This is a genomic window from Neobacillus sp. GCM10027624, from assembly GCF_042675345.1.
Classification (GTDB): Bacteria; Bacillota; Bacilli; order Bacillales; family Cytobacillaceae; genus Neobacillus; species Neobacillus cucumis_D.
Genome location: NZ_JBHTHD010000031.1, coordinates 1 through 52255, shown reverse-complemented (window position 1 = coordinate 52255; position 52255 = coordinate 1). Strand labels below are relative to the sequence as shown.

41 protein-coding genes, 1 tRNA gene and 1 pseudogene are annotated in these 52255 nt (G+C 35.7%); 7 read left to right on the top strand and 36 right to left on the bottom strand.

Going from position 1 to position 52255, the window contains the following annotated elements; translation table 11 throughout:
• Positions 1-705: 705 nt before the first annotated feature.
• From ACFQZ9_RS29210 to ACFQZ9_RS29160, 11 genes are all read right to left on the bottom strand, one after another.
• The gene (locus ACFQZ9_RS29210) at positions 706-2886 is read right to left on the bottom strand and encodes a malate synthase G (protein WP_498946851.1); all 2181 of its coding nucleotides are present in this window, start codon (positions 2884-2886) and stop codon (positions 706-708) included.
• 818 nt (positions 2887-3704) lie between these two features.
• The gene (ystJ, locus tag ACFQZ9_RS29205; RefSeq protein ID WP_498946850.1) at positions 3705-4949 is read right to left on the bottom strand and encodes an NAD(P)-dependent malic enzyme; all 1245 of its coding nucleotides are present in this window, start codon (positions 4947-4949) and stop codon (positions 3705-3707) included.
• 450 nt (positions 4950-5399) lie between these two features.
• The gene (locus ACFQZ9_RS29200; protein ID WP_498946848.1) at positions 5400-6341 is read right to left on the bottom strand and encodes a fumarylacetoacetate hydrolase family protein; all 942 of its coding nucleotides are present in this window, start codon (positions 6339-6341) and stop codon (positions 5400-5402) included.
• A 278-nt stretch (positions 6342-6619) separates the two neighbouring features.
• Positions 6620-7360 carry a maleate cis-trans isomerase family protein gene (locus ACFQZ9_RS29195; protein ID WP_498946846.1) on the bottom strand — a complete coding sequence of 247 codons (741 nt, stop codon included), beginning with the start codon at positions 7358-7360 and terminating at the stop codon, positions 6620-6622.
• A 28-nt stretch (positions 7361-7388) separates the two neighbouring features.
• The gene (locus tag ACFQZ9_RS29190; RefSeq protein WP_498946845.1) at positions 7389-8735 is read right to left on the bottom strand and encodes an MFS transporter; all 1347 of its coding nucleotides are present in this window, start codon (positions 8733-8735) and stop codon (positions 7389-7391) included.
• A gap of 322 nt (positions 8736-9057) precedes the next feature.
• Entirely contained in the window at positions 9058-9750 is a 693-nt protein-coding gene (locus ACFQZ9_RS29185) for a GntR family transcriptional regulator (protein ID WP_498946844.1), read from the bottom strand.
• Positions 9751-10503: 753 nt separating this feature from the next.
• Entirely contained in the window at positions 10504-11886 is a 1383-nt protein-coding gene (gene allB, locus ACFQZ9_RS29180; protein WP_498946842.1) for an allantoinase AllB, read from the bottom strand.
• A gap of 76 nt (positions 11887-11962) precedes the next feature.
• Positions 11963-13369, bottom strand: a complete 1407-nt coding sequence (locus tag ACFQZ9_RS29175; protein WP_498946841.1) for an NCS1 family transporter — start codon at positions 13367-13369, stop codon at positions 11963-11965.
• Between the two features lie 383 nt (positions 13370-13752).
• Positions 13753-14418, bottom strand: a complete 666-nt coding sequence (locus ACFQZ9_RS29170; protein ID WP_498946840.1) for a GntR family transcriptional regulator — start codon at positions 14416-14418, stop codon at positions 13753-13755.
• 402 nt (positions 14419-14820) lie between these two features.
• On the bottom strand, positions 14821-15567 hold the full coding sequence (locus ACFQZ9_RS29165) for an aspartate/glutamate racemase family protein (protein ID WP_498946839.1): 747 nt from the start codon (positions 15565-15567) through the stop codon (positions 14821-14823).
• Between the two features lie 69 nt (positions 15568-15636).
• The gene (locus ACFQZ9_RS29160) at positions 15637-17130 is read right to left on the bottom strand and encodes an amidase family protein (RefSeq protein WP_498946838.1); all 1494 of its coding nucleotides are present in this window, start codon (positions 17128-17130) and stop codon (positions 15637-15639) included.
• 479 nt (positions 17131-17609) lie between these two features.
• Between ACFQZ9_RS29160 and ACFQZ9_RS29155 the strand changes: the two genes are divergently transcribed.
• The gene (locus ACFQZ9_RS29155) at positions 17610-17969 is read left to right on the top strand and encodes a hypothetical protein (RefSeq protein WP_498946837.1); all 360 of its coding nucleotides are present in this window, start codon (positions 17610-17612) and stop codon (positions 17967-17969) included.
• A 247-nt stretch (positions 17970-18216) separates the two neighbouring features.
• Here the strand turns inward: ACFQZ9_RS29155 and ACFQZ9_RS29150 are convergent.
• The 6 genes and pseudogenes from ACFQZ9_RS29150 to ACFQZ9_RS29125 form a co-directional block, all read right to left on the bottom strand.
• A pseudogene (locus ACFQZ9_RS29150) lies at positions 18217-18336 on the bottom strand (hypothetical protein); the annotation flags it as partial.
• Between the two features lie 359 nt (positions 18337-18695).
• Complete coding sequence (gene yhfH / locus ACFQZ9_RS29145) at positions 18696-18869, bottom strand: protein YhfH (RefSeq protein WP_133338274.1); 174 nt, start codon at positions 18867-18869, stop codon at positions 18696-18698.
• Between the two features lie 706 nt (positions 18870-19575).
• Complete coding sequence (locus ACFQZ9_RS29140) at positions 19576-20874, bottom strand: uracil/xanthine transporter (protein ID WP_498946836.1); 1299 nt, start codon at positions 20872-20874, stop codon at positions 19576-19578.
• 224 nt (positions 20875-21098) lie between these two features.
• Positions 21099-21485: a cupin domain-containing protein gene (locus ACFQZ9_RS29135; protein WP_498946835.1), complete on the bottom strand. Its 387-nt coding sequence runs from the start codon at positions 21483-21485 to the stop codon at positions 21099-21101.
• A 132-nt stretch (positions 21486-21617) separates the two neighbouring features.
• Complete coding sequence (gene allE, locus ACFQZ9_RS29130) at positions 21618-22382, bottom strand: (S)-ureidoglycine aminohydrolase (protein ID WP_498946834.1); 765 nt, start codon at positions 22380-22382, stop codon at positions 21618-21620.
• Between the two features lie 280 nt (positions 22383-22662).
• On the bottom strand, positions 22663-24018 hold the full coding sequence (locus tag ACFQZ9_RS29125; RefSeq protein ID WP_498946833.1) for an amidohydrolase family protein: 1356 nt from the start codon (positions 24016-24018) through the stop codon (positions 22663-22665).
• A 262-nt stretch (positions 24019-24280) separates the two neighbouring features.
• Here ACFQZ9_RS29125 and ACFQZ9_RS29120 point away from each other — a divergent pair, with 262 nt between their 5' ends.
• Positions 24281-25915, top strand: a complete 1635-nt coding sequence (locus ACFQZ9_RS29120) for a PucR family transcriptional regulator (protein WP_498946832.1) — start codon at positions 24281-24283, stop codon at positions 25913-25915.
• A 302-nt stretch (positions 25916-26217) separates the two neighbouring features.
• On the opposite strand, the gene ACFQZ9_RS29115 is transcribed toward ACFQZ9_RS29120, so the two are convergent.
• From ACFQZ9_RS29115 to ACFQZ9_RS29075, 9 genes are all read right to left on the bottom strand, one after another.
• Positions 26218-27474 (bottom strand): allantoate amidohydrolase, encoded by a 1257-nt coding sequence (locus ACFQZ9_RS29115; protein ID WP_498946831.1) that lies wholly within the window; start codon positions 27472-27474, stop codon positions 26218-26220.
• A 227-nt stretch (positions 27475-27701) separates the two neighbouring features.
• Positions 27702-28697, bottom strand: a complete 996-nt coding sequence (locus ACFQZ9_RS29110; RefSeq protein WP_498946830.1) for a sugar phosphate isomerase/epimerase family protein — start codon at positions 28695-28697, stop codon at positions 27702-27704.
• Between the two features lie 109 nt (positions 28698-28806).
• Positions 28807-30570, bottom strand: a complete 1764-nt coding sequence (locus ACFQZ9_RS29105) for a thiamine pyrophosphate-binding protein (protein ID WP_498946829.1) — start codon at positions 30568-30570, stop codon at positions 28807-28809.
• Positions 30571-32022, bottom strand: a complete 1452-nt coding sequence (locus ACFQZ9_RS29100; protein WP_498946853.1) for a four-carbon acid sugar kinase family protein — start codon at positions 32020-32022, stop codon at positions 30571-30573.
• Between the two features lie 42 nt (positions 32023-32064).
• Complete coding sequence (locus ACFQZ9_RS29095; RefSeq protein ID WP_026574584.1) at positions 32065-33012, bottom strand: transketolase family protein; 948 nt, start codon at positions 33010-33012, stop codon at positions 32065-32067.
• A gap of 1 nt (position 33013) precedes the next feature.
• Positions 33014-33838: a transketolase gene (locus tag ACFQZ9_RS29090; RefSeq protein ID WP_498946828.1), complete on the bottom strand. Its 825-nt coding sequence runs from the start codon at positions 33836-33838 to the stop codon at positions 33014-33016.
• Positions 33839-34239: 401 nt separating this feature from the next.
• Positions 34240-34995: an IclR family transcriptional regulator gene (locus ACFQZ9_RS29085; RefSeq protein WP_498946827.1), complete on the bottom strand. Its 756-nt coding sequence runs from the start codon at positions 34993-34995 to the stop codon at positions 34240-34242.
• A 598-nt stretch (positions 34996-35593) separates the two neighbouring features.
• Positions 35594-35956 (bottom strand): redoxin family protein, encoded by a 363-nt coding sequence (locus ACFQZ9_RS29080; protein ID WP_498946826.1) that lies wholly within the window; start codon positions 35954-35956, stop codon positions 35594-35596.
• Positions 35957-36056: 100 nt separating this feature from the next.
• Complete coding sequence (locus ACFQZ9_RS29075) at positions 36057-36974, bottom strand: class II fructose-bisphosphate aldolase (protein WP_498946825.1); 918 nt, start codon at positions 36972-36974, stop codon at positions 36057-36059.
• Between the two features lie 1198 nt (positions 36975-38172).
• Between ACFQZ9_RS29075 and hcp the strand changes: the two genes are divergently transcribed.
• A complete protein-coding gene (gene hcp, locus ACFQZ9_RS29070; RefSeq protein WP_498946852.1) occupies positions 38173-39846 on the top strand; it encodes a hydroxylamine reductase in 1674 nt (557 codons plus the stop codon).
• A 660-nt stretch (positions 39847-40506) separates the two neighbouring features.
• On the opposite strand, the gene ACFQZ9_RS29065 is transcribed toward hcp, so the two are convergent.
• From ACFQZ9_RS29065 to ACFQZ9_RS29020, 10 genes are all read right to left on the bottom strand, one after another.
• Positions 40507-41544 carry a hypothetical protein gene (locus ACFQZ9_RS29065; protein ID WP_498946824.1) on the bottom strand — a complete coding sequence of 346 codons (1038 nt, stop codon included), beginning with the start codon at positions 41542-41544 and terminating at the stop codon, positions 40507-40509.
• A gap of 612 nt (positions 41545-42156) precedes the next feature.
• Entirely contained in the window at positions 42157-42432 is a 276-nt protein-coding gene (locus ACFQZ9_RS29060; protein ID WP_498946823.1) for a hypothetical protein, read from the bottom strand.
• A 372-nt stretch (positions 42433-42804) separates the two neighbouring features.
• The gene (locus ACFQZ9_RS29055; RefSeq protein ID WP_498946822.1) at positions 42805-44010 is read right to left on the bottom strand and encodes a transglutaminase domain-containing protein; all 1206 of its coding nucleotides are present in this window, start codon (positions 44008-44010) and stop codon (positions 42805-42807) included.
• Positions 44011-44210: 200 nt separating this feature from the next.
• Positions 44211-45824, bottom strand: a complete 1614-nt coding sequence (locus tag ACFQZ9_RS29050; protein WP_498946821.1) for an Ig-like domain-containing protein — start codon at positions 45822-45824, stop codon at positions 44211-44213.
• 325 nt (positions 45825-46149) lie between these two features.
• A complete protein-coding gene (locus tag ACFQZ9_RS29045) occupies positions 46150-47094 on the bottom strand; it encodes a hypothetical protein (RefSeq protein ID WP_498946820.1) in 945 nt (314 codons plus the stop codon).
• Between the two features lie 109 nt (positions 47095-47203).
• On the bottom strand, positions 47204-47539 hold the full coding sequence (locus ACFQZ9_RS29040; protein WP_498946819.1) for a YolD-like family protein: 336 nt from the start codon (positions 47537-47539) through the stop codon (positions 47204-47206).
• A gap of 92 nt (positions 47540-47631) precedes the next feature.
• Positions 47632-48327, bottom strand: coding sequence for a hypothetical protein (locus tag ACFQZ9_RS29035; protein ID WP_498946818.1), 696 nt, complete (start codon positions 48325-48327; stop codon positions 47632-47634).
• Between the two features lie 83 nt (positions 48328-48410).
• On the bottom strand, positions 48411-49157 hold the full coding sequence (locus ACFQZ9_RS29030) for a tyrosine-type recombinase/integrase (RefSeq protein ID WP_498946817.1): 747 nt from the start codon (positions 49155-49157) through the stop codon (positions 48411-48413).
• A gap of 106 nt (positions 49158-49263) precedes the next feature.
• The gene (locus ACFQZ9_RS29025) at positions 49264-49410 is read right to left on the bottom strand and encodes a hypothetical protein (RefSeq protein WP_498946815.1); all 147 of its coding nucleotides are present in this window, start codon (positions 49408-49410) and stop codon (positions 49264-49266) included.
• A 153-nt stretch (positions 49411-49563) separates the two neighbouring features.
• A tRNA-Val gene (locus ACFQZ9_RS29020) sits at positions 49564-49636 on the bottom strand.
• A gap of 179 nt (positions 49637-49815) precedes the next feature.
• On the opposite strand from ACFQZ9_RS29020, the gene ACFQZ9_RS29015 reads away from it, so the two are divergent.
• The 4 genes from ACFQZ9_RS29015 (at position 49816) to ACFQZ9_RS29000 (ending at position 52000) form a co-directional block, all read left to right on the top strand.
• Positions 49816-50040 carry a WYL domain-containing protein gene (locus tag ACFQZ9_RS29015; protein ID WP_498946814.1) on the top strand — a complete coding sequence of 75 codons (225 nt, stop codon included), beginning with the start codon at positions 49816-49818 and terminating at the stop codon, positions 50038-50040.
• A 165-nt stretch (positions 50041-50205) separates the two neighbouring features.
• A complete protein-coding gene (locus tag ACFQZ9_RS29010) occupies positions 50206-50928 on the top strand; it encodes an alpha/beta hydrolase (RefSeq protein ID WP_498946813.1) in 723 nt (240 codons plus the stop codon).
• 130 nt (positions 50929-51058) lie between these two features.
• Positions 51059-51571, top strand: a complete 513-nt coding sequence (locus ACFQZ9_RS29005; protein ID WP_198312370.1) for a YjcG family protein — start codon at positions 51059-51061, stop codon at positions 51569-51571.
• A gap of 6 nt (positions 51572-51577) precedes the next feature.
• Positions 51578-52000, top strand: coding sequence for a GNAT family N-acetyltransferase (locus ACFQZ9_RS29000; protein ID WP_498946812.1), 423 nt, complete (start codon positions 51578-51580; stop codon positions 51998-52000).
• The last annotated feature ends 255 nt before the right edge of the window (positions 52001-52255 follow it).

Here is a 52255-nt window from a genome sequence, read left to right as displayed (position 1 = left end):
GGCTCATGTTCTCTATATAATAGAAGAAACACGATTATTATTGTTTGTTGACGTTTTTGTTTGTTTAGTTTTCAAAGAACAATAGCACTTATAAAAAGTGACAGGAATATTATTTTATCAAGCTTCTTAAATTCTATCAATCATCAATTTTTTCCAATTCCGATTGATTTCCCACTCTTTTCAAGAGCAACTTTTATAGTATATCACGTTGTATATATTAAAACAAGAGGAAGTTTTTTTCTGATCTTGTTTGCTTATCCACTCTTTCTGGGAGCGACTTTAATAATATAACACCGTGGGTGTAAACTTGCAACAGAATTTTTTGAGAAGAACATTAAAGAAGGTACCAGATTTAATTCAGAAAATGTCAGATGTAGCATTTAAATAAAGTTGATTTGATTTAAAATACCCCACTTACCAGTATTTTTTTTAAATAATAAGAATCCATTTTGATTGGTCAAAATGGATTTATTTAAAGAAAAAAACAGTAATCTCCAGCAATGAAATATATATTTAGGTTTTGAAGCATAGTTGGGGACCAATGTGTAACCTTGTAAATTTCATTGTTTCAACTGAGGTTCATATTCTTAAAAGTAACTACATTATTGTTAAAGCTTCCTCAAATACATTAGTGGCTGCACCTAGACGGTATAAAACAAGGCATTCTAATCACTAGAATGCCTCGTATCATATCCATATAAATAATTATTGATCTACTGCAAACTTTGCTTTTGCCTCAATACGTCTTCGATGAAGAATTGGTTCAGTATAGCCATTTGGCTGGTCATAACCTTCGAAAATCAGGTCACAAGCAGCCTGGAAAGCAACAGAGTCGTCAAAATTGGGAGCAATTGATCGATAATAAGAATCTCCTAAATTTTGCTGGTCTACTACTTTTGCCATGCGCTGCAATGTATCAAGGACCTGCTCTTTTGTACAAATACCATGGTGAAGCCAGTTAGTCAAATGCTGACTAGAAATTCTTAATGTTGCACGATCTTCCATTAATCCTACATTGTTGATATCCAATACTTTTGAACAGCCAACTCCTTGGTCAACCCAGCGGACAACATAGCCAAGAAGAGTTTGGCAATTGTTATTTAGTTCTTCCTGAATTTCCTCAGCAGTCCAGTTAAGGTTTTTAACAACTGGAATTTCTAAAATATCTTCAAGTAAGTCTGCTGACTGATTTAGTTTTTCATTCTGCACTGCTTTTACATCTACTTCATGGTAGTGTAAAGCATGCAATGTTGCAGCTGTTGGAGATGGTACCCAAGCGGTATTTGCTCCGGTTTTTACTTGACCAATCTTTTGATTAAGCATATCAGACATTAAATCTGGCATTGCCCACATTCCTTTTCCAATCTGGGCACGGCCGATTAAGCCGCATGAGAGTCCTGCAAATACATTTGATTGTTCATACCCCTGCAGCCATTTGGATGATTTCATATCATTCTTCCGAATCATTGGGCCAGCTTCCATAGAAGTATGAATTTCATCTCCTGTTCGGTCGAGGAACCCGGTATTTATAAATACAACCCGGTCTTTCACTTGTTTAATACATGCTTTCAAATTCAATGTCGTTCTTCGTTCTTCATCCATTACACCTATTTTAAGAGTGTTTTGTTCAAGTCCAAGTAAATCCTCAACCCTACTAAAAAGCAGATTAGCAAAAGCTACCTCTTCTGACCCATGCATTTTCGGCTTTACAATATAGATAGATCCCTTTGCAGCGTTTTGGTATTGGCCATTTCCAAGCAACGTATGTTTCGCGACAAGGCTTGTGATGACAGCATCCATTATCCCTTCTTGTATCTCATCCCCGTTTTGATCGAGGATTGCACTATTTGTCATCAAATGTCCTACATTACGGACAAATAGTAGGGAACGGCCTTTTAACGTAATTTCTTTTCCCTTAGCCGATACGTACCTACGATCCGGATTGAGCATCCGTGTCATGACTTTATCGCCTTTTTTGAAAGTTGATGATAAGTTTCCTTTCATAAGGCCCAACCAGTTTCGATAGACTAACACCTTGTCCTCGGCATCTACCGCAGCAACAGAGTCCTCGCAATCGATAATCGTTGTAACAGCTGCTTCTAAGAGGACATCTTTAACACCAGCTTTATCGGTTTTGCCAATCGGATGATTACGGTCGATTTGAATTTCAAAATGAAGTCCGTTATTTTTCAGCAAGATAGCAGAAGGGTTTTCCTGATCACCCTGGTAGCCGACAAATTTTGCTTCATTCTTTAGACCAGTCTTGATACCATTGCTTAAAGAAACGGTAAGTTTTCCATCTGCCACCCCGTAGCGAACTACTTCCTTGTGAGAGAAATCTTTTAAGGGCGCCGCTTGGTCTAGAAAATTACTAGCAAATTCGATTACTTTTTTCCCGCGGACAGGGTTATAACCGCCTTGACGTTGGGCTCCATCCTCCTCACTGATTGCATCTGTACCGTATAAAGCATCATAAAGGCTACCCCAACGAGCATTGGCTGCATTAATCGCATAACGCGCATTATTTACCGGTACAACTAATTGCGGGCCTGCCTGTACGGTGATTTCATCATCCACTCCAGCTGTACCAATCTCAAAATCTTCTACTTCCGGTTCGAGATAACCAATTTCTTCCAAAAACGACTTATATGTATCGAGGTCAAAGTTTCCTTTGTTTTCGCGATACCATGTATTTAGTTTGCTTTGAATAACTTCACGTGTCATTAATAACTTCTTGTTAAGAGGTGTTAAGTCATGGATTAACCCTTCAAAACCAGACCAAAACTGATTTGTATCCAATCCACTACCTGGAAGGGCTTCTGAATTAATAAATTCATAGAGTTCTTGAGCTACTTGAAGTTTTCCTTTTTTAATATAATTTACCATGATACGATTCCCCCCAAATTAATTGAAATACAATTTGTGTTTTCACTTCGTCGTTTGTTATTACGCCACAACGTTTCATTATTTGTTTAAAATAGCATAGCATGATAATCTATTTTATTTCAATATTTTTCAAAATATTTATTTCAAAATTGTAAATTTTAAAACAAATTCTCTATTACTTTATTTATTATTGATTTTTATGTAAATCTCAGACAAAGTGTAACCAAACTTTATTGAATGAAATTGGGGATAAATATTACATCTGCTTAATTTGTTCATTACTTACGGCACTAATCTTTCTTGTCTAATTACCGTAGATTTTGGGCCGTTCAGATCCAAAAAACACATATTGAAATGGTAGAAATTTATTCTTCCTTCTGTCTAGTTCATACTAAGATAAAAGAATCCTAGTTTTTAAAAACAATAATCCTTCACGGAAATAAATGAGAGGCGATTTTAAGGTTAAATAGAAAACGACTTATTAAACAGGAGTGTATTTCACTACTTTTTGAGTATGTGAAGAGCTTGAACGAGGAACAAACCGGGGAGAGTAAACCAAAAGGGTAACAATTAAATAACTTAAACGTTACTAAGTGAAATATTGCTGGAACAACTACAGTTATATCATCCATCAAAATCTAATAAAAAAATTAGCACAGATTAATTAAAATAAATTATCCTTGGACATACTAACGCCAATCTGTGTTTATATTGTTGTGTCCGTATGTCCAAGTTTTCAAAAAAAATACTGTATGTCTGCTTATAACTTTGCGTGTAGTTTGTTTTCCTAGACAACTATATCAGTGAATAGGCTTTTTTTATAAAAAAATTGGCTGTTTTTCTTCTACTAATAAAAGATTCTCTTTGATTTCTTCTACATTAACATGTTTTTGTGAAACACCAGTTTCCATCGCTGCGCTGGCAACAGCTGCTGCTACATGTGCTGCAACTCTTCGGTCGAATGGATCTGGAATAACATAATCCACATTCAGCTCCTTATCTGAAATCAATCCCGCAATGGCATAAACAGCTGCCATCTTCATTTCTTCATTGATTTCTCTTGCGTAAACATCTAATGCACCACGGAAAATTCCTGGGAACGCCAATACGTTGTTGACCTGATTCGGAAAATCAGAACGGCCTGTTCCAATAACTAGCACTCCGGCTTCTTTTGCATCTTCCGGCATGATTTCCGGAACCGGATTGGCCATAGCAAAAATAATCGGATGATGGTTCATGGTACGAATCATTTCTTTCGTTACAGCACCAGCGGCTGACACACCAATAAATACATCAGCTCCCTCAAGTGCATCTGCCAGTGTCCCTTGCCTTTGTCCTTTATTGGTGATTCGAGCCATTTCCTCTTTGAACGGATTCATCCCGAAAGGACGTCCTTCATAAATGATCCCTTTTGTGTCACATAAAATAACATCATTTACCCCCATATGAAGTAAGAGCTTCACAATCGCTACACCGGCTGCTCCAGCGCCGTTGGTCACAACACGAATATCCTCGATTTTTTTGTCAGCCAATTTAAGAGCGTTGATTAACCCTGCAGCCGTTACAATGGCTGTCCCATGCTGGTCATCATGGAAAATAGGAATATCACACACCTTTCGTAGGCGATCTTCAATTTCAAAGCATTGCGGTGCCGCGATATCTTCTAAATTAACTCCACCAAAAGTCGGTTCCAATAATTTGACGACCTCCACAATTTTATCCGGATCCGTTGTATCTAGGCAAATCGGGAATGCATCTACGCCTGCGAATGATTTGAATAATAATGCTTTTCCTTCCATAACAGGCATAGCAGCTTTCGGGCCTATATTTCCAAGACCAAGTACGGCTGTTCCGTCAGAGATAACAGCAACGAGATTCCCCTTCATGGTGTAATCATAGACTTTGCTTTCATCCTCATGAATGTCCAGGCAAGGCTCCGCTACACCTGGAGAGTAGGCAAGACTTAAATCATTTGCATCTTGCACAGGAATTTTTGAATGAACCCCCAGTTTTCCTTGATACTTTTTGTGTATCTTTAATGCTTCTTCACGTAACGTTGACATACAATCCCTCTTTCCATTTTTTAATGGTTGCACTATTTGTTGTTGCTACTATCTCCAACTCGCCTGGGGCGGAAAATGAACCTCATAGATGTCCGCTTCCCGCATGGTTTACAAAGTGCCGCGAATTTCTTTTGATAAACCTAATTAAATCCCCCCCTCTATCTGGTGCTAACACCACCTTTCCTTTCTTTAAGTTGCCTATTAAGAAACTGCGTTTCTATAATTTCTTAAAAAAAAGCAACGATTTACAGATTACTTTTTACAATGAAGAAATTCCGAAACTCATTTTATAGATCCAAAACCATACATTTTCACTTCGATACCTCCGTTAAGTTGCTTATTGTGAAACAAAGTTCCATAATCGTTTTGTTTACGGAAATCTTACCATTCTATCTAATCACTTTCAATATATTTTTAGAAAATTTATTCAATTCATAATTCTAATCTTCCTCAAATCGTTCCACTCACTTCATAAATATCACTTCTAACTGATTCATCGGTTTGTTCCCATCTGAATATATTTGTTAATTTACCAAGCTTTTCAATTTCAACTGTTACTGCATCGCCATCTTTTAACCAAACCCTTTTGTCCTCAGAATATCCCAAAATTACCCCTTCCGGCGTTCCGGTTAAAATGATGTCACCTGGTTGAAGTGTTAAATGCTTGGAAACATAACTTACTAGTTCTTCACAACTAAAAATCATATCTGAAGTATTTGAATCTTGTCGTATTTCTCCATTAAGGGATAAGGTGATCTTTAAGTTATTGGGATTTTCGACTTCCTCTTTGCTAACCAAATTGGGACCAATCGGACAAAATCCATCACTTGTTTTCCCTAGCATCCACTGTGAAGATTTATTTTGTAAATCACGGGCGGATACATCATTCGCAGCGCAATAACCATAAACGATAGAAAGTGCATTTTCCACCTTTACATTTTTTGCCTTTTGGCCGATAACAATAGCTAATTCTGCTTCATAATCAACTTGTGAAGATGTAATTGGAATGAAAATGTCTTTTCCATGTGCATTTATCGTGTTATTAAATTTACTAAATAAAATTGGAGCTAAAGGGAAAGGCATATTACACTCAATTGCATGCTTTTTGTAATTTAATCCGATGCAGATTATTTTCTGGGGCTTAGGTACACATGGTCCGTAGTTAAGTGAATCTTCCTTATAAAATAAGTCATCCTCCATTAGTGAATGTTCAATCAGCCTTTGAAGCCCCTGTTTTGCGCTTTCTCCTAGAGTAACTAATTCAAATACTGTTTTAGGTATATTAATTATATAGGGAAACTTGGCATATGCAGCTTCAATATCTAATACTCCCCTATTTGTTTTAACTCCTAAAACTAGCCGATTATTTTTATAAAAAGTAACAGTAATCATCTTCGAATCCTCCTAAATAAATTAACGAAAATTTACTCGAGATAGCCGTTATGTATACAGGTTAAAAAATACATACATGTATGTTATAATAAATGGTATCTGCACATTGAAAATTGCATACATAAAGGGTTGGGACAGCAAACCTTCTGTCCCGTAAAATGTATGGAGTCGGTAAAGATTACGTAATCAACCATGCAGATACCTGTATTTTTATATGTCAAGAATAAAAATGTCGTGAGCAGTACAACCCCCCACAGGTTGAATGCTCTGTTATTGACTTAGTTATTTACTGTTACCTTTGAAAATACTTTTCCCCATTCTTTAAGTATATTAGGATCTATATCTACCATTTTTAAACATTCCCACATTAGTACATTAATAGTGTCATACATTGGTAAATTATATGTTTTTTCATAGTATTCTACTTTATTTACTGCAGGAAAGTTCGTACATACTACACTTATTGCATCTGCAGGCAAAACAGATACCGATTTAATTTGCTCTTCAATTCTTTCTTGTGATACGAGAGCGAAAGAACGATTGTGTGTTTGAGCAAGTCCTGAAATATTAATCGTATCAACATTACAATGCTTTTTATATTGTTCTGCAATTAGTTTATTAATTTCAGGAATGTATGGAGTTACAAGGTGAACCGATTTAATATTGTGCTCTTTAAACGCTCTTACTTGAGACAACATTGAAGTAGTTGCTGGAATACCTGTTCTTTTGGTAATAGCTTCACAAAGTTCACGGTCTGCTTCAAAACCAAGCCATCCACCAGAGGTCCCGTTCCATGCAATCACATCTACTTCAGCATGTGCTAACAATTCTGCAGCCTGGAGCATTGGCTCAAAATTAAATTGACTTAAAGCGTCTTGTTCAAGTGAAATTTTAGTAACCTCAAATCGCCCATAGTGGCAAGTTACTTCTGGAACATTATAAAGCATTCTGGAACAAATTGGCTCTAAGGTTGTGTTAGAAGAAGGAGTAAGCATTCCAATTTTTTTAGGTTCTTTCATGATAATTCCTCCTATTAAATTTAATGTTTTAATTTACACTGCTACTTGAACTGCCAATTTTTTTATTGTAATTTATTAAACTTGAAACCGTCGCCAAAAGAAGACCAGCGAAGACAAACACCATTAATGCCAAGAAATAAGATCCTGTTGTCGATACAATAAGACCAATATAAATTGGAGTTATAACACCTGCAATATTCCCAGCGAAGTTCATACATCCACCCACTGTACCAATATGTTCACGTTGTGAAATTGCAGCAGGAACACTCCAATACAAGCCGCCCCAACGAAGGAAGAATAACGCAAATGACAGTGTTGTTATCGCCATAGTTACAGAAGTTGACTTACTTAACAAAAAGATGGATAGTGCAGTCATGATTCCGGCTATTGATAACATCGTTCTCATCACCGTGTTATAATTACCGCCTTTTTCGCGCCACTTGTCTGTAATCCACCCACCAATGAGTTCACCGATAAATCCTGAACCGAAAATAATTAGAATGGAGCCGCCAATCGACTTAATGTCCAGATTTTGTGTTGCAGCAAGATATGATGGACCCCATGTCATTAATCCATAGAATACAGTGTTAAATGAAAACCAGCCAAGACACATACACCAGAAATTACGAGCTGTCAGATAATCCTTTGCACCGATTTTAATTCCAGTAGCATTACGCTTATGCTCTTCGTACTCCTCTTCGAGAGCTTTACGAATATATTCACGTTCTGCCTCGTTGACTTTTGAATTTCCTTCTGGTCCGCCTTTAATAACTCTCCATACCAAAAATGCGACAACAATGGTAAGGATACCAGCCCCAATTAAAGCGCCGCGCCAGCCTCCGAACCATGCCATAAATCCAACAATAATAGGTCCACCAATTGCTGTACCTAATGGTGCACCGCTATCAATGATCGTGGCTCCGCGGCCCCTTTCCTTTGAACTAAGCCAAATCGACTGTAATTTCGAACATCCCGGCATAACAGGTGCCTCTGTTATTCCAAGCAAAACTCGAAGAAACAAAAGTGTTTTTGCACCTGATATAAAACCTGTTAATGCTTGGACAATCCCCCATCCAAGTGCAGCACCATACACTACTTTTTCTGGGCGGTATTTGTCGGCAATCCAACCTGATGGAATTTGCATTAAGGCATATCCCCAAAAGAAAGAACTAAGAATAAGTCCTACAATAGCAGGATCTAAATTTAAATCCTTTTGGATTGCAGGCATTGCAATAGACAATACTGCTCGGTCAACATAGTTAATTGTCACGAGCATAAGCAGCATAAAAAATACTCGCCAACGGATATTAGTTGGTTTTGCCGCTAAATCAATACGCGATTCTTGCACATTTAGATTTACGTTACCTCTTGCCATAAAAATCCCCCTTTTTAAGATATAGATGTTCGGTGTGTTTTACTCCAAAAATTAGATAATGTTTAGGAATCACCCCCTTCAATAACTAGGAAACACACCTGGGGACTTTACAAGATGTTTTCATTTAGCAAGTAACGTTTAATTGAACCATGTAAACACCCTTACTATGGTATCGCTTACAAAATTAACTGCAGTTCCTGTTACTTTGGTATGGTTAAATCAAATTTCTCCATTTCAAGCAGCATTTTATTGTCGTCTGTCGACACTTTATTTATCCCTCCTCTATATTTATCAATATGTAAACAACATAGAAAAACAGGTCCTATTCCGTTTTGCCAGATTTTAGCTGGTTATTAAAAATTTCCTTTAAATGTTGCAAATCAGTTTCTAGATGTTTTTTCATTTTTAACGAAGCATTTTCTTCATTTCTTCGTTTAATTTGATCAAGAATTTCTTGATGTTCGTTAAAAACAATCCACTCTCTATTTTCACCCTGAAAATTTAATACTCGATAATATTGACTTAGTGATTTTAGCTCCCTAAGTTGTTTCTGTAACCTTCTATTTTGACTATATTTTGTAATCAGATCATGAAAACGGCCATTTTCTTCAATTAGCACATCCCTATTTTGTTCACCTTCAGGATTAAGGTTCTGTTTTACATTTAGAACGGTATTTTCAATATCTTTTATTTCCTGGTTTGTAGCGTACCTTGTTGTCAATCTCGTCGCTAATGATTCAAGTGCAATACGGCATTCATATATATCGAAAATATCCTTTAATGTTGGTTTATAAACTGTTATTCTTGATTTTTCATCAATAACCAATAATCCTTCTTTTTCCAATGCTCGGACCGCTTCCCTTACCGGACTGCGGCTAATATTTAATTCTTTTGCTATTCTAGATTCAAAAATGCTATCACCAGGCTTTATAACTCCTTTAACAATTTTTTCTTTAATCGAATTATAGACCTGATCATAATATCTCACTGGTTTTTCTATAGAGAAAGAATTCATAGTGTTCTCCTATCTTGTCGTTTATAGACACTTTGATCCGGTTTTAATAGTAATAAAAACAGCACAACTATTTTTATTATTAGTTGCTTATTACAAAACACAGTTCCCTATTCGTTTTCTATACTAAAAATAACATCTTTAATAGACATTTTCAATATTTATTTTAAATTTTCTTATAATTCCTACTCTTTAATTCAATATTTCCTCAAAGATTAATAAAATACATCTAAACCTAGGCCGTGTTAAACTTGTCTGTTGATTTCCGCTCCAGGCACAAGCGGTTCGCGGGCGTATCGGGGCTTCCTCGTCGCTTCGCTCCTGCGGTTTCTCCCCTGCCCTGTACTCCCGCAGGAGTCTTCGTGCCTTCCACTCCACTCAACAGGGTTAAAAAATCAACAATGTCATTTAACACAGTCAAACCATAAAAAAGGCATAACACATACATTATGCCTTCATAATTAGTCTCTCAAATTAAGTTTCAGTTACTTTTATATCCCAGACACTCAGAGATATTTTTCCCGGCCTCCATATGGTTATCCTTTAACGAATGAATATGGCTAATTCCACCCCTTACAACGGACAAAAATCAGAAATCCTTCCTAACTCATCAATTCTTTGATATATTCTCTGACCGTTGATTTTTCCATTGATGTCCAACAACATCTTCCTTAGCCTAACCCCATCCAATAACAAAGAGAGAACCAAATGGGCAACTCCTTGTTATTGGACGGTTTTGATCATTTCAATGAAAATCTAAATTTCTACCAAACTACTTTTTGCAGAAATATACTTTCCTATTGGTTTACCAACTATTCCTTCTTCAAGATCAAATACTAGCTGCCCTCTAACAAAAGTTTTCGTTACACGACAATTTATTGTCCGGCCAATATAAGGGCTGTGCTGATGACGATAATATAAGTCTTCAATTTGTACTGTATAGTACTGATTCGGGTCGATGAAGATGATGTCTGCATCTTTACCTAATTCGATACTACCTTTTTGAGGTAAATTGAATCTCTCTGAAGGGGTGGTTGCAATCATCTTGGCAAAACGATTAATAGATAACCCGCGTTTTTTAACCGCTTCATCAAACATTAAATCAACATTATTTTGGCAGCCGCTGATTCCCCCCCAGATAGCAAAAATACTATTTGTATCGCTTTGCTTCATTTCAGGCGTGCATGGGGAGTGATCAGAAGTTAGCATATCAATTTTCCCTTCCAAAAGAGCTTCCCATAATTGATCTTGTTCAGCTTTTTCACGTAATGGAGGAGCACACTTTGCAACAGGACCAATTTTTTCAAAAGCTTCTAAATCAATTGTAAAATAATGTGGACATGACTCTAATGTGACATCTTGTCCCTCTTCACGTGCCTTTTGAATTTCCTCCACCGCTCGTTTACTGCTGATATGAACAAAATGCAATTTACATCCTGTTTCTTTTGCTAAAAATAAAGCACGCCTTACGGCATCAACTTCTGCGATAACCGGTCTGGATTCTACATAATCCCTAATAGCTACCTTTCCCTGCTTGATTTTATTAAGTGCGTAATTATCGGTAAATTCAGCATTTTCAGCATGTATGGATAAGACATGCCCTAATTCTGCCAATTTCTTCATTCCATGATAAAGAGTGTAGTCATCGGCGTTTTTGAAATCACCAATTTCATCAGTACCGCATGTTGCCATAAAACATTTATAAGCGACTACACCTTCATCTGACAGATCTTTTAAATCATCTATGTTTCCTGGTACTAGTCCCCCATATAGTGCATAATCGACATAGGCTTTATTTTCCGCAGATTTTAATTTTTTTCTTAATGCCTCTTTATCTGTGGTAGCTGGAAGAGCATTTAAAGGCATATCGACAAATGCGGTCGTTCCACCCGCTGCCAAAGCCTTTGTCCCTGTTTCAAAGCCTTCCCATTCCGATCTTCCAGGTTCACAAATATGAACATGAGTATCGATCATCCCTGGCATGACATACTGATTGGAAGCATCAACAACTTCTTTTGAAGGATCAGTTATATTTTTAGATATTTCAACAATTTTTCCATTTATAATCCCAATATCTACTTGTTCCACAAAATTCTTTAACACAACATTTCCATTTTTTATAAGCAAATCATACTTCATACGTTTTGATCCCCCATTTTTATGAATATTCAGAAAAATATTTATTAATTTATCTTTAAAAAAAATTTTAATTGAGTCAACTATTTTTTTCGAATATTGTGCCCCTTTTGAACTTTGAATCCTTAAATGCGTACTTCGTAAGGAGATAATAAGCAATACCTGAAGTGATAAGACCAATAATCCATGCAAGCTTTACAACTAAAAAGGCTCCTGTTGCACCAATACACATTGCAAGTACTGCGGCAGGATTAAGACCTGAAAATGTTCCGTTTTCCTGGTACAATTCTTCTATATTGATTTTTTGTTTTCTAAGAATATAATATTCTACTAATAAAATGGAAACGATCGGTCCTAAAAATGCTGAATAAGTAAGAATGAATAAATTAAGACCTTCTGCATTAGAATCCTGAACAAGCAGCCAAGGGAATGAGCCTAAAGCAAGAAGCCCAGTAATTGTAACAGAAACTTTAAATTTAGCTTTTGTAAGTAATGTAATTACATAGGTCGGTGGAATAATATTGGCAACCATATTTACAGCAATCGTACCCAGTACAATAAATACGGAAACAAAAAATGTAATATAAGAATTATCTACTACGATGGCAAATGCCTTTACAGGATTAGTGATGCCAGTAACTGAAGCAAGCATTGCTCCGATGGCAAGTGTAACGCTATACACTACTAAAATTGGCGAAAAGTACAATAATCCTCGTTTTGAGTCACTAATACCAGCTTTGAGTTCTCGTGAGTAATCTGCAGCACTTAAAAAAATTGCTGCATAATTTCCCATAAACACCATGATGAACCCAAAGAACGGTAATCCCCACGTACCCTTTGTACGAACCCATTTTTCTGCAATGACAGCGCTATGGTCTTTTAGTAGAATGACAAATACATAAAGAAGTGCTCCGATAATCACTACCGATACTAACGTTTCCACCCATTTAATGGCATGGAAACCGTACATCGAAAGTACAATTTGTATTAGTTGAATTACAACAAAGCAAATGGCAACATTATCAAAGGTTCCACTTGTAGCAATCTTCGCGATTTCATTTAAAGCAGTACCCCCGATCCAACTTTGAAAACCGTACCAAATGATGGCGGGGATTCCCCGCAAAAGGGATGATATGATGGCACCTTTCTCCCCGAAAGACATTCTCAGATGTACAACATATGGAATTCCCGTTTTGTATCCTAGCCTGTCATTTAAAGCAAAAATTGTAGAAGTTATAGCAATCGATATGAAAGCAGCGACAAATGTCTGAAAGATGTTTAGCGTTGCGACACCAGCTATGAACAAACTCGCTCCAAGCGTCATATTGCCTAAATTAACGCCGTCACCCATCCACATAAAAACATAGTTTTGCGGACTTACCGTCCTATCCTTTGCACTTTTTGGCCTTAATGATTCATCGATATTCGCAGCAAATTGGATCTGTGGCTCTTCATAAACATCTTCTTTTTTTAAATTTGTTGACATTAAATACCCAACTCCCTTAATTCATTGTAATACGATATTTTAAAATACAATGCTCTACAAGTTAGGTCTTAGATGTTTACCAATAGACATTAATTACATCTTAATAAAATTTACTACTAATAATTTTTTCTGGTGAAATAGATTGTTGTTTATTAAGAAACTACGTTTCTCCTATGGTGTAAAAAAATAAACAAACTCTAATTACTTTCTTATTTTGTTCTATCACCACCTATATACTTTTTTATGTAAAATCCTCTCCAACTAAAGTACATGCTCTTATTAAATAGGAGAAGAATGAACATCTACCATTTACTATATCCGTATTTTCATATGCATACTCCACGATGGGTAAGCGTTTTCAATTATCGAAAAATTTTATATTTTTAGGAAAGAAGTTCCAAAAGAGAAGTGGAGATCTGAAGGTTTTCATTAAAGTGAAGATTCGATTCTATTTCTTTCAAATGATCGACAGTCAATTTCTCAGCTAAATCTTCATCTCTTTCTTTTATTGCATGGAAGATTTCAAGATGGTGAGAACATGTACCATTCCTCTCATCTCCCCTTCCATAAATGGAAACAATAACATACGTTAACGAAATTAAATCTTCAAGATACTGATAAAAATAAGAATTACCAGCCATTTCAGCTATTTTCAAATGGAAATCTCCAGACATTTGCAATGCTTCAATGTAGTTTCCTTGTCCAATTTCTATTAATTCTTCATGAACCGTATTTTCAAGTTCTTGAATCTGTTCCTGGTTGTATAATCTACATGCTTTTCGAACTGCCTCTGACTCAAGAATTCTTCTCATTTCAAATACTTCTTTTGATTCTTCTATTGAGGAACAAGTAACGAACGCACCTTTGTTCTCAATAATTTTTACCAACCTCTCATAGGACAATCTACGAAGCACATTACGGACTGGAGTTCGGCTAACTCCAAAAGAATCAGCTATTTCCTTTTCAACTAATTGCATATTTGGAAAGAGTTTTCGATGGAGAATAGCTTGCTTAATCTTTTTATAAATCTCTAATTCCTTGGAATTCATTTCACATTTTCCTTTCTTCTAAAATTCATTATGATAAGCATCCTCAAAGAATTCCAGATTGAGAAATAAAAAAGTTCCAATAAAATGGTATTTATTGTATCTCTTTTAGAATACTAGATTGTATACAATTTCTATAAATAGAATACTCTAAATTGTTTTTATTTGCAAGTGTTTTCTGAAAACTCAAAAATTATATTATGATAATTTAATGCCTTTCATCTTTTTATATTCAAAGGTAGATTTCTCATATATACTAGGGAATCTACCTTTTTTTGATTTAAACAATTAAAGCAAAAAAGACATTTAAGTATAGTTTATAAAAAAGAACGTAGATTTATTTAGACTGTATCATTGTCAATAAGATTGAACTTAAGGATTCCCTCCCTAAAAAATATTAATAACTTAGCAAGTACGACCAAGAATGGCCGCTAGAGCTGGAGGTAAACCCTTATTAGGCTTTATTGGTGGTTTAGCGAAACTGCCCGCTACTGCTTTTCCAGGATTAAGAGCTATTAGTGACTCACAATGACGTACAGCACTAGACACACCATCAACTACTGGCACAGATAATTGACCTTCAAGGGAGCGAGCTAACCCTGCAAGAGGAGCTCCAGCCAGAATAATAACGTCAGCGCCATCCTTCTCAACCGCCTCTTTTGCAAGCTCTTTTAAACGCTTGGAATGATCTTCCTGTACAGCACCAATATCACTTAGTGGATCATCTAATGATCTGATGCTAGCTAGACGTGTTGTTAAATGGCTACTATGAACAGTCTCTAAATACCATGCCTTGATACGTGATGAAATTGCAATAATCGAAAAGCGTTTTCCCAGAAGACATGCCGAGGCCAGAGCGGCTTCTGTCATTCCTACTACAGGAACGTCAAGCATTTCTTTGATACCCAAAAGTCCGGGATCTCCAAAAGCATCAATAATTACCCCATCATATTCACCGTGGCGTTCAGCCGCAATGCATGCCGCTGCGTATCCGCCAATTAGGGCTTCCATTCTCGTTTCAATATAAGCAACCCCAAAAGAAGCTGTAGCAAACGTTAATTCTGTTCCTGGGGATGCAACACGTCGAGACTCATTTGCTATAAGTTCTGTAACACTCTCTGAAATATTCGGATTAATAACTAAGATTCGCACAAGTTTGATCTCCTTTTTCTTTTGTAAAAAAATATGAGAATAATTTACTTCAATCTGAAACTTATTGCTCTATAATTCTGGTGTTACAATAGGGGGCCGTCTATGGTGAGTAGCTTGTTCATACGAATAAGCTATTTCAAATAGAATAGGTTCACTCCAGGGGCGTCCTAGAAATTCAATTCCAACTGGAACCCCAATAGGAGCTGATATTGCAGGACTTGAAAACCCTGCTGGAACCGTTATAGCTGGAAAACCTGATATGGCTCCTATAATCCCATTTCTCCCCGCCTGCGGCTCCCCAACTTTCGCAACAAGCTGTTTTTGATGGGGATATACAATAGCATGAAGATTGTTGTCTGCCATAGATTTGATTACGATATTCTTTAGCTCCAAACCATAAAGCAAGCGTTCCTTATACTCTGTTTCTTCCAATGGATTTTCTAATGCCTGTGTATTCAATAAGAAGTTTTCAATTCTATTGTCATAAGTTTTCGAATCGATAAGTTCCTTTAATGATTTTATTGAAGCATTAGTGGCATGACCTTCCAAATAAGAATTAAATAGAGTTTTAAATTCAAAAACAGTAACATCTTTTTCTAGAACACGATTGGTATCAAGCTCTGGAATATCCAAATAAACAATCTCAGCACCGTTATTTTTTAAATCCTCAATTGCCTTTTCCATAATATTATTTACTTCCTGATGCTCTGAATCACTACCAAATAAAGTCTTTAGGACACCTAACCTTTTCCCTTTTAACCCACCTTTTTGTAGAAATTCAGTATAGGTTTTGGGTATATGACTAACATTCCAGGCTGTAGTTGAATCATAGGGATTATACCCGGCCAATACGTCCAACAATACAGCAGCATCCTGTACTGTTCTGGTTATCGGGCCAACTGTTTCCTGAGTAATTGTAGCAGGCATAATTCCCTCACGGCTTAAAAGTCCCTTTGTAGGTCTAAACCCCACAAGACTATTTGCGGAACCAGGAGAACGAATAGAATTTACGCCATCAGTTCCCATTCCAGCAGCTGCAAAATTACTCGCAATGGAAGCCCCGGTCCCGCCGCTTGAACTTCCTGGAGTCCTTGTTAAATCGTATGGATTTAGCGTTTGCCCTCCTAATGAACTATAGTTCTGAGGTAACATTGCTAGTTCACCAAGATTTGATTTCGCAATTATTATTGCTCCTGCTTCTCGTAATTTATTTACCACAAATGCATCCTTTGTTGGAATGAAATCTTTAAGTATCGTGGCTCCACCTGTTGTTGGCATATCAACTGTATCAAAGTTATCCTTTAATATAATGGGTATACCATGTAAGGGTCCCCGTAAATTTCCTTCTATTCTTTCTTTATCAAGACGTGCGCCTTCCGTGAGTCCACTTTCGTTAATGCTAATTATGCTTTTTAAATTTGGTCCAGATTTATCATAAGCATTAATACGATCTAGATAAATTTGTACTAACTCAACGGATGTAATTTCTCCCGTCGTCAAAGCTTCCTGTAATTCTTCAATTGTCTTTTCCAATACCTTAAATGTCTTTTGTATGGTACTCATGTTTTCCTCCCTAAGAGCAAAAAATAGCACTTTATTTTCTAGAGAACACCCCCTAATTAAACGTAGCGGCTTTCAAAAAAAATTCAATATATGAGCACTCAAACTCTACTCCTTAATGTCGTCTGTCGACAGTTTATTTAGTATTATTAACACTTTTAGTCATACTTATCGACCTGTTGTTGCCTATTATAAAACCTCGTTTCTAAAACTTATAAATAAAGAATACCATCACGTTTTTGTAAATTCAATATTAATTTTTAAATTTTCTTAAAATTTTTTATATCCAATTATAACTCGTATATATCAAACTTCGGTGAGTGATATCGACAAATAAGCCTTAATATAATTGCATGGAAGACCTGAATCGATTACGATTTCTAGGCTCTTATTTTTTATAAATCTGGGTTGCATGTAATAAAAGCCATGTTTAAGAAATATGACTCTCAATCCTTCATCAATTGTAAAAAACATGTCTATTATTGACTCGAAATACTTCTTCAGATCGTAACCTTCCCTTCCCACTTTTCTGTCTCTTTACAACGGAAGCAATCGTCTTTTCGATGACAAAACCGCATCGTGCGCAGCTCAATCGGTTCCTTCCTAACGATCAAATGCTTCCAATCATAACGCGTTGGAACGCACTGATTGAGATGACCGAGGGTCCGGTTACTTTTGGTCCAACGAACCCACCAGATAACATCCCAAACACCTTCAGCGGGATAATAGGTGACCTTGCGACTGCCGGAGTATATATGCAAATTCATCTAAAACCCCAGTACAATATCGTAACCTCACTCTGCCGTATTCCTATTATTCCATCTAATCCGTATAATTCATAAATAATTCTATCGAAAAAAGCACTTGTGTATTAAGGCCATTATCCTTTGTTTAAAAACTGCCTGTTTTGATACCTACGGATCTTACTGAACGTAATAAGTTAAGACATAGTCCACAGTAAATAACACTACAAATTCCCCAATGGTCACCCTTCATATAATCCAGCATTAGATGGAGACAAGGGTGGATACATAATGATTTACTTATTACTACTGTTTTTAATGGTGATTTTTCCCACAAGGGCAATAATTATAAATTATAAGTTTTGAACATTACTGCCTTATTTAAAAGGCCTATGCTGCGGTTTAAATCTTCTCTCACTCGCTTCTTATACCGTCTAGCTTCATCCATATTGGCAATTTCATATACCTTAAGCTCTTTACGCTAGACCGCTCTTTTACTTCTTCACAAACTTTTAACTAGGCACTTCCAATTCCCGGTACCCTTTTTGATTCTCATGGTATCCTGGGATCATATAACACATATGATGGAACATTTCGATCATACTGGAATGTTTCTCACTTAAGGAATCAAATGGAGATGAAATTAAATAAAAAAGTGCTAAGAGAGTTTTTATTTTCCTCCTCAGCACTTACTTACTATTAAGTTATAAAGCGATGGTGCTATTTGAGCTCTTCTAGTAATTCCTCACTTTCTTTTTTGATTCTCAAGATACTTATCGAAAATGAGAAATTCAAAAGCTCATTTGTAACACCGTTTTTCAATATTCATTTTTTATCCCAATCATACTCCTTCTTTATGCACTGTTCACATTTATTCAGGTACAATTCATGCTGTTCGATAATATCATAGCCGCAATCAGAACAAATTTTTGAAGGTAGATTTTTATAAAACCCTAGGTAATCAGTGTCTTTCCGTTCAATTGTAATATTTGCGCACATAAAAATCCTCCTCTTAATCTAGTTAATTAATCTTGAATGAAAATTCAGTCTAACCCATTGGTATATAAGCATAAATTTCATTAATACCGTCTTTATTGATAATTAGAAGGCACTAATTACGTTTGTTATTAAACAACACTGTTTCTATTTCATTCTAATAAAAAAGACCTGTATTACCAAGTTATTTTTTTAGTCGTTATAAATATAACAACCATTCTAATAACCACCAATATTACCTCCCAATGCTTGCTACGCTTAAGGACAAAGCTAATATAGGTAATTAAGTTTATAAAGAATTTAAGGAAATCGTTTAGGGGCCAGTTATTGTATCCACCTTTCTTTTTTTATTTCATAAATATCACGCCTTTCTATTATCTGTTGCCTATTAAGAAATACAGTTTCTTTTAAATCTTTTGTTGAAATGAATTTTATCACATGCAAGAAATTGATTCAAGAATATTCGGAATATTTTTTACCAAAATTAAGGGGTGCCATATCATAATTAATTTTCCCTTCCAGCTAAATCGCTGGTAAATCATTTGCCGAAAAAGATTAAGCCGGGTTATCCAGAAGGCAATCGGAACGCTCATGCACATCCGCCATATTATTTAAAAGATTAAATCCAGCATAAAAATGACCCCAAATTTTAAAGTGACGACAAATAAAGAAAAGTTTTCAATCCAATTTTCTTTATTTGTCGTAATGCCTATCCGGCTAATTTCGTTGTTAACTTATTCCAATCTACCATTTTCTCTAAAATGATCGATATGATTACACCCATAATGAGACCATTTGTAATTAATGGCTGCAATAGAACTGGAAAACTGCCGAATAGGGCCGGAGGGATATTCATTAGACTGACTCCAATTAGTACCGGACCTGCTAAACGGAATATCGTTTCCGAGTTAAAGAATGTACCCTTTAAGCTGTTTAAAGCTGTCCCAAACAATTGAAGATAAGCAACAAATAAAACCGCATTACCTATTGTTAGTGGCATGGTACCTAAAAATTCAGCTAAAGGCGGGATAATTCCAAGGAGGATAAACACAAAACCGCTAATCATAAACGGCTTTCTCCTATATAATTTTGTACTTTGTAAGAATCCGATTGTGGATGTAAAGGGTGTAAAAGGAACTAAGCCAAAAATGGCAGTGATAACCCCAAAAATCCCCGTTAAAAAAATTGAGCTTTTGTATTGTTTCTTTTCTACCTTTTCCTTATATACATCTGCAGCAGCTTGAATGGAGGCAAAAGAATTCGTCAAAGTCAGAAGGAATGCAAAAAAAGAGACGAAAACAATCCCTAGCTCTAAGTTCGGAGCCCCAAGAGGGAATATGGTGAATTCCATACTAGAAGAGCCTTCTACCGGATGAACTGACGGGAAAATAAGTCGATACACTAACCATCCTGCAACCATTCCTATCAGAATTGAAAAATTGCCAAAAACTCTTCCGCCTTTAATCTTTAATAGAGCTACAAAAATAACAACCCCAATTGAAACAAAACTGACAGGAAGATCAATTGTCCCATTTTCAGTTATTTTGAACATTCCTTTGAAGAAAATAAAGATGAGCTGAAAGGTTAACAAAAAAATATATACGCTTATTACCATCGGATTAATGATTTTTTGTATAATCGAAATAAAATTGAACGCAGCAATTAGAACAGTTACAGCTCCTGCGAGCAGAAAACCTGTTGTAATTCCTCCCCCAACTGTTGCATAGTCTATACCAAGTGCGGAAGCCGAAATCCCCATATTTAGCATTAAGCCCCACATTAATCCAGAGTGACTATCCAATAATGGATAACGATGGCCAACCCAGGCCTGCAAGATACTAGAAATGCCTGTAAAGATAAAAGAGCATCTTATTGTCATTTCAATCGTTTCGGGAGGAAGCTGAAACGCAGCTCCAATAGAAATTGGAACAACTACCGTATTAGCAAACATAAAAAAAAGCCACTGTACAGGAGACAAGAATGCTACAACAGCTCCTTGCTTTATCATGAATCGACACCTCTTCCAAAAACAATGATTACTTTATGAATCCTATTGATTGAAATAAATTGGATTTATTTATATAAAATGAAGAGAAGCGACTGTCTTCATTACAATCGCTCCTCTTCAATCACTTATTATATGAATGTTTAAAGCATCAATCGACTTTTTAAAGACGGATACTTACATTATTTAGTTTAACAAATTTATAGTTTATAAATTCATTATTTCTATTAATATCTCGTAATATCCATTGGCAATGAACCAGCAGCAAAGCCTACAAACATGAATCGCTTTGTCCCTGTATTTCTCATTCCATGAATTTGATTTGGTTTAGCTAATAATACCATGCCTTTTTTAATCGGAATTTCATTCTCTAAGTCTGGGAAATAAATTCCTTCCCCCTCCATGCACACCCAAATATCATCAACATTCGAATGGGAATGTAAATATAATTCCTGGCCAGGCTCAAGACACCAAACGGCTCCAACTGTTTTATCTGTTTCATAGAAATAGTTTTTTTGCGCTTCATCTGGATCAAATTTTGCGATTTTATCAATTTCGAAAACTCTTTCTGCTTTTATCGCTTCGATGTTTGTTAAAGTCGCTTCCCCTTCCACTTCCCAACACCTCATTTTTCTTATTTTTTTAGCTATTTTCGCATACTTTGTTGCGAATTTTATATATGATCATTAACAATGAAGATATACTTTCTTTCTATTCTTCATTTAAGCTATCATTCTGCTTACCTTTTACAATGCAGCGTCACGGTTGCAATCTTTAGAATAAACGTATGTTAAATTTTCTCTGCCTACAGCATAAGCTGCCTGATGTACATATGGTCCCATAAAAATATAATCTCCTTTTTTCACTGGAACCCATTGATTGTCTAGATTATACATACCTTCTCCTGAAAGTAGGTAGGCACCATGCTCTTGTACATGTGTTTCGATAAACGGATGGCATGCAGCAGGGTCAAAAGAAAGAATGTGAAAATTCATATCAAAATCTAGGTCTGTCGGTAAAAGATCTTTAATATTGACATTATGCATATCATCATAATTTCTATATTCAATCTTGTTCGCATGGTCTGAATAAACCCAAGGTTTCCGTCCTTCAAGTGGACGATATTTTTGTTTGTAAAGGAATAGTTTTGATTCTCCGCCAAATTGATTTTCTAAATACATTTTTGTTCCTGGAGGACAGTATAAATATCCGCTTTCTTCAAGAATAAATTCTTGCTCACCTGCAGCAGCTTTTATTTTGCCTTCAAGAACATAGACGAATGTCTCGATATTTTCTTGCCCGCCGAATCCCTCGCTATTTTTACCATCTTGTTTCATGGTTACAACGTAATCAACAAAGCTTGCACCAAGTTTTGGTGAACCTAAAATCGAAATAATGCAATTTTCAAATCCTGGAATCACATTGTTAACCAAGCCTTCAGGTGCGATTAATGCATATTTACCGTGCTCAATGATTGATCTGCTTGATAATAAGTCTTTAGGATAACCCATCTTATTTAAACTCCCCTTATGTTTTATTCTTTGAATTATTCGTTTCTAATTAAATGTTAATCGTTTTCACTTCATTCGTCATTATCACTAATGAATAAAAACACTTTTTATTTTTGTTTACTTTGGATAAATTGAGACTTTTACTTCTACTAATTTCTTATTCCTTCAAACCGATTTGTATCTCCCACTTTTCTTTAGACATCTAAAAAAGCTAATAATAGGACATGAGGCAGTGATCTAGTCCTGTTATTAGCTTTTTGCTTCCTAACATATGGTATTATTAGGAGTTGATTTCGGTTTTTTCCCCAATTGTAATATTGCCATTTTCAAACACAATCTTTCCATTTACAATCGTTGTTGTCACTTTTCCTTTAAAGGTTTTGCCAACATATGGGGATTGCTGATGGCGGTAGAACAAATCTTCCTGTTTCAGCTCGAAGCTTTCGTTTAGATTTACTATTGCAAGATCGGCATCACTATCAACGGCAATGATTCCTTTTTGCGGATAAAGTCCGAACAGCTTAGCAGGATTCGCAGCCGTTAACTCAACAACCTTTTCTAAAGGAAGATTACGATTAAAATACCCTTCAGTCAACATAATATTCAGTGTAGATTGAGCACCTGAAATACCGCCCCAAGCCTTGAAAAAGTCTCCATTTGTTACTTTTTTCATGCTTGGCGGTGCAGGAGAATGGTCAGAAGCTATGACATCAATTTCACCATTTGCTACAGCCAGCCATAGCTGTTCTACTTCTTGATCATCTCGTAGTGGTGGGCAACATTTTGCCACCCCGCCTTTTTCCTCTAAGTCTTTCAAAGTCAATGATAAATAATGAGGACATGTTTCCACAGTAATATCTACACCTCTCTGTTTAGCCTCATTAATGACTTCGACGACTTTTCGGCTGCTCGCATGAACGATATGCAGTTTACAACCTGTCGCTTCAGCATACGAAATAATCCTTCTTACCGCTTCAATTTCGGAAATAATCGGTCTTGATTCGACAAAGTCTTTGGCAGATGTTTTATTTTGCTTTTGTTTTTCTTCAGCGAGTTGATCACAAATGACCGTACTTTCGGCATGTACTGCTAATAAAGAACCGATTGAAGCGATTTCACTCATTCCTTTAAAAATCGCCCGATCATCTACATGATTGAAATCGGCAATTCCACTCGGCGACATAAAAGCCTTAAAACCAATTACCCCATTTTCATATAGTTCCTTAATATTCTCAATATTTTCTGGTACAAGTCCACCCCAGAAGCGGCAATTGACAACCGACTTTTCTTCGGACAAGACTCTTTTTAATTCCAAATTTTCTTTATTAATTGTTGGAGGTGTACTATTTAATGGCATATCAAAATAGGTTGTTACCCCACCTGCCGCTAAACTTCTACTACCTGTTCGTGCGCCTTCCCATTCAGTCCTTCCTGGCTCATTAAAGTGGACATGGGTATCAATTAATCCAGGTAGGATGTGCTGTCCACTTGCATCAATCTCCCTCTCTGCAGTTGCTGCTAAACTTTTTCCGACAGACACTTCTTTAATTTTCCCGTCTTTAATGGCAATATCCCCTTGAACAATCGTGTCTATTACAATATTTCCATTTCGAATAATTAAATCATATGTATCCATAATTTCCCTCCTCAATGGTAAAAAACACAAGATAATAAATGACTTTTATATTAAGCTACCTTTTTGCAATTTTTTTGAAAACAGTTTCATTCCAAATCAATTCTTTGTACAATTAATTTTAAATGATTTAATTTTCAAAATCATTATTCACTCTAAACAATTTAGTTAGAGATTTTTGTTTAAACAAAACATTAAAAAATGTCTATTATCGTTCAATCATTAAAAATATATTTGGCAAAAGAAGGAAAAAAGAGGGATTAGAATGAAAATTGTCGAAGATTTATTCATCGTAGATGTATTACAAGAAGCAAAAATTCTTGCTGGACATGCCGGACTCAAAAGGAAAGTTGAATCAATTGAGATATCAGAAACTCCTGACGTCATCAATTTTTTAGCCGAGAATTCCTTATTATTGACGACAGGCTACGCCTTTAAAGATGCCCCGCAGCAGTTAGGTGAACTCATTTCGCAAATAAATAAGCGTCCCTGTGCTGGAATTGCGATTAAGCTTAAACGATTCATTGATGTCATTCCACAAGAGGTAATCGATTTAGCTGACTCATTACAATTTCCAATCATTCAAATTCCGGAATCATTAACATTAGGTACGGTAGCCCATCAATTATTAAGCTTTATTTGGGATAACCAAATTGAAGAATTATTTTACGCGATTCATGTACACAAGAAATTTACCAATATGATGATGAAAGGCTATAGTTTGCATTCTTTAATCGAAAACCTTGGTTCTTTATTAAAATGTCCTGTTCTCCTTCTAGACCCTATCGGTGATGTAGCATCATGTTCCCACCATTTTCAAACGGGAAATATGAAAATCGTCATGGAAAATGTGGAGGATCATTTTAAACGTAATCTTGATAACTACCGAGAAAAAAATGACCTTACAATCGATATCTCTCGTGAACATCATCCAGGAATTTCGTTAAAAATGTTTAAAGTAAAAACGATGAACCCATATCCATATTTATTAATTATTTTAAATCCGGAGAAGCTGCCATATCCTTCTTCACAATTAACCATCGAGCAAGCATCAACTGTCATATCATTCACCTTGCTTAAAAATGAGGCGATTAGAGAGAACAGCCGTATGTTAGAAAATCACTTTTTTGCTTCACTTGTTGATGGAAACGTATCGACTAAACAAGAAATTATTCACATGGGAAAACAGTATGGCTTATTAGACAATCAGAAATACGTTTGCATTGTATGTAAGATGGATGATAATAAACAAAGCACAGATATCATGAATAGATTATACGATTATTTATATAAATTTTTTAAACAATCATTTTTAAAAATCGATAATAAAAATATCGTTTTCATGAAGGATTCATATTTTGTGATTTTAATGCAGTTTCCTTCAAATATTGATGAGCCAAATAAAAGCTCAATTGAAGAAAGACTTATAGAATTTCAGAATGAGGCTTATACAAATTTGAAAATTTCACTCTCGTTTGGAATCGGTAACTTTTTTAATGATCTTACCAATATTCCTGTAACATATGAAGAAGCGGTGAAGGCATGGAAACAAGGAGAAGAATTGTTTCAATACAAATTTATAAATTTTTATGAAACGAAGCAATTAAAGGAACTGATTCGATTAATTCCTGAGAAGGATCTGCGGAAATTTTACGAAAATACGTTGCGCTCTCTGGCGTATCCGAAAAATAAGGATGAAGAAGACTTAGTTAATACTTTATTTGTCTATTTAGATAATAATTGTGAAATTGCGATTACCTCTAGAAAATTGTATGTACACAGAAATACAGTAAAATATCGAATTGCCAAATGTGAGGAAATTTTAAATTATTCCATCCATGACTCTCAAGAATCGCTGCAATTACGAATCGCGTTACTTTTACGATCAAATTTCACTTAAATGAGAGGGAGTTAATCAGACCTTTCAATGAAATTAAAAGGCTGTTTTAGCAAACTTAATTGCTATTTACTTAGTAATGAGGAGAGGCGATTTTTCCTAAAAAACAACAATCTCTTGTAGAAAAGAACCAAATCAAAAAACTAAGGCTCGCTGCTTATCGAATGGAAAAAGCCTTAGTTTTTCTCATTCTATCATCGATATAAGTGAATAGTTTCTGCTTGTTGTTTTTCTATTATTCTTAAAGAAAAAACTTGTGATCCTATATATCACAAGTTTTTTAGTAAGTCTTTTTAATTAATCATCTATATATTAGTCTGTTTTCCAGCTATTTTCATAACTGTAGATAGAAGCACTTTAGCTCCGGCACCCATATCTTCATCTGTCACAAATTCATCAGGGTGATGACTAAGACCATCTTTACAACGAACGAAAATCATCGCAACTTCCGTCACATCGGCCATCGCCATTGCATCATGACCAGCACCACTCACTAGCTTAATAACGCTTCCACCCTGTTCACTAATTGATTGTTCAATTAAGGTCATGATTTCTTCGCTACAGTATACCGGGTCAGCTTCCATTACTTTTTCAAATGTAATTTGCAATCCTCTAGTCTCAGCTATTCTTTCACTTGCTATTAAAATAGCATCAATCGCTTTTTGTTTACGTTCGACATTTAAATCCCGAATATCGAGCGTTCCTGTAACGAAACCTGGTATGACATTACTCGCACCAGGACTAACTGTAAGTTTACCAACTGTTGCAACTAATGGTACGTTTTCGAGTGCAATTTTCTCGATAAAAGAAATAAGTTCACTTGCACCTAAAAGGGCATCTTGTCTAATAGCAACAGGAACTGTCCCTGCATGACCCGGTTTTCCAATAATGTCAAAAGAAAATCTTGTCGCACCTGCAATCCCAGTAACGACTCCAACTGCCTCATTTACCTTCTCAAGAACAGGTCCCTGTTCAATATGAAGTTCTAAATAAGCGAGAAGTTCCTCAGGAGTACGACTAGCGTGTTTATATGCATCTGGATCAGAAATTCCAATTGCTTTTAAAGCTTCAGCAATAGTGATTCCATTTTCATCTGTTCTTTCCAAATCTTCTGGAGTAAAAGTTCCAGCGATTGCTTTACTTCCAAGGAAAGTTGAATGAAATCTTACTCCTTCCTCATCACAGAAACCAACTACCTCAATTGGATTGTCTAAAACAATTTTATTATCGCGAAGGTATTGAACAACTTCAATTCCCGAAATAACACCTAAAATCCCATCATACTTACCTGCTTCAATGACACTATCTAGATGGGAACCAATCATTAAAACGGGTGCTGTTGGATTTTTTCCTTCATAACGGCCGATCATATTATTAAGACCATCTTTTCTTACAGACATCCCTGCTGCTTTCATCCACTCTTCAACAAGTCTTTCGGCTTTCGTACTTTCGATGGTGAATGGTAATCTTGTGACACCGACAGTAGTAGATGAACAACAAGCAAGTTCTTCAATTCTAGTACTGATTCTTTTCGCGTCAATATCCTGCTGCAGTTTAACCAAACAATAACTCCCCTTCCTATATAATCAATATAAGATCATAGTATTGTTTATTACAAAACGTAATTTTTAATAGAATCATAACATCCTAGGCAGATGATAGACAATAAGTCATTTTGAATCATAAGCGAGTTAAACGATTGATTCATTTGTTTAGTTATTGGTGTATTTTTCATGATATTACTCAGCGACAAGTACAAATACTTGTCGCTGAGTAAAGCAATTGCAATTTATATAGAAAGACTTACGAGGCGGCCTTTTGTTGAATGCACTAATGACCATGCATCAATAAGCGTACGTTTTGACTGGGCAATAACAATATCTGATGACTCTGTACCAACTGGTTTTACCTCAAAGGCAACAACATTCTTATTCCCTTCGCCGATATAACCAATTTCTAATAGAGCTCGTAAGTACTCTGCTAATTCTGGAACATCTACTTCACTTCCTGGATAGCCGAAACGAGGATGCTGATCACCATAGGCAGGATCAGAAGTATCTTTAATGTAGCAATTTCCGATATGCGCATGATTAATATAGTCTCGAGCAACCGTTAATGCATCAATTGACGTTTCGCGCTGCATTGGTAGATGGCTTAAATCAAGCATCAAACCAAAAGTAGGATCTACTTTACGAACCTCTTTTGCCACTTCAACAGCAAGTTTATTAGAACCGATTAAACATTTTTTATCTGTCTCATCATCAAATGTTTCAAGCGAAAGAATAAGATCACCTTTAGATCTTGCATATTCACATAATTCTTTAATCGAATCTGTTAATAATTGTAACGCAGTATCTTGATCAGCATCTGGTTTTGCACCGCTTAAGAAACCAAATTTAGAAGCATTTAATTCGTATGCCTGGTCAATTCCACCCTTCACTAATTCGATCGCTCTTCTACGCTCAGCTTCATCAAAAGAGTTAAGGTTTCCTTTGTTTCTTAAAAGAATTGGTTGTGCACCAAATCCGACAGTCATTCGGCCAGATTCTAAAATTTGCGCAACCGCTTTACGATCTTCAAGGTTGTTAATAGATGTAATCTCAATTCCAGAGAAGAAATCATCTTGAACAATTTTCTTAACTGTTTCAACAGTTGGACCGTCTCCACCCATTGTTTCAGGATAAGCCATAAAATGGACAATTCCGACTTTCATTGAATTATGAAGATTTGCTGACATGTTTTCGCCGATTTTTCGGCTTCCCTCCTTTAATATTGAAACTTTCACGTTAACTTGATTCCATTTACATAACCGTTATTTTGATAAGATTATCTTTGAAGCAATCGGAAAATGACCAATTGCTTCATTACGTTCTCAGAGATTTACAAAGTAATAACTATTTAGAATAGTTGATTTTATCGGAATATTTAAATCCGTTAAGTGCCCCGTTATTAGAGAACTCACATGCTTTTTCAGGATCGCCATCTACTAGTACTTCAATAATATATGGTTTACCTGAGTCGACTGCACGTTGTAATGCTGGTTTGATATCATCATAATGAGTAACTAGCTCACCACGAACACCCATTCCTGCTGCAGTTTTAACGAAGTCAATTCCCCGTTCACTATGTTCACTATCAGTTAATTCGTTTTTGTATTCTAAGTCAGTCGAAATGCGACGGTTATCATAGAACCAGTTTTGTTGTTGACGAATTAATCCAAGTAATGAGTTGTTCATACAGAAAATGATAACTGGGATATCATGCTTTGCAGCTGTCGCGATATCTTGTAATGACATTCCTAAGCTTCCGTCACCAAGGATGTTAACACTTTGTCTTTCAGGGAAAGCAAGTTTTGCTGCCATTGCTGCACCAAGCCCCCAGCCCATTGTACCTGCACCACCAGTTAATAGGTATGTTCTTGGTTCATACGTTTCAAATAATTGGCAAGACCAGATTTGGCTGATACCGCAGTCATGTGATACGAATGCATCGCGATCTAAGAATTCACGAAGTTCGCGTAATGCACGCTCTTGTCTGATCGGAAGTGTTGTGTAATCCGTTTTACGAGCCCATTTTTTACGCTCTTCCGTTAAGTCAATTTTAGTATCTGCTTCGGCAGTTGCAGCTACATTAGCCCCAAGGTCTTTATATGCTTCTGTCAGTTTAACCATGAATGTTTTAACATCAGAAACGATACCTAAAGTAGTTGGTACAACTTTACCAATTTCTTTGTTATCAAGGTTTACGTGGATAATTTTCTTACCGTTTTGTGTAAATACACCAACATTACCAGTAGAACGGTCAGCAAAACGTCCAGCAAGGTTAATTACTAAGTCAGCTTCAACAATTGTTTTGTTACCAAATGGAGTATCAAGCATTGTTCCCATACGTCCAGCGAATAATGGGTGATCGTTAGGGAAGGTATCCATACCCATACCAGTAGTTACAACAGGAATTTGAAGTTCTTCAGCTAATGCTTTTAATTCAGCAGTAGCATTTGCAAGGTTAACCCCGCCACCAGAAAGCAATACTGGTCTTTTAGCATCTTTTAATAATTCAAATGTTTTCTGGATATCCGCATCAGTAGCTTGTGGTAAGTTATCTACAGGAGTAGATGCAATCAGTTCATCGATATCAACTTCGATTTCAACTTTTTGTTGGTCAACTGGTAAGTCAAGTAGAACTGGACCTTTTCGACCTGTAGTAGCAGTTATCCATGCTTCATGAATAAATTGAGCAGCTTTAGAACCATCAGTTAAACGATATGCAGCTTTCGTTACAGGTTTAGCCATTTCAACTATTGGAGCTTCTTGGAATTGCATTGTTCCTATTAAACTATTTTTTTGTTGGCCAGTAATAGCAATCATTGGAATTGAATCCATCCATGCACTGTAAAGGCCTGTTAAGAAGTTCGTTCCTCCTGGACCGGAAGTTGCAGCACATACACCAACTTCCCCAGTTGCTCTTGAATAACCGTCAGCCATGAAAGCACCCGTTTGCTCGTGACGAACAACATATGACTCGATTTTCGTTAATTCTTTTACTGCATCATAAAATGGTAGGATTGCAGCTCCCGGTACACCGTAAAGATGTTTTACTCCTCTTTTTTCTAAATACAATGCAATTAGCTCTGCAGCTGTCATTATTTGTTTACCCATTTAAAACTCTCCCTTTTGATCGTTTTTAATATTTTCAAAGATTTGAGCAATCGATTCTTTTTCCCCTACATTTCCCGGAAACACGATATAAGGTGTATCTTTAAATTTTGCTTCGCTACCAGTTAACCAAACTGGAACACCAGGAATTGCCTGCCCTAAAATTTTTGCATATTTTATTTCCAAACCGTCAGTTGCCACATCACTAGAAGTGATACCGCCTTTTGCGATAATAAATTTCGGCTTAACTTTTAGTGAACGAACCACTTCGACCAAAGCACTTGAAACGGTTTGACTAATTTTTAAATTTTCTTCTTTATCTTTTGCAATAATTACATCTCTACTTGTATAAACAAGCGTATCTCGATTAGAAGAAATATTATAATCTACTAATTGGCATACTCGTGTTAGCTCTTCAGCTCTCGTTTCTTCATCTATTATTTTCACAACATTAAGTTGGATTTGTTCAATCGGGTATTTCTTCATTAGTTCGTTAATTTGTTCGGTTGTTTTTTTTGTGTGAGAACCTACAACGATAAATCCACCATTGTTACGGCTTTCATCTTTTGAAACAATCTCATCAGCTGACAAATATGGACGATCATTTATTCCAGTAATCGATTTTACAAAAGATGCTGCAGTTCGAAATAAGAAATGTTTACCAGAGTCAATTGCTTTAAGGATTGCTAATGATACAATGTCTAAATCATAATAAGATTTAGCATTCACTATAATAGGAGTATTATTGTTGGCAGAGAGTAAAATCTCGTAAATTTTATCAATACCACCAATATGAATATCTTCGAGTGAAATGATCAATGCGGACTCTGAAGATACTCTTCCATTTGTCTTCTCTTCAATCCATTTTGGCAAATTAGCTGTATGGAAGCCGAATACCGAATCCTTCGCAAATTCCGTTTCACATACAGGGACAAGCTGGCCATCTACAGCTAAATAATGAGTATTATCTAATGTATAACGATGCCCTTCAAAGAAGGCAGGGATAATTAAGTGTCCTGAAATCTCACCATTCCCCACTTTAAAAAGTTCATCTTGTAGTACATCAATTTCCAGTGGATAATGTCCTCTTAATGTTGAGTCACCTCTACTAATAATTGAGAAGTTAATATCCATTTCTTTCGTTACTTCAACAATGTTTTGAACAATCTCTCTATTGATGTTTTCTGCTTTTTCCGCATTGTAACTTCTTGTATTTGTTAAAATGTAAAGTACACTTCTCTGATCAGATAAACCTTTTTTTATCCAATCTTTGCTCCAATCTGTAATGACAAAAATATCATGAACAGTTTGGACACCAGTTGGATCATCATCTAAAACAATAAACTTATGTTTTGTTTGTTTTAAATGATCTTTGATTTTTGCACGCAGGCTATCATCCGATTTAGAGAAGAGAGGATTTTCTATAGTATCTGTTAAATTTGGATATTGGGTCACGTTTGACAAAACCCCTCCCCCTTTCATTAGCTAAAAAGGTTACTAGCTATTTACTCTCTCACCTAATAATTCATTTGCAGTCGAAACAATCCGATGTGCTCTTAATTCAAAGAGGTCGAGTAACTCATCCATTTTTCCAGAAACTCCGAAACGGTCATTTGTACCGATTCTTCTTAATTTAGCAGGTTGATTTTCTGATAGTACTTCAGCAACTGCACTACCTAAACCTCCGATAATTGAATGCTCTTCAACTGAGATAACATTTTTTGTTTTCGCAGCTGATGCTACAATTGCTTCTCTATCAATAGGTTTAATTGTATGAATGTGCAAAAGTTCTGCGCTTACACCTTGTTTTTCTAACTCCTCTACTGCTTTTAGTGATTCATCAAGCATAATACCAGTACTGATGATTGTAATATCAGATCCTTCACGGTATTTAATTGCTTTACCGATTTCAAAAGGTTCTTCTTTCTTTGTAACGATCGGTACTGGTAATTTACCAACACGCAGATAAATAGGTCCTTCATGGTAATAAGCTGCTTCTACTGCTTTTTCCATTTCAACAGCATCTGCTGGAACAATTACTGTCATACGCGGAAGAGAGCGCATTAAAGATATATCTTCAAGCGGCAAATGTGTTGCTCCTTCTTGAGCAGCTGATGTACCAGCGTTATGACCGACAATTTTCACATTGTTATTTGAGTAACATACCGAAATTCTCATCTGATCAAATGCGCGTCCAGTAAGGAAGTTTGCATAAGCATTTGCAAATGGTACTTTACCTGCTATCGCCATACCGGCCGCAGTTCCAACTAAATCACATTCAGAAATACCGATGTTAAAAAAGCGTTCTGGAAATCTATTTTTAAATAGATTTGTCATATTTGATTTTGCGCAGTCCGCATCAAGAACTACTAAATTATCATGTCTTTCTCCAAGTCTAATTAGTGCATCAGCAAAACCTTTACGTGGTGCCTCTAGATTTGCCATCTTAAGCCAACTCCTTTAAAGCGATTTCTAACTGCTCATCATTCGGAGCCATTCCATGCCACTCATGGGTATCTTCCATAAATGAAACTCCCTTACCTTTAACGGTATGAGCTAGAATTGCAGTAGGTTTACCTTTTGTACGTTTAGCTTCTTTAAATGCGTCATTAACTGCATTGATATCATGGCCATCGATCTCAACAACGTGCCAACCGAAAGCTCTAAATTTATCTCCAAGATTTTTAACACCTTTTACATTTTCAACGAAATCATCAAGTTGGATTTTGTTCCAGTCGATTATTGCACAAACGTTATCTAGATTGTAATGTGCAGTTGTCATCGCCGCTTCCCATATTTGACCTTCTTGTAATTCTCCATCACCGATCATGCAATAGGATCTTCTATTGCTGCCATCTAGTTTTGCAATTAATCCAACACCATTAGCAACTGATAATCCTTGACCAAGTGATCCTGAAGATATGTCTACACCTGGAATATGCTCTCCACATGGATGTCCATGTAATCTGCCGTCTACATCCCTGAATGTCATTAACTCTTCGGTAGGGAAGAATCCTTTTTCAGCCAATACCGAGTAAAACACAGGTGTACAATGTCCTTTGGAAAGAAAGAAACAATCACGGTCTTGCCAATCTGGATTGTTGGAATCTACATTCATGTGTTCAAAAAATAGTACTGACATTAGTTCAGTGGCAGATAAAGATCCACCTGGATGCCCACTTCCGGCATGATTTGTCATTTTAACTATGTGTCGGCGAATTCTCTTGGTTAGATCATTATAAAATTCGCTTTTCTCTTTTGTAAAAACCATTTTTACTCCTCCTCTGTTTCTTAATAAACAACATAGTTCCGAATTATATTTAAAAAAATAAAACGTTTCCGTTGCTTATTAACTAACCACGTTTCTTATTTTGATAATACCATCGTTTTTTGAATATTTCAAGTGTTTGTAATTAAATTTTTAATTAAAATGTGTCGGAGAAAAGAAGATCAGAACGCCATATTAAAAAGAGTCTCCCAGCTTTTTGGACGTTGAGAGTATAGAAAAAGCTAGAGTTTTTTTATGATTATTAGAATTTCGAAGATATATTAGTTTTTATTGAGGATACAGAATATCTTAGATAAATCTTTAACGTCTAAGATACTCCCAATCAATCATTTTCTCCATAAAAAAAAGAACTGGTCTTATAACCAATTCTTACTTCACATCAATCAATTGTCTGTGTAACCAAGCCTCTTGGAAATCTTTTTACCTATATCCTTTATAATTGGTTTAATTTCTGCTATTCTTTCTTCAGTCATTCGGATGCTTGGTCCTGAAATGCTAACAGCAGCAGTAATTTTCTTCTGATTATCAAAAATTGGTGCTGCAATACAGGTGACTCCAGGTTCATTTTCTTCAACTTCTATACCAATGCCTTCATTCCTTATTTTTCCCAATTCCTTAAAAAAGGAGTCTTTATCTGTAATCGTTTGTTCAGTATGTTTTGGTAAACCATACTTATCAATTACATCTACAATCTCATTTAGCGGCAGATGCGCTAGGATGACCTTCCCAACTGCCGTACAATGCATCGGTGCTCTTCTTCCTACTTGTGAATGTGTTCTAAGGGTTTCACTTCCTTCAAGTTTTTCAATATAGATTACTTCTCCTTGATCATATACCGTTAAGTGGATCACTTCATTAAAATGTGATTCTAATTCTTCCAAAAAAGGTTTGGCTTGAGTCCTCAAGTCAATAGATTCAAGTAGCATCGAACTTAATTCTAAATATTTATAGCCTAATCTATATTTTTTAGTTTCAGGATTTTGTTCGATGAATCCATGATCTACAAGAGTACTTAATAATCTGAATATAGAGCTTTTATTTAAATCCAGATTAGCGGCCAGCTCAGTAACACCCATCCCTTCTTTACGCTTGCTTACTAATGAAATAATTGTTAATGCCCTATCTACTGACTTAACCATTTATATTAATCCTCCGATTTAGGCCTAAATTATTAATCCTGTTTCTTTAACTTACCACAAGAGCAATAACGACCTTATTTATATAAAATGACACCACTGTAATTTTTATTTTCTTCCATTTTATCAGAAAAAATGTTGCGTAGAAAGCAATAATAAAGTTTTATCAAGTTACCGTACTAAAGTTTTTGAATTGAAAGTAATTATCAGAAACTTAACACCATTTATATCTTATCTAAAAAAAATAAAAAGAAGGATGACGCCATAAAGAACACCTTACATGCCCTTTTAGGTCAACCTTCTTTAAGAGAAACGCACATGTACCTTAATTAGTTTAAACCTTTGACTTCAAGGAATTAGGCGCTGGCAATTGCTACATCGAATCTCTAAAGAGAAGCTGTGGATGAGCTTAATGTCATGGATGCTATTAAGGTACATAATGGAAAGAAGATCTATTTTAAGGTTAAAAAATAGTCCCCTCTCACATGGGGACTACAAAAATTAAATTGAAATGCCTTGAGTCTGTAAATAAATGTTATTGATGCATAAACATTTTCTTTGATATTATATGAAAAACAATTCGTATCCGTTAATCTAATGATTACTTTTTAACTATTAAAAAAATTGACTTAACTGCTTCTAAAGCCGCTTCATAGTTAGGATGTTTCGTAACTTCCTGAACGTATTCAACATACTGCACGATACTTTTTTCGTCTACAACGAATACTGCACGGCATTCTAAACGATATTCCTTCATGTAAGTACCATAAGCTGTCCCAAATGACATGTTAATATGATCTGAAAATATTTGTACCTGTTCTAGTCCTGCAGCTTCACACCATCTGTTTTGTGCAAATGGAAGATCTGCACTAATTGTCTTTCTTGAGTCATATGTTTTTCCTCCTAATTCCTTAGAAATTCTTCTAAAAATATGATTAGCTTCCTCGATAAGTGCTATATGCACCTGCTTTTTTTAACGTCCGTTCATTCCATTAATAGGCAGATTCCATTATAATAAGTGGTTCAGTTTAAAATAGTTTACTATTTTCATGTAATGTCTCTTTCTAAACATAGTATGAAGCACTATCGTTACTTAATAAAAAGTTTTCAATTTTATCCTCTACTACGTTTTGAACAACCTTTTGAACTAAAGTTAATATTTCAGTAGGTAGTTCAGCCCACTCCTTTTCAGTAACATAATTTTCTCTATTGAGAGCTTTTATCATCGCATGTTCTAAATCTGTTGCAATATTCACTTTACTAATTCCACCGCTAGGAATTTGAATTGCATTTTTAATTATCTCTGATGGAGTGCCTGAACCGCCATGTAATACTAAAGGCACAGATGTTAACGCACGAATTTCAATTAAACGTTCAATATCAATTTTTGGATCTTTAACGAGATAGACCCCATGTGAAGTCCCTACAGAAACCGCTAATGCATCAACTCCTGTCTCTTCAACAAACTGTTTTGCTTCCTCAGGGTCTGTAAATAGCTCTTCATCAACGTCTGTTTCAATAAAGTCAGTTGTCCCAATTTTGCCTAATTCAGCTTCAACAGTTACGCCTTTTGAATGTGCATACTCCACAACCCTTTTTGTTATCTCGATATTTTTCTTAAATGGTTGCTCTGATGCATCAATCATAACGGATGTAAAACCAACTTCGATAGCTTCCGAAATTACATTTAAGTCCTTCGTATGATCTAAATGTAATACAGCAGGGATTTTAATATTCTCCTCTTGAATAACACGATAAAACTCTCTGCTAAATTCCTCTAAATTAATTCCATATCGTTCTTGCTCCCTCTCAGAAGTCTGAACAATAACTGCAGAATTCATTTCTTTGGCCGCTCTAAGAATAGGAGCTATCATTTTTGTAGCTCTAGGAGTAAATGAACCGACAGCAAATTGATTTTGCTTAGCCAATGCAAGGACTTTAGTTAACGAACAAACATTATTAGCTTTTAAATTTGTTTCCATTCATTTCTTACCACCTTTCTGTTTGAAATACATAAATTTTAGATTTTAACTCTTTTTTAATCGGTGTAACTTTTTTCTTTCATACCAAATTTGTTACTCAATAAACAACGATGTTTCATTTTATTTTAATCATTTATCAAAAATATTGCAAAAATTATTACTCTTCCCACCCAGAAAAAAATAATGCCTCCGTTGCAATATATGAAACTTAATTAATATGTTTATTTTCTTTTTTTTCAGAAAACTTAGTGTTATAATTATCCTACCAACTTATTTACTATATTAAATTGTGGGTTTTCAATAAATAACACGGAAAGGGGGATTGTTAATGGATATTTGTATTTCTTGCGGAGAGGAATTATCTATTATGGAGAGGAATCGAGCGGAATGCTGGGAGTGCAGAGACACAACAAACTCAGAAGCGGATTGATCATGACATTTAATAATTTTATGATAGTTTTATATAAAAACTAGTGTCCCTAACCCTTTTATCCGCCATGGGACCCGGACCTAAACGATTTTTCAGTGCAAAAGCAAAAAGGTTAGTTTATAGCTCCACCCCGGAAATAGATGAATTCTTATATTTATACCAATTCAATTCTTAAAGTCTCCAATACAATAAATACTTTCTGAATATACTCCTTCCACAAAGTTTTAAATAAAAGATTTTATTTCGTAGAATACTCCCTGAGAGTTTAACAACAAAAAATTGTCGGCCTCTTAGTGGATATTTCCCTTTAAGCTTCATTTCTGCAAAATTCACTTTTCCATTGAAAAATAGCCTTTGCTCTTTATGAGTGAAGGCTATTTTTGACGAGTTTCTTCTATTTAACTTTTTCGCTGAGTCCATCCACTTAAAAGGGGATCTTGCCACCATCAAAGACGGCCTCTATATCTCCAAAATGAAAATATTCTTCCTGATTGGGGTCATCATTTAAAACGGCCCAAAAATTAAACTAGGCGTTTAATGCAAACCGCATCCACTTGCCTTTTTTGTCAAGAAGTGTTCAAATCTTTTTGGCTTGTTTGTGAACAGATCCATAAAGCACTCCAAATTTAGAATAAATGAATTTACAATAACGATGTAAACACGTTGATTATATCGCTAATTGCTTATAATACTTATTCAATCATTCACAGTAAATTAGAGAAGAATTAGAAATTGAAAATCATTCACTGGAGGAAAGTATAAATGAGTATGTTTTGTTTTCAATGTCAAGAAACCTCAAAAGGAACAGGTTGTACAGTTGTTGGAGTATGCGGAAAAAAAGATGATTTAGCAAATATGCAAGATTTATTGATTTACACGATTAAGGGACTAGCGATTGTGAATACAATTGCCCGTGAAATCGGGATTAATCAAAAGAAAACAGATCAGTTTATCATAAATGGCCTCTTTATGACGATTACAAATGCAAATTGGGATAAAAATGAATTTTTTAATACAGTAAGAGAAGGACTAAAGCTCCGGGAAGAAATTAAAACGGCAATCAGAAATGCAGGGTACACTTTAGACAATAATAGCGACTTTGTCACTTGGTATCGTGAAACCAATCATGAGCTTGAAATGAAATCTGCTTCTCAAGAAGTTAGTATTTTAGCTACAAGAGATGAAGATATTCGTTCATTAAGAGAGTTAGTGACTTACGGTTTGAAAGGAATGGCAGCATATTTAGAGCATGCAGCAAATCTTAGCTATGAAAATGAAGAGCTAAATGCGTTTATGCAAAAAGCACTAGCAAAGATTACAGATGATTCCGTAAGTATGGAACAATTGATCGAACTTTCAATGGAATGTGGAAAGTACGGTGTTCATGCCATGGAGCTATTAGATACAGCAAATACATCAACGTATGGTCATCCTGAAATGACAAAAGTAAACATTGGTGTACGTCAAAATCCGGGAATTTTAGTTAGCGGTCATGATCTGAAAGATATGGAAGAGTTATTAAAACAAACGGAAGGTACGGGAGTAGATGTGTATACACATAGTGAAATGCTTCCAGCGCACTATTATCCAGCATTCAAAAAATATGACCATTTTGTCGGTAACTACGGAAATGCATGGTGGGAACAAACTCGTGAATTCGAGAGCTTTAACGGTCCGATTTTAATGACAACAAACTGTATTGTACCACCAAGGGAATCTTATAAAGGAAGAATGTATACAACTGGGGCAACTGCTGTCCCGGATGTAACCTATATTCCTAAAAATGAAGATGGTACTAAAGATTTCTCCGTTATAATTGAGCATGCAAAGAAATGCCAACCACCAGTAGAAATTGAAAAAGGTGAAATTGTTGGAGGATTTGCGCATAATCAAGTAGCGCAAGTAGCTGATCAAGTTGTAGAAGCTGTGAAAAATGGCGATATTAAACGATTCTTTGTAATGGCTGGCTGTGATGGCCGCCATAAGAGCAGAACTTATTATAAAGAGTTTGCCGAGGAACTTCCGAAAGATACGATCATTTTAACTGCCGGTTGTGCAAAATATCGATACAATAAGCTAGATTTAGGTGATATCAACGGAATTCCAAGGGTGCTTGATGCCGGTCAATGTAACGATTCCTACTCACTAGTCATGACTGCATTGAAGCTGAAAGATGCCTTCGGATTAGAAAGCGTAAATGAATTACCGTTATCTTACAATATCGCATGGTATGAGCAAAAAGCGGTTATCGTTTTCTTAGCTTTACTTTACTTAGGTGTAAAAAATATTCACGTTGGACCAACATTACCAGCTTTCTTATCACCAAACGTAACGAACTTCTTAATTGAGAATTTTGGTGTAGGCGGCATTTCAAATACAAAAGACGATATGGAAATGTTCATGAACAGCTCAATTGAAATTCAAGAAAGTGCATTAGTTTAATATTAGACTCAGGTCCCGGATGGGATAAAGGATAAAATGAATGATAAAGGGAGAGTCTCAGTGGCTGTCCCTTTATCCATTTATAAATTAAAACAATATCATCTGCTGAAATCTTAATTTAGCAGATTTTCGTAATGTTCTCAGTGTTTTAACACTCTTGCCAGTTCGTTTATCAGTCAAAATAAAAACGCCTCCTGTTCTGTTAAGACAACGGAACAAAAGACGCAATAAGCCAGCGAAACCCTGCGATTAAGTCATCGCATAAGTCAACGGAATAAAAAAAAGGTAGAAACTCCGTCATAACAACGTTTCTACCGCGATGATGACCTGTACAGGGATCGAACCTGTGACCTCAACCCTGTCAAGGTTGTAAAGTGAATCTGATTATAACAGATTTATTTTGAAACCATTGATATAACAAGCTTTTCTTTTACCTTTGTATGTTATATACAGATGAAGTTGGTGGCAGTATGTTAGATTTTGCCCTCAACTCCCCCCCACTTGGGGTGCCACCACATATCTATACTTTTGGTTGTAGAACAAATTTTAAATTGAAAGATGTAGACGATATTCACATGAACCTAAAAAACTGTCCCAAAGAAACAACAAACTCTAAAACCAAACTATTTCCCCTTTTCTCCTCGTTCAGCAGTTGTTATCTTACTTTTCTTCCGAATTAAATTGGTTCAGATCCTCTGTTATTAATCCGCGTTCTTTAAGTCTCTTAAGTAATTCTTCACCGTCGAGCGTCCCCTTGGTATTTTTAGGAAATTGATTCAGATCAATGTTTCCATTGGCATTAAGAATTCCTGCATTTTTTAAGAGGTCCCCTAGATAATTTCGAGCATTAACATACGCATCATGAGCTGCATAACCCTCATTTCCAGTCACTGATGTTCTTCCTTTATGTACTATCTCGTTTCGCACCACATAAAGCTTTTCATACCAATCTTTAATGGGGGTTGTGGTAGTATTAAAGTTCAAATCAACTCCCAGAGTCCTTCCGATATGGTCCTCAACGACATTTCGAAACGGAATAGACGCGGCTTTTTCTAATTGATCTTGAGTCGCGCTATTATGGCTCAAGAGAAGTTTATGTGTATTTCGTATTAATATCTCAAATGACGTCTGAAGATTAATTACTGCTTCAATCATTTCCTCTTTATATAAGTGAGACCTTGCTGAGGCATAAAATTTTTCGACAAGAAACACTTCAGGATGTGTATCCCAAAGTTGTATCATACCACCAAATTTCCTTAATTCATTTTCAGTAAGCACTGGTGAAGTCATAAGAACATCTTGCGGGTTAGTGATATAGCCATACCCCTTATCATCATTTATTTGAATTGTAATAATTAAAGGCAGGTCGGCTATTGTAATATTATAAATATGGCTTAGTCCGTGATTAATGCGAAGGGCATCAAAAATTAAATTCATAAAATGAATGCTATTAGTAACAGTCATTTTTAATAATTCATCTTTTTTAAGACCCTTAGTCATCTCCTCATTAGGCATAAAGTCAATCAATACCGCAGTGCATTCCTTTTCATCGAGAAAATTTTCCTCATCTCTAATAGTAGTTCTTGTGTAAGAATTATATTCCAAAAGAAAATCCCCATTAGGATATGCTGCAGCATGCTTTTGCCCATCTTTAAAAGGTAAAGCGAACGGTAAATTCAATTCAAAAGAAAACTTCATTTAATCTACCTCGGTAGTATATTATAAAACTTTCAAAACTGCTTTTACTTAACGAACTTAAAAGGTGCAAAATTTACCGTTGCTGGGGTCGTCCTGAATTTTCCATTATTTCTATATAATTATAGAATAAAATGTATTTCTCAACAATTCTGTAGCAATAAAAGCGTCCATCCCATTGGAAGACGCTGTAGTATACCTGTAACTTATAATTCTTCTACTCTATCGCAAATCTACATGCCGCTTACACTCATAAAGAAAAGCCGCCAAATGGGCAGCTTTTTTTATTTGGTATGTACATTTTTTAAATTAAACAATTTACTTTACCGATAGATTCCATTCGGATGAAAATAGTTCCACCAATTTTTAACCTTTTTAAACTTTTTTTCATCTGTAACAAATGATTTTACTTCAATTCCAAAAGGCATTTGTGTAAAGCTTAAAATGTTCACATCCTCTTAAAAGCTCAATTGCTGCTTGTTTGCCCATTTCTGTTTATCTGATAAGTAATCAAGAATTCTTTTTTCAGCACCTTCCAATTGGCGAATAAAAAGACACCCAATAGTGGATGTCTTAAATATTATTTTTCACTTCATTTTCAAACGAAGATAAAGTTCATTCTATTTTTACTTTTTGATTTGATGAGTAAATAATTCTATTGCTTTCCAATGATAAATACCTTATTACTGCAAGAACAGGTTCCACAATTTCGTCAATTGTTCCTATAACAGAGTATCCACTTGCACCGAAATGAGAGAATGAATTTCTATATTCATTTAATCTTTCGATAGCTATTTTCTGCTTTTCTGTTAAAACTAGAACTTTTCCATTCACACTTTGTAGCAGCTCTTCCTCCTTACATATATTTCCATAATACTCAACAAGCGCCATTTACCTGTTTCTTTTACAGTGTTCTTAAAAATTGTAGCTAGAGGATTTCCCGATTTTACATAAGTAACAGCACAACCATAAAGAGCGCCATGTAAACTGATACAAACCCATTTAAACCTATGATTGTAACCATAATTTCTATAATAAGAAACTGATTGCTCTAGAAAATCAATAGCATTCTCTAGTGGGTCAGACACATAAATTCACAAAACGAGAAATTGCTTTTGTAGCTTTTGCACTTTCGAACTCCGGATCTTCTGCAATCTTTTTCGATACGCGATAGTAAGTTTTATAGCTTAAATAATTTTTCAATATATCCAAGATGAACTTCTCTTCCGTTACTGTCGTTGACCTATCCGAGACACTGTTTAACTAGGTAACTGCTGGAGCAGTTTTGTCTTCAACAACCTTAAATTCTTTACCATTTTGATTCAGATAATAAAGGGAACCATTTTTGACAAAAACTTTTTTAAGATCTCCCTTAAATTTAAAAATTAATTTTCTATGTTTCCCATTCTTATCCATTCTATAAATTGCATCACCATCCCAGTCATGGTACCTGCTTTCTAAAGAATAAATATAGTTATTTAGCAGTACAAAGTTGTATATGTTAAAAGAAGTTGAAATTAATTTTGTTCGATTTGTATTGGAATATGTAGCACGAATAATTGAACCATCTTTTTCGTAATAGATATAATTATTGTCAAATTGTAAACTCACCAATTTACTAAAATACTCATATTTTTTACTGGTCGCTTTATAGGTTGTGTTATCTTCCCATCTGTAATGACCAGGACGCATAGCTTTATCAGAAACCAAAAAATATTTATACTTTGGTCCATAATCAATGTCGTCCCACGTTAAGTCTATATGATAATATTTATTATCGAGTTTTACTAAACTCCAACCATGGTCCATGTCCCAGCTATCTACTTCAATTGCAGGAATCTTTAATTTATTTAATAGGTAGTTCAATGCCTCTGTATATCCATCGCAATAAGCCCTTTGGTATACAATAGCTCCAGTATCAGTATGAGATATATAATGAATTTCTTTTCCTGTTTCCACTAGGTGATTATATCCATCCCAGTCGTAATCAATAAGTTTTGCTAACTCATCATGTACAAACAATATTTTTCCTATATTCGATTTGTATTTTTTTGCGCCATCAAGAATTTTTTTTGTTCTTTTCTTAAATACTTTTTCCTCATCAAAACTATATACGCAGTAAGACTCCAGCAATTTTTTTTTACTTGGAATTTCATATTTAACATCCGAATTTCGGGTAACATAATGTCTCCCGGATACTCGAAAAAAAGCTGGCTTTGTATCGTAGACACGTAAAACCTCACCTTTTTTTAATTGTCTTATTACCGTTTTTTTTGCACCATTTAATTTGTATAGATTAGTTTTTTTAAGAATAGTTATTTTTCCTATTTGCCCTTTTTTCAGTTCTTCCCCATTCCAGGTTACTTTTGAATGCCCATAATAATTGAGACAAGCAGAATTAGCAGATGCCTTTTGATTAAAACATAAACTTAAACCTAATAAGAAAATGAAAAAAATTAGTTTTTTCAAATGCACTCCCCCTGGTAAATTTTTACTAATTTTATAATTAAATTATAATGGAAATTAAATTAATTTAGAAGGAGAAAATTCACAACTTTGGAACTACTGAAAAAAGAGGACAACCTTGAAATTTCGAATCTAACGTAAGTTCAATTGGGAAAAATTAAAAGATCCCGAAAAGTTTCGGGAAGTCTTTTACGAATTTAAAATTAATAAACTTTCACAGATTTGCCTGCGCTTTTATTGTTTGCTGCATCTTTTGCGTAAACCTTAAGTATAGTTCCTTTTTTTTGTTTGCTTATCTTTACTTTGAAATATCCTTTGCTATCAGCTTTTCTGGAGCTGATATATTTGGAACCTTTGTAAACATAAACAGTAGTATATTTTTCTGTTTTTCCGGAAACGTATTTTGAGTGACTTGTCACTTTATTAACAATTGGTACAGCTGGAGGAGTTTTGTCAAGAACAGTGGTGTATCGGTTTCCGCTTTGGAATCCTGATGAATCAATCAGATACAGCCGGATTACCGTTCCTGCTTTTTGTTTTGTTATTTTCATAGAATACTTGCTGTTATTCGACGTTGCGTAGCCAATTTTTTTACTTCCAACATAAGCATAAACATTTGAGCGAGATTCCGCAGAACCTGTAATCGTAGTACTTCGGTCCGAAACGGTGTTAATTGACGGAGTTTTATCCGGGTATGTAGCCTTTATTTGATATTTAGTACTTGTGGTTCCGCTCCAATAACTAGGGTTAACAGCAACATAATAGGTGCCTTTTTTAAGTTTTTCGGTGATAGTGGCAACTTGACCACCTGAAGAAAAACTCTGGCTGTCAATATAATTGCCATAGGAATCAAATAGTGTTAGTGATAGTGCGGCGGAACTTTGACCAAGGGTGACCGTTGTCATTCCATCTCTTGCCGTTATAAGTTTGTATACGTCTGAATCTAGTGGTGAAAAAGCGCTAGAAGAATAAGTTTTACCTGAGATAATTGGATAAGCTGTTCCGAATGTATCGTTTGGTTCGAAAGTAGTCAGGTCTCTTTTGAATGTTCCTGAATAAGTCGCTCTTAAACGGTAGGAAGCCATTGTGGTTCCGCTCCAATAATTTGGTTCGATGACAATATAATAAGTACCTTTCTTTAAGTTGCTGTCAATAGATGAAGAACCTCCACCGCTAGAAAAACTATCGCTGTCAATATAATTCCCATCTGAATCTAATAAAGTCATATAAAGTCCAGCAGAAGCGTTGTCAAGAGTAATATAGGCTTCCCCATCTTTATTGGTAGTGAACCGATAAACATCTTTATCCGTAATTGATTCCATTTTAGAACTATAAAATACGCCAGAGTTCACTGGATACGAGGTGCCGTACGTATCATTCGGTTCAAAGGTGGATGAATTCCTAGTAAACGCTCCTGGGTAGGTAGATTTCAAACGATATGAAGCGCTTGTAATGCCATCCCAATAATTAGGTTCGATTGTCACTTCATAGGTTCCTTTTAATAAAATTTTGTCTAAAGTAGCAGTCCCTCCACCACTAGAAAAACTATCGCTGTCAATATAATTTCCGTAGGTATCGTTAAGGGTTACCTGAAATCCTGCAGTAGCTTGATCGAGAACAATATAAACCTCTCCATCTGCATTTGTGGTAAATTGATATGTAACGGAACCGCCTTCTTTTAGTGTTCCGTTAACTGGAACTCCGCTTGAAAGATTCGCGAAGCTTGCTGCATTCACAGCGGATGGTTTTAGTTCCGGCGATACCAATGCTCCTAATAAGAAACAAATCAATAACAGTGTACTTTTAATCCGTTTCATTTTCTTCCTCCCAAATAATTGTTTTCAGGGAAATATACCCATTAGAATTTTATAACATTATGACTATTCGCACAATAAATTTCTAAAAAAAGGATGTAGACAAGAATATACATTTTGACACAAATAATAACCAAGGTGTGGAAAGAACAGAAGAACTCGCATCTCACAAATTGAAAAACGTTGAAATTATTTTAATGTCTTCATAAACAATGCTTGTATTAATACCCTTAAATTCTTTTTCATCTTCAAAGTGAATTTACTATACCTTAAATAAAATAGGAGCTATTAGGCTCCTATTTTTGGATTATAGTAAAACATGAAGATTTTAATGTACGTAATTACTAAAATTACTTATACTGTGACCATCAGTTACAGCTTTATAATCCCTATTTTTAGACTTGCTATTTTGTACGTAATAGCTTGCAAGATCTGCTTGTATATTTCCCAATGGAATGTAAAAGTAAGAATAATGTTGTATACCGGTATTAATACTACCCTTAGTACCAAAATAAGCCATTTTGGAAGGATACATATCAGCAACCCCATTTAACCACTCATTTTCAATATAAAGATTTTTTATGTAACTGTTATAAGTTCCGCTTTGGTTTGCATTCCATTGTGATAAATTAACGTTATCATAACTGATTGGAAGTGGATTAAATGTGTAAACTCCACTTATTGCTGATTTACCAATTGCCCCACCGTATTTAAACTTAGAAGCATCATTTACCCAGTTTGCGGATCGAATATCTAAATAATCCTTAACAGCTAACCAGCCGCCTAAGGAGTGACCAGTAAAATACCAATTATAACCTTGATACTTAGGAAACTTCTTATAAATGTAATTAGTATAAAGTTGTGCTTGATATTCTTGTCCTGGCGTTTTCTCTGTAACGGTTTTTCCAGCGGTATTCCAATCATAAATATCCGAACTACCGGCAAATACAATAAATAATTTTTTACTTTCTTCAATAACTACAGCAGCAGCTTTGAACCCTGTTTTCTTTAGTTCCGACAGCTTACCATTTATTAATGTGCCCATAGGATGGTATTGATTCTGATTTACATCTACAAAGTCGATTACTTTAAATTTGGAACTAAGCTTATTATTCATTTCTGTAGATCCTTTATAAACTAACCTTGATAAATCATAGTAAACCACGTTAGGATTATCGCTATAAGCTGCATAAGTTCTTGGTACAAATGCATTAGATAGTACTGTAAAAATTAAAACTGCTAAACTAATTTTCTTCAAAATATGTTTCCTCATAAAAAGCCCCCTGTAATTTTTTTGTTTTATTGGTATATTTTTCACCATATCAAATTTTAGTATAATTCTATTATCCTAGTCAATAAGACTCATAAAAATAAATAGCTCACTATACTATAACCACTCCGACAACATCATCGAATGTAATCCGCTGAAATAGGCCTGACTCCGCTTCAATCCGCAGCTCATGCGATATAAGATCAACGTAATGGACCCGCCATTTTATATCCGAATTAAAGCCGTCTGACCATATCGTAATAATTACCGCCAGGTTATACTCCATTGCGTAAGCTATCCGCGAATCAAACTCCTCGAGTTCATAGGCGTCGACTATCGGTTTTGCAATCCGTTCCTGGTCACGCCATAAATCCCGCTGCACCTTTATTAGCACCGGATGTCCAAACGCAAATTGCCACTTCTTTACACCGCGGTCACGAATTGACATATCGGTCATCTCCTTCATCCTCATTATATACGAACGTAAGTTCCGCATATAGATAAAAATAAAAAACGCCACCAGTTAAGGTGACGTAATGGTTATCTGTTATTTCGAAATTCAGCTTTTCTAATTTTTGCTTGATCCGGAAAAATTGGCCACCATGTATCATCAAAAAACATTCTTAAGCCATCTAAGACTAATTGGGAATTCCCCCCAGTACGATTCGATATCTTCCTTGCATAATCCAAAATATTGAGATTAAGTTCTTTTTTACTCTTTGGTGGAACAATTCCTATCGGCTTAAAAATAATTGAGTAATCGAAAAGATATTTGCCTTTTTTACCGATTTCATTCTCAACATAATCTTTGAAGCCTTTTTCAGTAGCCCATCCAGCTACCGTATTATATCGTTGCCATACAAATGCCATTCTGACATATTTTATTCCAGCTTCTTCAGCAACAGCCTTACTGAATAAATGATCCGCATGAAGAGTACTTGGAATACTATTAAAAGCAACATTAAATTCTCTTTCAATAAATTTTTTAAACCACGTACGATATAGTCTTTTTTCGCTGACAGCTATCCAGTACTCCTTCCTTCCATCGATTTCCCGTATAAAAGCCGATTTTTCCTTTCGAACATGTGGGTCCCAGTCCCATCTACAATTCAGTATATTTCTACTTGATTCTTCAGGGCTTATTACTGCTATTGGATAAGACGCAGGATCATTAAAAGCCCTAATAATATCTCGTTTTTGAGAAATAAGGTATTTTCTAAGATCTTTACTAATCAAATTAATCCCCCTTGGCAATTGTTCATCAAAAATAAACTACATAACTCAATTTAAGATAATTCGCTAATTATTAAGGATTTCCTTTAACGTTTAATTTTTCTTGGTTTATTTAACTTACACGTCAATTGATTCAAAGCGGAGTACTTCTCGTGTTGATTTATAAGCGATTCTTTCGATAAGTGCGTATATCGCAAAACCATCCGCAGATCTGCATGCCCTTGCAATAACTGTAAATGCCGAATATCTCCGCCTGATTCAAGGAACATTGTCGCAGCAGTATGTCGGAATAAATGCGGATGAACATTCTTTGTAATGCCGGAAATCTTTGCGTATTCATTTAATCTATTGCGGAAGTGATCCCGTGTCATTGGCTCTCCGTAGTTAGTAAGGAAAATATATTCGCTATCAAAGTCAGCCCTGTTCTCCGCAATCAGTTCCTTCATTAATCTAGCCGTTACCGGTTGCAAAGGAATGGTCCTCGCTTTTCTACTCTTCGCAATAGTGGCCGGAATGGTCACAATCTTCGCGTCTAATTCTACATCTGAATGACGCAATCCCAGCGCTTCACTAATCCGGCTCATCGAATCGATTAAATAATGCATTAATACGTAGTCACGAAACTCTGCATAATGTCGCTGATTCGGAACGTTAAGCAACCGTTTTAATTCATCCGCAGTAAGTACAACGATTTCTTCTTCGGGCTCGCTTACGTTCTTAATTCCTTCCATCGGATTGCAGTCGATTAATCCCTCTTCCGCCAGACACTTAAACATAACGCGCAATGTTTTAAGCCGAGTGTTTATCGTAACGGGCGATAGTCCTACCGTCATCGACTCCTCCGTTTTAAACTTGTGGTCCTCGAATTTAACCCATTTATCTCGCATGAAAACTATATAATCGCGATAGTTTCCTTTTTAATTTCCGTTATCGATCGCTTTATATTGTTGCGGTCAAGGTGCCAACCGCGCGCCCCTCCGCTTTTTTAATCGATTTAAACGTTTGAAATAAAGTATCAAGATTATTTGCGGACTTTCGTAATGTCCTCACGGTTTTTACACGCTTGCCAGTTCGTTTATCAGCCAAAATAAAAACGCCTCCTGTTCGTTAAGTCAACGGAACAAAAGACGCACAACCCTGTCGTAAATAGGAGCGCTACCCTGCGATTAAGTCATCGCATAAGCTAACGGCAATAAAAAACGGTAGAAACTCGTCATATCAACGTTTCTACCGCGGTGATGACCTGTGAGGGGTTCGAACCCCCGACCTCAACCCTGTCAAGGTTGCGCTCTCCCAGCTGAGCTAACAGATCGTAATAGTTAAGTACATTATTAATTATAATTAGATAGCCAAAAAAGTCAATATCTTTTTGTATTTTTCGAATACAAGTTGGAAATAATTAATAAGAACATTTGTTCTAATGTTTATTGAATAAAGAACGAACGTTCGAATATAATAATACTATATTAAAAAGAAAGGTGTGATTTTAACATGGAAGGGCTTCTTTATCGTTCAATCGAAGAACATATGCCGTTAGAAATGATTTATCTTTCAGAAAACCAACAGCTTTCCCAGCGAAAATTAATTGTAAAAGAAGTTAATGATGAATACATTCGGGCCTATTGCCTGCTTCGCAAACAGGTTCGGACTTTTCGCCGCGAAAATATTTTATCGATTATGCCGGATGTTCGCTCCAAGCAGCGATATCTCCACTAGTCTTAGTTTCTGAGGATGGTCCCAAACTTATCGTACCCCTCCTCTCACATAAGCCCACTTTTCATCCCACTATTTCTGCCCGACAATCCCCTCTTTTCGAATAAACAATTCAACTATCTTTATGTTAGAATTCATTTGTACAGTTTAAAAATGGAGGTACCATCAATGAATTATCCAAAAGGCACAATTAAAGAACTTACCCTTCAAAGTTTAGAACTTGGAGAAGAAATGCAGCTTCTTGTCTATTTACCTGCAAATTTCTCACCCCTTTATAAATATTCCCTTTTAATTGCACAAGATGGAAAGGACTATTTTCAACTGGGGAGAATTGGACGGTTGGCAGACGAATTACTTTTTGAGCGTAAAATTGAAAATTTAATCATGATTGGGATACCCTATAAAAATGTAGAGGATCGCCGCAGAAAATACCATCCAGATGGGGAGCAAAACAAACAATACATACGTTTCCTTGCTCATGAATTAGTTCCTTTTATCGAAAACGAATTCCCGACATACCAAATCGGAACTACAAGGGCATTGATTGGCGACTCGCTTGGTGCAACCGTCTCATTTTTGACAGCGCTTCAATACCCTCATACCTTTGGGAAAGTATTATTGCAATCACCATTAGTTGACGAACAGGTCCTTGAAAGGGTCCGAAGCTGTTCAGACCCGCAGCTTTTGGAGGTCTATCATGTGGTTGGAAACCAGGAAACAGAGGTACCTACCACCGATGGAAAAGTAAGTAATTTCATTGAGCCGAATCGTCTACTTTCAAAATTGATGACGGACAAACCATTTTCCTATTTTTATGAAGAGTTTGATGGAAACCACACGTGGAAATACTGGCAGCCTGATTTAAGACGTGCTCTTACGATGATGTTTTAGCCTATGACACATAGTGAGGCAAAGTAATTTTATATTTTTTGAAAATTTGCTATAATTATTTATGAATAATATTTTCATTTTGGAGTCACCTATTTTTATATAGAAAAATTTGACTAACGGAGGTATACATATGAAATTTGGTGTTGTTATTTTTCCATCTAAAACTCTTCAAGATTTAGTAAATTCCTATCGTAAACGTTATGACCCGCATTATTCTTTAATTACTCCACATTTAACATTAAAAAATGCTTTTGAAGCAACTGAGGATGATGCTAAACAAGTTGCCGATAAATTACGAAAAATTGCTGGTAACCACTATCCATTCTCAATCAAAACAACCAAAGTTAGTTCTTTTCAGCCTGTAAACAATGTCATCTATTTAAAAGTTGAGCCAACTGTTGAATTAAACGATTTGCATGTTGAAATTAATCATGAACTAAATCAAGAAGCCCCTGAATATAAATTTGTTCCGCACATTACGCTTGGTCAAAAGCTTTCAAATGATGAGCACTCTGATATTTACGGTTCATTGCGTATGAAGAAATTTGATCATGAGGAAAAGATTGACCGGTTCCATCTTCTATATCAATTAGAAAATGGTTCTTGGACTGTATATGAAACATTTCGTCTTGGAAGGGATTAATAAGAAGTGACTGTAAAAATTGTTGAGAATGAAAAAGAATTAGAAGATGCTTTTTCTGTAAGAAGAACAGTATTTATCGACGAGCAAAATGTCCCTGAGGAGGAGGAGATTGATCAGCATGAGAAGGAAGCAACTCATTTCGTGCTGTATCATGAAGGCTCGCCAATCGGGGCCGGCCGTTTTCGCCTAGTGGATGGGTTTGGAAAAGTTGAACGTATTTGCATATTGAAACAGGCTAGAGGTACTGGTGCAGGGAAAGCGATTATGAATGGGATCGAAGACTTTGCACGGAAAAAGGGGATTCAAAAATTAAAGTTGAATTCTCAGACGCACGCGATTCCTTTTTATGGTAGATTGGGCTATGAAGTTGTTTCCGAAGAATTCATGGATGCGGGGATCCCGCATAAAACGATGGTGAAAAAAATTTAATTTAAAATAACCGAGTGTATAATCTTTCGGATTTTATACTCGGTTTTTTATTTTGTTTGGAGGTGCTTTACGATTTTTCTACCTAGTATTTATCAACAATAACTTTGATTGGTCCATTTCCCGTAGACTCGACTATTTTTGTATTTTATCCGTTATCAAAGTGCCCGTTCCACTCTTCTTCTTTGCGGGTACTATGAACACCGGTTAGTTCCCGCCACCACTCTTTTTTCTTCTTCACGGGCACTATGAGCACCG

Bases quoted from the DNA above. Each gene is read 5' to 3' on its own strand.
- ACFQZ9_RS29075 (WP_498946825.1), bottom strand. From the start codon at position 36,974: ATGGAAACAAATTTAAAAGCTAATAATGTTTGTTCGTTAACTAAAGTC.
- ACFQZ9_RS29015 (WP_498946814.1), top strand. From the start codon at position 49,816: ATGGAAGGGCTTCTTTATCGTTCAATCGAAGAACATATGCCGTTAGAA.
- ACFQZ9_RS29065 (WP_498946824.1), bottom strand. From the start codon at position 41,544: ATGAAGTTTTCTTTTGAATTGAATTTACCGTTCGCTTTACCTTTTAAA.
- allB (WP_498946842.1), bottom strand. From the start codon at position 11,886: ATGAAGTATGATTTGCTTATAAAAAATGGAAATGTTGTGTTAAAGAAT.
- ACFQZ9_RS29030 (WP_498946817.1), bottom strand. From the start codon at position 49,157: ATGACGGTAGGACTATCGCCCGTTACGATAAACACTCGGCTTAAAACA.
- ACFQZ9_RS29090 (WP_498946828.1), bottom strand. From the start codon at position 33,838: ATGGTTTTTACAAAAGAGAAAAGCGAATTTTATAATGATCTAACCAAG.
- ACFQZ9_RS29040 (WP_498946819.1), bottom strand. From the start codon at position 47,539: ATGTCAATTCGTGACCGCGGTGTAAAGAAGTGGCAATTTGCGTTTGGA.
- ACFQZ9_RS29195 (WP_498946846.1), bottom strand. From the start codon at position 7,360: ATGAAAGAACCTAAAAAAATTGGAATGCTTACTCCTTCTTCTAACACA.
- ACFQZ9_RS29120 (WP_498946832.1), top strand. From the start codon at position 24,281: ATGAAAATTGTCGAAGATTTATTCATCGTAGATGTATTACAAGAAGCA.
- ACFQZ9_RS29140 (WP_498946836.1), bottom strand. From the start codon at position 20,874: ATGATAAAGCAAGGAGCTGTTGTAGCATTCTTGTCTCCTGTACAGTGG.
- ACFQZ9_RS29105 (WP_498946829.1), bottom strand. From the start codon at position 30,570: ATGGGTAAACAAATAATGACAGCTGCAGAGCTAATTGCATTGTATTTA.
- ACFQZ9_RS29060 (WP_498946823.1), bottom strand. From the start codon at position 42,432: ATGGCGCTTGTTGAGTATTATGGAAATATATGTAAGGAGGAAGAGCTG.
- ACFQZ9_RS29085 (WP_498946827.1), bottom strand. From the start codon at position 34,995: ATGGTTAAGTCAGTAGATAGGGCATTAACAATTATTTCATTAGTAAGC.
- ACFQZ9_RS29210 (WP_498946851.1), bottom strand. From the start codon at position 2,886: ATGGTAAATTATATTAAAAAAGGAAAACTTCAAGTAGCTCAAGAACTC.
- ACFQZ9_RS29050 (WP_498946821.1), bottom strand. From the start codon at position 45,824: ATGAAACGGATTAAAAGTACACTGTTATTGATTTGTTTCTTATTAGGA.
- ACFQZ9_RS29160 (WP_498946838.1), bottom strand. From the start codon at position 17,130: ATGAGTACCATACAAAAGACATTTAAGGTATTGGAAAAGACAATTGAA.
- ACFQZ9_RS29095 (WP_026574584.1), bottom strand. From the start codon at position 33,012: ATGGCAAATCTAGAGGCACCACGTAAAGGTTTTGCTGATGCACTAATT.
- ACFQZ9_RS29185 (WP_498946844.1), bottom strand. From the start codon at position 9,750: ATGAATTCTTTCTCTATAGAAAAACCAGTGAGATATTATGATCAGGTC.
- ACFQZ9_RS29190 (WP_498946845.1), bottom strand. From the start codon at position 8,735: ATGGCAAGAGGTAACGTAAATCTAAATGTGCAAGAATCGCGTATTGAT.
- ACFQZ9_RS29170 (WP_498946840.1), bottom strand. From the start codon at position 14,418: ATGAATTCCAAGGAATTAGAGATTTATAAAAAGATTAAGCAAGCTATT.
- ACFQZ9_RS29200 (WP_498946848.1), bottom strand. From the start codon at position 6,341: ATGATTACTGTTACTTTTTATAAAAATAATCGGCTAGTTTTAGGAGTT.
- yhfH (WP_133338274.1), bottom strand. From the start codon at position 18,869: ATGTGCGCAAATATTACAATTGAACGGAAAGACACTGATTACCTAGGG.
- ACFQZ9_RS29125 (WP_498946833.1), bottom strand. From the start codon at position 24,018: ATGGATACATATGATTTAATTATTCGAAATGGAAATATTGTAATAGAC.
- ACFQZ9_RS29005 (WP_198312370.1), top strand. From the start codon at position 51,059: ATGAAATTTGGTGTTGTTATTTTTCCATCTAAAACTCTTCAAGATTTA.
- hcp (WP_498946852.1), top strand. From the start codon at position 38,173: ATGTTTTGTTTTCAATGTCAAGAAACCTCAAAAGGAACAGGTTGTACA.
- ACFQZ9_RS29045 (WP_498946820.1), bottom strand. From the start codon at position 47,094: ATGAGGAAACATATTTTGAAGAAAATTAGTTTAGCAGTTTTAATTTTT.
- allE (WP_498946834.1), bottom strand. From the start codon at position 22,382: ATGGGTTATCCTAAAGACTTATTATCAAGCAGATCAATCATTGAGCAC.
- ystJ (WP_498946850.1), bottom strand. From the start codon at position 4,949: ATGTCAACGTTACGTGAAGAAGCATTAAAGATACACAAAAAGTATCAA.
- ACFQZ9_RS29175 (WP_498946841.1), bottom strand. From the start codon at position 13,369: ATGTCAACAAATTTAAAAAAAGAAGATGTTTATGAAGAGCCACAGATC.
- ACFQZ9_RS29010 (WP_498946813.1), top strand. From the start codon at position 50,206: ATGAATTATCCAAAAGGCACAATTAAAGAACTTACCCTTCAAAGTTTA.